Below are 57224 nucleotides of genomic sequence, written 5' to 3' on the forward strand. Positions count from 1 at the left end.
GACATGATCATCATGCCGTCTTTCAGAACGCCCTCGAGAGCCGACTTGGCGTCGGGATAGACCTTGTTCATGCAAATTACCTTCGAGTGAACCTTCGGCTTGCAGGCGTCGCGCCTTAGTGGCGGCGATTATTAGGCGAAATCGTCCGAAGCCGTCAATGATACGGGGTTCTCCGCTCCGCCCCTGGGTGATAGAAGCTGCCCAAGCCGTGGGCGCAACCGTTCCCCCGGCCTTGAAAGCGACAAGAAAACCCATCAAGTTGCGGCACTTAACACAATAGGTCTTGGGCGTGGGGCGCGCAGGTTTCCCGGCCCGCCTTCTGGCTCCAGCGACCAACTCGATCAGGACATGCCATTGACCATGGCCCAAGGAATGAAGCGCCTCGGGACGCCGATCGCGGCGCTGCTCGGCGTGGCGCTGATCGCCCTGATCGCGACCTCATGGCTCATCAACCGCGACGCGCTGCGCAAGGCGGTGGAAACGCAGATCCGCGACGTCACCGGGCTCGAGGTCAACGTCGCAGGCGCGATCGACATTTCGGTGCTGCCGGCAAGCTACATCTCCTTCCATGACGTCGGCCTGAAGGGCGGCGGCACCAGCGATCCCGCGCTCCACGTCGACGTGCTCACCGCGAACCTGCGGCTACTGCCGTTGCTGCTGCAACGGTTCGAGATCGCCGACCTGACGCTGCTCCGGCCGCGCATCCATGTCAGCCTGAAGCCGGACGGCGAAAGCAACTGGACGCCGTTCATCCAGACCATCGCGCGCACCATGAAGCCCGGCGCCGAGAATCAAGTCTCGTTCTCCGAGATCCGGATCCAGGACGGCGTGCTCGATTACGAGGATGCCGCCACGCACGGCACCGAGAAGTTCGAGGACATCGACCTGTCGCTGGCCTGGCCCTCGATCTCGCGCTCCTTCGCTGCGACCGGACAATTCGACTGGCGCGGCGAACGGGTTGACGGCTCGATCAGCTTTTCCGATTTCGTCGCCGCGCTCTCCGGCGAGCGCTCGGGGTTGAAGGCGCGGATCGCGAGCGCACCGCTCAAGCTCGCCTTCGACGGCAGCGTCGCCAACCGCACCAGCCCGATGATGGAGGGCACGCTCACCATCGACAGCCCGTCCTTGCGCAACGCGCTACGCTGGACCGGCCAACCGCAGCCCGCCAGCGGCGGCTTCGGCCGCTTCGCGCTGAAGGCACGGGCCAATGTCGTCGGCGCGTCGATCGCGCTCACCAACGTCAATGTCGAGCTCGATGGGAACACCGCCGAGGGCGTGATGACCTACGCCAATAACGGCCGGCAGACGCTGCAGGCGACGCTCGCAGCCGACGCGCTCGACTTCACACCCTATATCTCGACCTTCCGCCTGCTCGCGAGCGGCGCGCGCGACTGGAACAGGCAGCTTTTCGATCTCAACGCCTTGTCGACCACCGACCTCGACATGCGCCTGTCGGCCGCCAAGCTGACGGTCGGGGCGTCGAAACTCGGCCGCACCGCGATCGGCGCGAATCTGCGCAACGGCACGCTGGCGCTCTCGGTCGGCGAGGCCCAGGTCTATGGCGGCATCGCCAAGGGCTCGTTCGGCATCGCGCGCTCCGACACCGTCGCCGACATCAAGGCGCAATTCCAGTTCACCGACGTCGACCTTCAGGCCTGCGCCTCCGAGCTGTTCGGTATCAACAAGCTGTCCGGGCGTGGCAACATCAACGTCTCGCTCCTCGCGTCCGGCTCGAGCCCGTTCGGCCTCGTGCAGTCGCTCGACGGCAGCGCCACCGTGACCGGGCATGACGGCGCGATCGCGGGCTTCAATGCCGAGCAGCTCCTGAAGCGGCTCGAGCGGCGGCCGCTGTCCGGTGGCGGCAATTTCCGCAACGGCTCTACCCCCTACGACAATCTCACCATCGCGGTGAAGTTCTCCGATGGCGTCGCCACCGCCGAGGACATCCGCGTCGAAGGACCGGCGGCGAAGATCACGATGACCGGCACCGCCTCGGTGCCGACGCGCGAATACGACATGAAGGGCGTGGCCAGCCTCAACAGCGCGTCGGGGTTCGAATTGCCCTTCGTGGTGCAGGGCCCCTGGGACGACCCCCTCGTCTTTCCCGATCCGGAAAGCCTGATCCGCCGTTCGCCGGCCTCTGCGCCCCTGCTCGACGTGCTGAAGGACCGCAAGCCGGGCGACGCGGTGCGCTCCGCGATCGAGCGCATCACCGGCACCGGGAAACGTCCCGCACCGGCCGAATCGCCGACGGCGGAGAACGCCAAGCAAGGCGCGAAGTCGAACTAGGCTTATAGACATCGCTCTTTCCGATTTCGGCAGCCCACACTCAACAAGCTCGACTTGCCAGCGGCTTGCCAACTGAATACTGCGGCCGATTTCATCCCAAAGGTGGAGTTAAGCGGCCGATTGCGTCGTCGAGATCCACGCCTTGTCCTCCTGCACCACTGCTCGCCCGCCGATCTTCGATCCGGCCGCGACGTTGAGAGTGCCACTCTGTCCCAGTTCGCGTGCCAACACCTCGCGATCACAAGCGCCCTCCCACAGCGAAACGGTGATAGCCGCGACGCAGTTGCTGATCATGCTGGTCAGCGCCCGTGCTTCCGACATGAAGCGGTCGATGCCGACAAGCAGCGCCACGCCTGCCACGGGCAGATCCGGCATGACGGAGAGAGTCGCGACAAGGGCAACGAAGCCGCTGCCGGTAACGCCGGCCGCGCCTTTCGACGTCAGCAGCATCAATCCGAGCATCGCCGCAATCTGCCCCCACGACAGGTGGATGTCGCAGGCCTGCGCGATGAAGATGGAGGCCAACGTGAGATAAATGGCGCTGCCATCAAGGTTGAAAGAATAGCCCATCGGCAATACCAGTCCGGACACGCCTTTTTGGCATCCGAGCTGCTCCAGCTTGCGCAGCGCCCCAGGGAGCGCCGGCTCCGACGATGACGTGCCAAGCACGATGAGCAGTTCTTCCTTGAAGTAGCGGATGGTCTTCCACAGGCTGAAACCGTTCAACCGCGCCAGCGTACCGAGCACGACGATCACAAAGACCGAGCAGGCGACATAGAATGTCAGGATCAGCAGTCCGAGCGAGCCGATCGAACGAACGCCGTAGCGGCCGACCGTGAAAGCCATGGCGCCGAAGGCACCGAGCGGGGCGAGCTTCATGACGAAGCCGAAGCACACAAACAGCACCTGTGAGAACGAGTCGATTGCCTTTGTCACGACGGCACCGCCGTCGCCGGCGCGGCTCAGCCCAAAGGCGACCAGGACGGAGACCAGCAGCACCGGCAGAACTTCACCATCGGCAAATGCTCCGAAGAACGAATGCGGGATAATGTGCAGCACGAAGTCCGCGAATCCGGACACGCCAGCTTGCTTGGTGAATTTCGCGGCCACCGACGGATCCAACGTGCTGGGGGAAACATGCATGCCCACGCCCGGCTGGATCCACGATACGGCGATCAGGCCTGCCAGCAATGCGAGTGCGGTCAAGAGGTAAAACAGCGCCATGGATTTCACCAGCGTGCGGGCAACCTCGCGGGAATCGCTGATGCTGTTGATGCCGCTCACGATGGTGCAGAACACGATCGGCGCGATCATCATCTTGACCAGCTTGACGAAGCCGTCTCCGAGGGGCTTCAGCGCGGCGCCGAATTCGGGCCAGAAATGGCCCATGAGGATCCCCAGCATGAGGCCAATCAAGACCTGGACGTAGAGAACCCGGTAGAATGGCTTTCGCACCTGAATGTTCGGGTGCCCGACCAGCGCTTCCTTCTGCATCTCTTATCTCTCCCATGGCTCTGAATTTTTGGCCCCGAATTTGTGGCTCTGATTTTTCTTGATGGCTTCGGAGGCGGCCCGGCTTCAGGCCGCCATGACTGAAAGAGGCACGTGCGACCGGCGAGCGAAGACGTGGCCCTCGAAGATTCGCCGGGCTGTCCGCTGCACCTTGGCAACTGGGCCGGGCTCCAGCCGAACCACGAGTTGGCCGGAGGGATGGGCAAGTGTGATCGTCACCGGCGGCGCCAGCAGTCCGACCATCTCTGCGGCGATCGTTCCGGGCGTCACACACGCGGTCGCGATCGCGACAGCGCCGGTCACAGCGAGTGCGCTATGGCAGTCGTGCGGCATGAAGTACCGGGTGTTCAACGTCGCCTCGACCGCGGGCGAAATCAGGACCGGTTTCGGAATCACCATTGACGGGGAATCCGGAAAACCCATCCGGCGTCCAGCCTCGATACGCAGGTTTTCGAGCCGCGCGCGGAAGTCGCCGTCGGCGAACGCCGAGGGTGCCTCACGGCCGGTCCATCCCATATCCGCCGCGCGGACCAGCATGACCGGCATGGCTGCGTCGATGCAGGTTACGTCCACCCCTTCGATGCGGTCGACCGGACGTCCCGTCGGTAGCAGGCGGCCGGTGCGTGCGCCGGCTGCGTTGGGGAACGACAGTTCAATAGGCGCGGCCGTTCCCGGTACACCGTCGATCTGCGCTTCGCCCTCATAGGTCACGCGCCCGCCGGGAGTGGCAACCGTCGCGTCAATCAGCTTGCCGGTATTGACATTGTGGATGCGCACATGGGTGCGATCTGCGGTAGCGGCGACCAATCCGGCTTCGATTGCGAACGGCCCTACCGCTGCCAGCATATTCCCGCAGTTCGGCGAAGTATCGACGATCCCTTCACGAATCCGTACCTGGGCAAAGAGGTAATCGACGTCGGCACCCGCGACGGATGCCGGTCCGACGATCGCAACCTTGTTGATGACGGCGTTGCCACCGCCAATTCCGTCGATCCCAAGATCGTGTCCCCCTCCCATCACCGACAACAAGATCGCATCCCGCAGCCTGGGTTCGGCTGGAAGATCGCTGGCCAGAAAAAACGGCCCGCGCGAGGTGCCCCCGCGCATTACTACGCATGGAATAGCGATCTGATCGTTCATGAGGCTCTTCCGTTCGGGAACTTTGCTCGAAGGAGATCATCCACCCGCCCAACTCTTTTGTGAAATGCAAATATCTGATGTATTATTCCGGTTATTGGTACAACGGAGTCTGCCATGAATGCAGAACTGCTCGACCTCAAGGCGTTCATCACCGTGGCGGAGATGGGCAGCTTCGTCCGCACCGCGAAGGCGCTGAACCTGTCGCAACCGGCGCTGAGCCGGCGCATTCAGAAGCTCGAAGAAAGCCTCGGCGCGCCGTTGCTCGAACGGTCCACGCGCCACGTCAACCTCACCATGACCGGCCGCGACTTCCTGCCAAAGGTGCGCCGCCTCATCGACGAGTTCGAAACGTCGGTGCTTGCCATCCAAGATATCGGTGCGCGAAGTTCAGGTGTTGTGTCGGTGGCCGCGGTGCCGACAGCAGTATTCTATTTCCTGCCACGAGCGATCGGCCGATTCGCCGAAGCGTATCCGCGCATCCGCATCCGGATTTTGGACATCGGCGCCAATGAAGGATTGGAAGCGGTCGCGCGCGGAGAGGCCGACTTCGGTATCAATTTCATCGGCGCTTCGCATGCCGAAATTGAATTTGAGAAACTGGTTGAAGACCCTTTCGTCCTGGCGTGCCGCCATGATCATCCTTTGGCATCCCGCAAGCAGGTGAGCTGGTCGGAGATAGTGCCACACCGTGTCATCACCGTGGGTCGCAACAGCGGCAATCGCGCATTGATCGACAACGCGATGGCGCGGCACGGCTTGCAGCTCAACTGGACCTACGAAGTCGCTCACCTCTCCGGTTCGCTTGGCTTGGTCGAAGCGGGACTGGGCGTCGCGGTGCTACCGAGGCTCGCGACGCCAGCCGCCGGCCATCCGATCATCCACACCATTCCGTTGGTCGAGCCGGAGGTATCGCGGACGATCGGAATCGTGCGTAGGCACGGTGCGACCCTATCTCCACATGCAAGCCAGCTCCTCAAAATGCTTCTCGAGGCATGGCGCTCTCCCTTAGGAACGAGTGGGCAAGGCAAGCCGCGTCCCCGATCCGCCGGGGCAAGCTCGAATGCTGCTTCGATGGGTCTGAAGCGGAAACGCTGACAATTCGCCGCGGCGCGCTGCCTAAATTGTTCCTGCCCCTGTCGTGTTCTCAAAGGCATTTCTGTATCACCGCCGGAGCACCGCGGCGCGGCCGGTTGCGTTGCCTTGGGCCGTCACACCGCTTACAACAGCCGGATCTTTCGGCAATCCGGCGGATGATGGGGTGAAGCCGGGATGCCCAGAGCGAATTAATTGCCACGAATTGATGCAGCCTTTAGATCGATGCGCACATTAAGCATCTCCACAGGGCGATCCCCCACGACCTATGTCTGACAACAAGCCGCTAGATCGTACCACGGCCATGCGCTAGTGTTTTATACGACCGGTTAAAAACACCGGCCGTTTGAGGGAGAAAAACGTGAAATCCAAGGTTATTGGCGCAGTATCACTGGCGGTCGCTGCGGCCGGGCTGTTCGCAGCCGCTGCACCCGCATTTGCGCAGCAGAAGACGATTACGGTCTGGTGGGGCAAGGGCTTCTACCGCTCCGAAGACGACGCGCTGCTTGATACGATCAAGAAGTTCGAAGCCAAGACGGGAATCAAGGTCGAATTGTCGCAGTACGCGATCCAGGACATGATTCCGAAGACGGTCGCGGCGCTCGATGCCGGCACCGTGCCCGACGTCGCCTATTCCGACTCCTATGACGTCCAGGCGCAGGGCAAGTGGGCCTACGAGGGCAAGCTCGAGGACCTCTCGGATATCATGGAGCCGATCAAGGGCCGGTTCGTGCAGAACACGCTGGACGCCTCGATCCTCTACAACGACGTCACCAAGAAGAAAGCCTATTACGGCTTCCCGCTGAAGCAGCAGAGCATGCACGTCCAGATCTGGAACGACATGCTGGAGAAGGCCGGCTTCAAGCTCGCCGACATTCCGACCGACTGGGCGGGGTACTGGACGTTCTGGTGCGATAAGGTGCAACCCGGAATCCGCAAAGCCACCGGCCAGCGCATCTACGCCGTCGGCCAGCCGATGGGCGTGGAATCCACCGACGCCTTCCAGTCGTTCTACACCTTCATGGACGCCTACCACGTCAAGCTGGTCGATGACGACGGCAAGCTCACGGTCGACGATCCCAAGGTCCGCGAGAACCTGATCAAGGCCATGAAGGACTACACCGACACCTACATCAAGGGCTGCACGCCGCCGTCCTCCACGACCTGGAAGGATCCGGACAACAACGTCGCGTTCCACAACAAGACCATCGTGATGACCCACAACTTCACGATCTCGATCGCGGCTAAGTGGTACGAGGACTCGCAGAACCAGGCGCTCACGCAAGAGCAGCGCGACGCCGGCAAGAAAGCCTATGAACAGGACATCATCACGGCGTCCTTCCCGAAGGCGCCGGATGGGTCGACCATCCGCTACCGCTCCGACGTCAAGACCGGGCTGGTGTTCAGCGTGGCCAAGAACAAGGCCGAGGCCAAGCAATTCATCAGCTTCCTGCTCCAGGAAGAGAACGTCCGGCCCTATATCGAGGGCGCGCTCGGCCGCTGGTTCCCGGTGACGAAGGAAAGCCAGGCCAGCCCGTTCTGGCAGGCCGACAAGCACCGCAAGGCGGTCTACGCCCAGTTCACGGGCGGCACCGCGCCGTTCGACTTCACCAAGAACTGGAAGTTCACGATTCTCAACAACGAGAACGTGTGGGCCAAGGCGATGAACCGGGTGGTCAGCGAGAAGGTTCCGGTCGACAAGGCCGTCGACGAACTGATTGCCCGCATCAAGCAGGTCGCGGGTTAAGTCATCGCCCCTCGCCCCGCCCTGCGGGTGAAGGTATAAGAACAGTACCGGCCGCGGTTTGCGGCCGGCAACTCTTTGAAGAGTCCAAAAAGAATGGCGATTACGCTCTCTGGTGATCAGTCGATCCCCGCACCGCCCTTGTCGTCGCGGCTGACCCCGACGCAAATCTGGGGCATCGTGCTGCTCGCACCCTATTTGCTCGTTTTCCTCGCCTTCGTCGTCTACCCCGTCTGTTACGGGCTATGGCTGGCGCGCGCTCCGTCGAATTATGTCGCGCTCTATAACGACCCGATCTTCGCGCGCGCCGCCGTCAACACGCTTATCTTCCTGGTCATCGGCATCAATATCAAGATGCTGATCGCGCTGTTCCTGTCCGGCTTCTTCGCGCAGCAGCGCACCTGGATCAGATGGCTCTCGGTGGTTTTCATCCTGCCCTGGGCGGTGCCGTCGATCCCGACCATCCTGTCGGTGCGCTTCATGTTCAACCCCGAATGGGGCATGGTGAACCACTTCATCTTCTCCTTGACCGGCGATGACGGCCCGAATTGGCTGAACGACCCGACCGTGGCGCTGACTATGGCGATCGCCGTCCACATCTGGAAATCGCTGCCGTTCTGGACGCTGATCCTGATGACCGGACGGCTTGCGATCGCGCAAGATCTGTTCGAGGCCGCCGAGGTCGATGGCGCCAGCTGGTGGCAGAAATTCCGTTACATCACCTGGCCGTCGCTGCAGATGCTCTACATCACCTGCACGCTGCTCTCGATGATCTGGACGCTCGGCGACTTCAACAGCGTCTATCTGCTCACCGGCGGCGGCCCGGCCGACCTCACGCACGTGTTGTCGACGCTCGGCATCCGCTATCTTCGGCTCGACCAGCTTTCGCTCGCGATGGCCTCCATCGTCTGCGCGATACCGTTCGTCCTGCCGCTGATGTACTTCATGATGAAACGGTTGTCGCGATGAAGCTTCCCTCTCTCCGTGACGTCGCGACCGAGGCGCGGCTGCTCCTGATCGGCATTCCCGTCCTGCTTTGGACGATGATACCGATCTATCACATGTTCCTGTTTGCGATCTCGCCGAAGGAGGACGCGTTCTCGGGCAAGCTGTGGCCGGATCATCCGACGCTGCACAACTTCGAAATCGTGTTCAAGCAGCAGCATTATTTCCTGCGCGACTTCTACGTGCAGTTCTGGAATTCGCTGGTGATCGCGGCGGCCGTCGGCGTGCTGACGCTGGTCATCGCGACCGCGGCGGCGTTCTCGATCTCGCGGCTGCGCGTGCCCGGCGGGCGCATCGTGATGAACCTCGCGCTGTTCACCTATTTCATCCCGGCGGCGTTCCTCGCGGTGCCGATGTATCGCACCATGGGCAATTACGGCCTGCTCAACAATCATTGGTCCCTGATCCTGGCGATGGTGACGATCGCCAGCCCTTATGCGATCTGGGTGCTCAAGCAGGCCTCCGACAAGCTGCCGGTCGAACTGGACGAGGCCGCCGTGATGGACGGCGCGACGACCCTGCAGATCTTCCGCCTGGTCTATTTGCCGCTGATGATGCCCTCGCTGGTCGCGATCGGCACCTATGCGGTGCTGCTCGCCTGGAACGAATACCTCTACGCGTTCCTGCTGCTCTCGAACGACCGCGAGCTCACGCTTCCCGTCGCGCTCGGCAACTTCCTGGCCGCCGACGACTCGCCGTGGGAGCTGCTGATGACGACCGGCTTCATCTACGCGCTGCCGCCGGCGGCGATCTACTACGCCTTTCGCCGCTACATGGTGGGCGGGCTCACCGCGGGTGCGGTGAAGTCCTGACGCAGCAGGACAGGTCGGGACGCCGCAAGCACGGCGCTCGCGCAGACTAGCGGACAATTGCCAGTTGTCCGCGCCTGCTCTAACTTGCAGCCCGCAAAGCCAGCGGGCTCATCATGCGCAGCAACGATGCACTCCATCTCGGCCTGATGCTCGGGGCGCTTGCCGCGTCCTATCTGGTGCCGTTCGAGCTGTTGCTGCTGGCCTATGTCGTGCTCGGCCCAGCGCATTATTTCACCGAGATCTCGTGGCTGCATGATCGCAGCTACTATCTGCCTCACCGCGGGATTGCCGCTGTCCTGGCGATTGTCGCCGTGGTCGCGGCCCTGATCGACAACGCGTCATGGTTCGGCTCCGCAATGTGGGGCGCGCTGGTCGTATGTGCCATGCTGGCAGCCACCACCTCGGCGATCGAAAGCATGCTGCTGTTCATGGCGGCCATCGCGCTGTCCGCGATCATGTATTCGAGCGGGTCGTCACTCGCGGTCATCGGCATCCTGATTCCGACCTTGATCCACGTCTGCCTGTTCACGCTGATCTTCATGGTGCTCGGTGCCTACCGGTCCGGCAGCCGCGTGCAGGCCGCGCTGGTGGCCGTCTACCTCGTCGCGATCGCCACGATCCTGCTGGTGCCGCCCACCGCCGAAATCCGGATCGCGAGCTTTGCCCGCGTCGGACAGGATTACTTCGGCAATGTCGGTCCGGCCCTCGGCCGGCTGTTCGGCGTGCCCGGGCTCGTCCTCGACGTCAGGCTGACCAGCCTGCTCGCCTTCGTCTACACCTATCATTATCTGAACTGGTTCATCAAAGCCGACGTGATCCGCTGGACCGCTGTGCCAAAGGCGCGGCTGGCGGCGATGGCCGGCGCCAGCGCCGTCTCCACCGCGCTGTACTTCTACGACTACGCCTTCGGCTTCACCTTCCTGCTGGCGCTGAGCCTGATCCACATCCTGCTCGAATTTCCGCTCGACAGCCTTGCGCTGCGGCAGCTTGGATCCGCCGTCCACGGCGCGGTACGCGCGCGATTCGCGGAGCCCGCCGCGGCTTCCGCGACGCGATCGCGTTCTACAGGCACCAAGACTATGAAACGCGCATCCCGGTCACATTGATCATGCCACCGCGCTCTTGCGGCGATACGCGATCAGAAGCGCGATCGTCGAGCCGATGAAATAGCCGGCGGTCGCGCCCGAAATGGCGCGGCCGGCGATGAAGGCCACCGCGCGATCGCCCGCATCGATCGCCGAGATCACGCCAACCGTGTACTGCAGAGAGAACACGACGAGGTTGCGGACCAGCGCAAACGCGCTGCCGGGACGAATGATCTCCCCGGTCGTGTGATCGACATCGAACGGACGCGGCGTCAGCACGCCGAGCGGCAGTAGCGCCAGTGCCGCCGCGATCCAGGCGATCAGCGGCCACGTGCCGTCCTGATGTCCAAAGCCGATCCGTGAGACGCCCCAGACGATGAACACGGCCGGCACGATCAGCGCGCGCGAGATCGGCGTTCTGCGCGGCTGCATCGCCTTGATGCCCTGCCAGACCAGATAGGCAAGCAATGCGAAGACCCAGAGCGGCGTATGAGTGATGATGCCGAGCGCGAACTTCATGATTGACTTTCGTCACTATGCCTGACCGAGGCGGAACGATAAAAATCAGATTGACAACCTAAGTGTGCGCGCACGATATTCTCTATCTATTGTCGGTACCGCGTATTTACCCATCCATTTGCCTGACGGATAGCGAAATGCTGCTTCGCAGAGTGATGAGATTTGCCGCAATTGTGCTGATTCTGTCGGGCGGGAGCTTGGCCTACGCGCAGCAGCTTCCTGAAAATCCGACTCCAAGCGCCACCGCGACGGCTCCAGGCCTCAACCAGGAGCGCATCACCAACGCACCGCCACCGTCGGGATCATCATCCACAGGAACGGAGGCCGCCAAGACCGTGCAGCCTCAAGGCTACGTCACCTACAAGACGCCCTATGAATTCTGGTTAACCGGCCTCGCGATCGCATTGGTGGTCGCCATGGCAATCCTGCTGTGCGTGATGGCGGCGATCAGCAAGCTCACGCAGGAATTTTACAAGGCCTTCCTGATCCTTCTCGTGGTTTTTGCCGCACTGTTCCTGATCGTCGCCGGTTACACCGACACGCAGACAGCGCCCGTATTCAGCCTTCTCGGCACGATCGTCGGATATATTTTCGGCAAGTCGACGCCGGGAGCGATCGAAGAATCCTCAAGCCGTCCGCCGGCTCCAGATACTGCCAACGAGGCTCTTCCCAATCAACCTGCACCACCGGCAGGCGGCAATGCCGCGCCGGCAGCAAGAGGTTAACGTCGGACAAGAGGGTATCGTCATGGACTGCTTACGCACCGCCATAACAACCGCCGGCCTCATTCTGATCCTGTCGACGCAGATCGCATCAGGTCAATCGGCCCCGTCAGTCGGAAATCTCGGCTTGCGTGCTCCCAATCTGCAGACCACGATTGAGAGAAACGCGATCAGGCCTGATCTGGCGCCGCACGTATTCTCTCCCAATCTGCCGACTTTGGCGCCAGGCCACACGTCCCCCGGCGCCACGATGGGTACGAATGTCGCTGCGTCTCTTCCGTCTCGGCTGCTGGCCGACCCCGTAGTCGGCGCAACGAGCGTCGGATTCTACAACGATGCCGGTCAGCCGCTCGGCTTTCAGTTCATTGTCGGCGGCGTGGCGCAAAGGATCGAACTGGCGCCCCGCCAGGTCCTGACGGTCGACGCTGCCAGCGGCGATCTCAAGGCCATCGTTGGGACGGGAAATACCGACTTCCAAACCGTGTTGGCACGCGGCAAAATCTACATCTTGCGCGCCGACGGAGCCAAATGGGTGTTGGCCGCTTTCTGAGAGGCAGGCCTTTCTCACAACGGCGCCGCGCTCTCGCCCTGCGAGCTCGACAATTTCGAGGCGAGCGAGGCGATCACGATGACGACCGCGATCAAGGCGATCACCAGCGTGCAGATCGCGTTGATCTCGGGCTTCACCCCCAGCCGTACCTCTGAATAGATCCGGATCGGCAGCGTCGCGGAGCCCGGGCCGGTGGTGAAGCTCGCGATCACGAGATCGTCCAGCGACAGCGTGAAGGCGAGCATCCAGCCCGCGACGATCGCGGGCGCGATCAGCGGCAGCGTCACAGCCACGAACGCGCGCACGGGGTCGCAGCCGAGATCCATCGCGGCCTCTTCCAAGGAGCGGTCGAGCGAGCCGAGGCGGGACTGCACGACGACGGCGACGAAGCACATCGTCAGCGTGGTATGGGCGATCGTCACCGTCCAGAAGCCCCGCTCGGCGTTCAGCGCCACGAACAGCAGCAATAGCGACAATCCGGTAATCACCTCCGGCATCACCAATGGCGCATAGAGCATGCCGGAGAACAGGGTGCGGCCGCGAAACCGCTCGCCGCGCGACAGCGCCAATGCGGCGAGCGTGCCGATCAGGGTCGCAATGGTCGCCGACGAAAACGCGACGCGCAGGCTCATCCAGGCCGCCTCGATCATGGCGCGGTCATTGAAGAACTCGTGATACCAGCGCAGCGACCAGCCGCCCCACACCGTCACCAGCCGCGAGGCATTGAAGGAATAGATGACGAGGATCAGGATCGGCAGATAGAGGAAGGCCAGACCCAGCGCGAGCGAGGCGACGTTGAAGCGGGACAGGCGGGAGACCTTGCGCATCGCCTCACCGCCCCTGTTCCAGCTGCCGCTTCTGCAGCCGTTCATACAGCAGCAGCGGGACCAGCAGCACCACCAGCAGCACGATGGCCGCGGCGGAGGCGACCGGCCAGTCCTTGTTGGTGAAGAATTCTAGCCACAAGGTCTGGCCGATCATCAGGGAATTGGAGCCGGCCAGGAGATCCGGAATGACGAACTCGCCGACGATGGGGATGAAGCACAGCAGCACGCCGGCGCCGATGCCGGGCAGCGACAGCGGGAAGGTGACGAGCCAGAACACCTGCCAGCGCGGTGCGCCGAGATCGGAGGCGGCCTCCTCCAGCACCGGCTCCATTTTGGCCAGCGTGGCGTAGAGCGGCAGGATCATGAACGGCAGGTAGGAATAGACGATGCCGATATACATCGCGCTGTCGGTGGAGAGCCACACCACCGGCTGACTGACCAGATGCAGCGCCAGCAGGATCTGGTTGAGCAGCCCGTCATGCTGGAGGATGTTGATCCAGGCATAGATGCGGATCAGGAACGAAGTCCAGAACGGCACGATCACCAGCACCATCGCCACGGCCTGCCAGCGCGCCGGCAGCCGCGCCATGCCGTAGGCGATAGGATAGCCGATCAGAAGCAACAGCGCGGTCGCGGTGACGGCGACGGTGAGGCTACGCACATAGGCGAACACGTAGATGTCGTCGGAGACGAGCAGCCGGAAATTGTCGATCGACAGCGCGGCAAAGGCGGCCTTCAGCGCCCCCCATCCCGCCATCAGGTCGAACACCGGCTCGTAAGGCGGCTGCGCGATCGCCGTCTGCGACAGGCTGATCTTCAGCACGAAGCCGAACGGCACCAGGAAGAACAGCACCATCCAGACATAGGGCGCGATCGCGGCAAGTCGAGCCGGTCGCGCAAAAATGCGGCGCGCGCTCATGAGGGCAGCACCACGCAGTCGTCGGGCGTAAACCAGGCGACGACAGGCTGGTTCAGGCTGTAGGCGTCGACGTCAAGGCGCGCGCTGTTGGTGACCGAGGCCTGCAGCATCCCTCCGGCATCGAGCTTCACCTTGTAAGTGGTGGTTCCGCCGAGATAGCAGATGTCGGCGATCACGCCGTCCAGCTGGTTGATCGCCGTTTCATGACCGGCTTCCCTCACCGGACCACGGCGCGACAGCTTGATCTTCTCGGGGCGGATCGCAACCGATAATCTGACCTCACCGAACGGCTCGCGCGGCTCCGCCACAACCAGCGGTCCCGCATCACGCGTGCCGATGACCAGACGATGACCGTCGCGTAATTTGGACTCGGCGTCGAACAAATTGATGTCGCCGACAAACTCCGCGATCCAGCGCGAGCGTGGCGCCTCGTAGAGCTCGCGGGGACTCGCCACCTGCGCGAGCTTGCCGTCCCTCATTACGCCGATCCGGCTCGCCATCGTCATCGCCTCTTCCTGATCGTGGGTGACGATGATGAAGGTCATGCCGAGCCGGCGCTGAAGCTGCATCAGCTCACCTTGGGTGCTTTCGCGCAGCTTCTTGTCCAGCGCTGCGAGCGGCTCATCGAGCAGAAGGAGCTGCGGGCGTCGCGCCAGTGCGCGCGCCAACGCCACGCGCTGGCGCTGCCCTCCGGAGAGCTGATCGGGCTTGCGCTTCTCGAGCCCATCGAGCTTCACCAGCGCAACCATCTCCGCGACGCGCGTGGCGATGTCGGCGCGTGCCATGCCGGCGCGCTTCAGGCCGAAGGCGATGTTGTCGCGCACCGACAGGTGCGGAAACAGCGCGTAGTTCTGGAACATCATGTTGATCGGCCGCTCATGCGGCAGCGCCTGCGCGATGTCCTTGCCGCCGAGCAGGATGCGCCCTTGATCCGGCGCTTCGAAACCGGCGAGCATGCGCAGAAGCGTGGTCTTGCCGCAGCCGCTCGGGCCGAGCAGTGCAAAGAACTCGCCGGCCTTGATGTCGAGCGACACGCCGTCGACGGCCCGGAACGTCCCGAACGTCTTGGCGACGCCCTCGATGCGCAGCAGCGGCTCGCCTGCCGTGAACTGCGTCTCTCCGACCGCATCCGCGGCGGCGTCTGTTCCGGGCAATTCGTCAGTCATGTCCCTGCCAACCCCAATCCCGCCGCACGCTAGCGGCCGATCGTCCCTCACTCAACCGGTTAGAGGCGGTTCGTTCACGCATTCGCCATGAACGCGGCCAGCGCATCGCATTCCTGCGCTGACATCGTCAGGCCGAGCTTGGAGCGGCGCCACAGGATGTCCTCGGGAAAACGCGCCCATTCGTGGGCCATGAGATGGCGCACCTCGGCCCCAGTCAGTTCGGGACCGAAGGTGGGGCCGAGATCGTCCCGGGTCTTCGCCTCGGCAAACACAGCCGATAGCCGCGAGCCATAGGCCGCGACGAGGCGTTGGGCCTGCGTCTCCGAGAGAAAGCGCCAGCGGTCACGCGCAAGATCGACTTCGATGTCGAAACGATCCCAGGCAAAATCTCCGCCCGGTAGCGCCACGCCTGCGGTCCAGGGCGGCGACATCGGATAGAACGGCGTCAACTTCGTCACCGCACGCTCCGCCCGCAGGCGCGAGGTGGTGACGTCACCCCCGAACATCGTGATCAGCGGCGCCTTGCGCCGGCGCGCGTGGAACAGCGTCGTGCCATCACGCCCGCGCGCGGACGCCAGCGTCAGGTTGACGCCGGAGACCGCGCGCACCACGTCGGTCGGGGCAACGCGCTCGCGGAAATAGCGACTGGCCGCTTCGCAGAGATAGCTGACGTCGGCACCCGGCATCGCGACGATCGCGGGATCGCCGGTGAAATCGTGCGTGACTGTTCCGATCAGGGTGAAATCGCGATCGAGGGGACTCGCGAAGATCAGCCGGCCATCGCTGTTCTGGAAGACGTAGACGTTATCGAAATCAAACAAGCGCGGGACGATGATCTGGCTCATCTGCATCGCCGCCATGGCGGGTTGCGGCTGCCGCAGCACGGTCTCGGCGACCATCGACGTCCAGCCGCCGGTGGCGTTGGCCAGTGCCCGGGCCGTGATCGTGCGACGATGGCCGCGGTCGACCACCGCGAGCCGCCATGTGTCGGTTCGATCGGCGCGCACACAGCGCGCTCCGGTCCGAATCACGGCGCCGCGCTCGGCCGCATCCAGTGCCGTGAGCACCACCAGTCGGGAATCGTCGACGACGCAGTCAGAATATTCGAAGGCCGTGCCGAACGGTCGTTTCAGCGCGTTGCCGACCGGATGATGCGTGATGTCGAGGGTCGCGGTTGCAGGCAGGCCGCTCCGGCTTGTGAGGCTGTCGTAGAGGAGCAGCCCGACGCGCAGCAGCCATGTTGGACGCTCGTCGGAATGCGCCGGGATCACGAAGCGCATCGGCCGAACCAGATGCGGCGCGATCCGGAGCCAGGTCCGGCGCTCGGCGAGCGCCCGGCGCACCCGTCGGAAGCCACGCCGTTCCAGCACCGAGAGATCGCCATGGATCAACCGCGGTGTTGCCGAGGACGCCGCGCCGCCCAAATCGCCCTGCTCCAACAGGATGACTCGCAGGCCGCGGCCTGCGGCATCGCGCGCGAGGCTGACACCGTTCAGGCCGCCGCCGATGATCGCAAGGTCGTAGTCCGCCATGAGGCCGTCGTATGGGAGCAAAGGAAGCGCCCACCATGACTAGCCGGTCTTGAGCGCAAGCTCCATGACTTCGGCGCGACCGACGAGGCCGGCATATTGCCCGATCGGCAGGGGCTTGCCGAGCAGATAGCCCTGCACGCCATCACAGCCTTCTTCGGCGAGGAAGACGAGTTGTTCCAGCGTCTCGACGCCCTCGGCGACGATCGACATGTCCAGGCCATGGCCGAGATCGATCACCGCGCGCACGATCGCCGCCGATTGCGGGTTGCGGCCGAGATTGATGATGAAGGCGCGGTCGATCTTGATCTTGTCGAACGGGAACGCCTGGAGATAGCTCAGCGAGGAATAGCCGCTGCCGAAATCGTCCATGGAAATGCGCACGCCGAGTGCCTTGAGCCGGCGCAGCAGCGCAAGACCGCGATCGAAGTCCTCGATCAGCACGCCCTCGGTGATCTCGAGCTCGAGCCGGCCGGGTGCGAGACCCGTCTCGAGCAGGATGGAATGGACGAGCCCGACCACGTCGCCGTGCATGAACTGGGCCGGCGACAGGTTGACCGCGATTTGAAGCGGCTTCGGCCAGGACGCGGCCTCGCGGCAGGCCTCGCGCAGGATCCACTCGCCCATCTCGACGATCAGGCCGCTTTCCTCCGCGATCGGGATGAATTCGGCCGGGGAGACCTGGCCGCGCACCGGATGCTGCCAGCGCGCCAGCGCCTCGAAGCCGATGATCTCGCTCTCGGCGACGCTGTGGCCCGCTGCTCCCTGCGGCTGGAAGGCGAGCGAGAGCTCGCCGTTCTTGATCGCCACCGAAAGGTCCTGGTGCAGCACGCGGCGATCGCGGATCTGCTGGTCCATCTCCGGCTGGAACAGGCTGATCGTGCCGCGCGATTTCTGCTTGGCGCGGAACAGCGCCGCGCCGGCATTGGCGAGCAACGAGGCGGCGTCGGCGCCGTTGTGCGGGAAGATCGACATGCCGGTGGTGACGCCGGCGCGGACCGGGCGGCCCTCGATCTGGAATTCCTTGGCGATCGCAGCACCGATCTGCTGCGCCAGGGCGAGACCTGCGTCCGGCTGTTTGCCGTCGATGATCAGGCCGAACTCGTCGCCGGACAGGCGCGCCACCACGCCGCCGCGCGCGGAGTCCTGGAGCCGCTGGGCCACCTCGACCAGGAGCTTGTCGCCGTGCGCATGACCGAAGACGTCGTTGACCTCCTTGAGTCCGTCGAGATCGACGCACAGAACCGCGAACTCCTCGCCGGTGCCCTCGCAGGCCTCGATCATCTGGGTCAACGCCTGCAGGAAAGCGGCACGGTTCGGCAAATCGGTGAGGCCGTCGTGATAGGCCATGTGCGCCATGCGCGACTCGGTCTGCCGGCGATCGGTGACGTCCTCGTGGGTCTTGATCAGATATTGCGGCTCCCCGGTGTCGCTCAGCACGGTGGCGCGGCGGGTGAGGAACAGCCGCAGCCCGTCCTTGGTGGAGATCGGGTGCTCTTCGGTGATCATCCCACGCTTCTTGATCGCGGCTTCGTCGCGCGCGATGATCAGCTTGGCTTCCTTGGGATTGAAAATGTCGGACGCGGTCAGGCCCGTGGCTTCCTCGCGCCTGCGGTTGAGGATCGTCTCAGCGCTGCGGTTGGCGAGCAGGTAGCGGCCGTCCTTGACCTGCTCGACGATCAGCGCCACCGGGATGTTATCGACCACGAGCTCCAGGAACTTCTTCGTGCTCTCCAGCTCCTGCGACAGCGAGCGGCGGTCGGTAATGTCCTCGAAAACCACCAGCAGGAATTCAGGCTTGTTGCTCTCGTTGCGGACCACGATCCGGATCGAGGCCACCATGCGCTGGGTCGCGCCGCGCTCGACCTCGAATTCGTTGCGGTACTGGCCGGCGGGCGCGATCAGCGCCGCCCGATCGGTCGCCTCGATGCTGGCCGCCGATTTCGGCCCGAACAGCTCGCGCGCGTTCTTGCCGACAACCTGGTCCCGCGAAAATCCCCAGAAGCGCTCATAGGCGCTATTGGCGAAGATGTAGCGACCATCCTCGATGTTCTTCGCGGCCACGCAGGCCGGCACGTGGTCCAGCAATGTTTCCAGGAACTGCTTGGTGGAGGCGAGCTGCCGCGATAGCTTGCGCTGCTCGGTGACGTCCAGATGCGTCGCCACCGAGCCGCCGTTGGGCAGCACGAAATACTTCACCAGGATGGCCCGCCCGTCCGGCAGTTCGGTGATCAGGCCATTCGGGCTTGCCGCCTTCTCGTAGAACTCATCGTCGGAAGCACCGAGCACCCCTCGCTGGCGCCGCAGCTCGAGGATGTCGTGGCCGGTCATGCCCGCCCAGATGTCCGACCGCATCAAGCCGTAGATATCGAGATAGCGATCGTTGCAGAAGATGATGCGCCGCTGTGCATCCGTCATCACCACGCCCTGGTTGAGATTGTTCATGGCGGAGGAGACAAAGGCATTGCGCCGCAGCTGCAGACGCCTGGTCCGGCGCAGCGAGGAATGGATCCACAGCGCGATCGCGACGAGGAACGAGCAGATCACGACGCCCGCGATCAGGGCTTCCCAGATCACGTCGGGATTGAGCTCGCCGAGATAGCTCGGAGGAGTGAAGCTGTCGGAGAGGGCAAAGGCGCGCGCAGGCGCCACCGCTGCGGCCAAGCACACGACGGCCTGCACCGCAATCGGAAGCGCGCTGCCCGCGTGCCAGTTCTTCTCAGCCATCAGCCACCCGCGATTTCAACGTCGGATTGTCTGGTCTCGCGGGTTTGGATCGGGTAAACGCCTGTACGCGCAACGGAAAAATGTGGCATCAAATACGGCAATTGCCCTGACATGATAAATTCTTCCTTAACGGAAAACGCCCCCGCGCCGCCCTCCCCAGGCGTGAGGCCATCGTCGCTTCGAGCGGACGTCCTGCACAACCATGGATAGGGTCGATTGCGTCGTCATCGGAGCCGGCGTGATCGGGCTCGCGGTGGCTCGAAAGCTGGCGCAAGCCGGGCGCGAGGTGATCGTGCTCGAGCAAGCCGAGGCCATCGGCACCATCACCTCCTCGCGCAACAGCGAGGTGATCCATGCCGGCATCTACTATCGCGCCGGAAGCTGGATGGCGCGCATGTGCGTCGACGGCAAGCCCGCGCTCTACCGTTACTGTTCCGAGCGCGGCATCCCGCACAGGAATTGCGGCAAGCTGATCGTCGCGACCAATCCGAAAGAGACCGAGAAGCTGCAATCGATCAAGGCGCATGCCGAGGCCAACGGCGTGCTCGACATCCAGCTGCTCGCGGGCGATGCGGCACGTGCGCTGGAGCCGGCGCTCGCCTGCGACGCCGCGCTGCTGTCGCCGTCGACCGGCATCATCGACAGCCACGCCTACATGCTCTCGCTGCGCGGCGAAGCCGAGGATGCGGGCGCGGCCTTCGCGTTCCACACCCCGCTGATCCGTGCCAAGGCGACCGCCGGCGTCATCGAGATCGAGGCGGGCGGCGAAGCGCCGATGACCCTGCAATGCAGCCTCCTCGTCAACGCCGCCGGGCTCTCGGCGACCACGGTGGCGCGCAACATCGAGGGCATGCCGCTGGATCGGATCCCGACGGCCTACCTCGCCAAGGGAAACTACTTCAGCTGCAATGCCAGGGCACCGTTCTCGCGCCTGATCTATCCGGTGCCAGAGCCCGGTGGCCTAGGAGTGCATCTGACGCTGGACATGGCAGGGCAGGCCCGTTTCGGCCCCGACGTCGAGTGGATCGAGACCATCGACTATGAGGTCGACCCGTCACGCGCCGAGCGCTTCTATCCGGCGATCCGCAAATACTGGCCGACGCTGCCTGACGGCGCGCTCATGCCGAGCTATTCGGGCATCCGCCCGAAGATCGTGCCGCCGGCGGTGGCCACGCAGGATTTCTTGATGCAGGGCCCGCGCGATCACGGCGTCGAAGGCCTGATCAATCTGTTCGGCATCGAGTCGCCCGGATTGACGTCGTCGCTCGCGATAGCGGATCACGTCGCCGAACTCGCAAATAGCTAGTTTCGAGGCGAAGGGGATTCTGGGTGCGCTTAAAGAACCGCGTCCAGGCAAGAAGCTAGAGCCGCGCAAATCCTTGCACGTGGGCGCCTCGCAGCAGGGATGAGCGCAAAGGCTCCCATCCCCGCGGAAAGGGTGCGATCAACTCTACGCTGTTACGGGGTTACTAGTGGAGCGTGTCGCCGTGCCTGAGACGCTCGATCTGGTCCTTGACCATCAACTTCCGGCGCTTCAACTCAACAATTTGCAGGTCGTCTGTTGAAAGGTGCACGAGAGCTTCGTGCAATTCGTTTTCGAGAGTTTTGTGCTTCCGTTCCAATTCAACCAGATGTGCCTGAATTGTCATTCGAAACCTCCTCGGTAGGGGTGAACCTTGGATTCGACCGGACGACGAAGTGTACATCACCGATTCGTTCTGTCGATGGGTATCCGTCGTCGCAGTGTCATTTTTGAAAATACATATGTAACGAAGCGTGAGTAAGGGAACCACGCGGGAAAAATCCGTGATATCAATGCGCTTGCGCAACGCCGGAGCGACCGCAGAAATATCTCGCGGGAGATCGACGCGGGACAGCCGGAGATCGCTTGCGATCACGGCGCGCAAGGACGATAGTTTCCACAGGGCATCCACAGCCTTAATCTCACGCCTATCGGTTTTTCGGCCACCGCAGACATGACCAATGAAGATGCGCGCGAACTCGAATCCGAGCTCGCCCGGTTGCACCAGGAACACCGAGATCTCGATGTGGCGATCGATGCACTGCATCAATCGCCCGCCCCCGACCTGTTGCGGTTGCAGCGGTTGAAGAAACGCAAGCTGTTGTTGCGTGACCGTATCGCGTTCATCGAAGACCAGATCACGCCCGACATCATCGCCTGATCCACAGGTAGAACTTGGCGGCCCCCCCGGCACGTAAATCCGCTTGACTCGAAAGGAACAAAATAAGAACATTTGAGCACCCAAGCCCCCGGGGAAACCGTCCAAGGAACACGCAGATGTCGGCAACCGCCCTTCTCGACAACAGCCATTATGAACAAGCCTGCGATCAGGCGATCGCGATGTGCGACGGCAATCTGCGCAGCACCATCAAGGCGCTGATCATGGCCAATGAATATCTGGAGGCCGAGCTGGAGGAATTGCAGGCGGCGGTTTCCGCCGGGTGCATTCCGGAGACCTCGCGCAGCAAGATGCGGAGCAAGAGCAGCGCCGCCTGAGCTGTCAGCTATCGGAGCCGACCATGTCCGATGTCACTTATTACGTTGCATTACCCTTCCTGACCGACGAGGACGGATCGCCGGTCGCAGGTGCGGCCGAGGAATGCCAGAGCGCGGCGGCCGCGCTACGGCGCGCCGAGATTATGTCGCACGGCGCCGGCCACATCGGCGCCGTCGCGTTCAGCCGCAGCGGCGATCCCATGACCGGCGAATTCGGTGACGCCAAACTGCTCCGCAGCTTCGGCGACGTACCGAAAGACCTCGGCACGCTTTGACTAGCTGCTGACGAGCCTGATGCGCGGCTCGTGCCGCCGGTGCGCCTTGCGCACGTACATCGCGGCATCGGCCTCCTCCAGGGCGCGCGCGGCGTCGGACTGCACCCCAAGCAGGGCAACGCCGGCGGAAGCGCCCGCGCTCACGTGCTGGCCTCGAAAGACAAAGGACAATTCGTCGATAGCCTGCTCGAAGGCTGCGGCCTTCGCCTTGGCGTCGGTCTCGCTGAGATTCCAGAGCAGCAGCGCGAACTCGTCGCCCCCGAGCCGGCCGACCACGTCGGAGGCGCGGATCTGCCGCGTCAGCGTGGTGGCAATCGCCTTCAGCACCTCGTCGCCGGCCGCATGGCCGAAGGAATCGTTGATCGGCTTCAGCCGATCGACGTCGAGCACGATCAGCGCGCCGCTGGCACGGTAGCGCTTCATGTAGGCGACGGCGCGTGCGAGCTCGCGTTCGAAGCCGCGCCGGTTCGGAATTTCCAGCAAGAAGTCGGTGTCGGCGGCAGCCTCCAGCTCCGCGACCCGCCGCAGCGCCCCCTTGAGCTTGCTCCGGAGCTCGCGGATGGTCGCGTTGATGGCCGGCTTGATAGCCGCCTTAACGGCCGGCTTGGCGCCGTCATCGGCAGACGCTTCGCGCCGCGGCGGTCCGGTCGGACGCCGCGCCGGACGCTTAGCGGGACTCTCGGGCGGCCTCTTGGCCCGACGCTTGAGAGCAACTTTGGATCGACCGGCGCTGGTTTTCGGGCCCTTTTTGGCCTTCGCAGCGCTCGCCCTTTTTGGTTTCTTCATGGGCATCCTGCTCAATGAAGGCTTGCGGGGATTCACCAAGACAGGATAGTGCATTCCCTTCTCCTTGCCACCGCCTTGCGAGCCACCGGCCGGAACCGCTAATCTGGCCTATCTTCCTGTTTTTCGAGCACAATTCACGTCATGACCGCGCCGATCGCCATCATCATGGGAAGCCAGTCGGACTGGGACACGATGCGGCATGCCGCCGATACGCTCGCAGGACTCGGCGTTGCCGCCGATACCCGCATCGTTTCGGCACACCGCACCCCCGACCGGCTGTTTACGTTCGCCAAAGGCGCCAAGACGGCTGGCTACAAGGTCATCATCGCCGGCGCGGGTGGCGCAGCCCACCTGCCCGGAATGGCGGCGGCGCTGACGGAACTGCCCGTGTTCGGCGTCCCCATTGAATCCAGGACGCTCAAGGGTATCGATTCGCTCTATTCGATCGTCCAGATGCCCGCAGGCATCCCGGTCGGCACCCTCGCCATCGGCAAGGCCGGTGCCATCAATGCGGCGCTGCTGGCGGCTGCCGTGCTGGCCTTGTCCGATCCGGCCTTGTCCGACCGCCTCGCCGCCTGGCGCAAGGCGCAAACCGAGGCCGTGGCCGAGCGTCCGGAGGACAAGGCGTGACTGACGCAAAGCAGGTGAAGCTGAAACCCGGCGACACCATTGGCATCCTCGGCGGCGGACAATTGGGGCGGATGCTGGCCATGGCGGCGGCCCGGCTCGGCCTGCGCTGCCAGGTGTTCTCGCCCGATCCGGACTCACCGGCCTTCGACGTCGTCCTGAATGCGACCTGCGCCGAATATGCCGATGTCGAAGCACTCGAGCTGTTCGCCAACGACGTCGACGTCATCACCTACGAATTCGAGAACGTGCCGTCCGCAGCAGCGATGGTGCTGGATGCTCGCCGCCCGGTGCTGCCCAACCGCAAGATCCTCGAGACCACCCAGGACCGGCTCGCCGAGAAGGATTTCGTGACGCGGCTGGGCATCGGCACCGCAGCCTATGCCGACGTCACCTCGGTCCCCTCATTGCGCGAGGCGATCGCCAGGATCGGCCTTCCGGCGGTGCTGAAGACCCGCCGCTTCGGCTATGACGGCAAGGGCCAGGCCATCATCCGCGAGGGCGACGACATCGCGAAAGTGTGGACCAGTCTCGCCACCAAATCGGCGATCCTGGAAGCCTTCGTGCCCTACGAGCGTGAGATTTCCGTGATCGCCGCCCGCTCGGCCACAGGCCAGGTCGAGTGTTTCGACGTCACCGAAAACGAGCACCGCGACCACATCCTGAAGATCTCCCGTGCGCCCGCGCGGATCCCGGACGTGCTCGCCGAGGAAGCGCGCAGCATCGCCGGCAGGATCGCGGGCGCGCTCGATTATGTCGGCGTGCTTGCCGTCGAGATGTTCGTGCTCGCCAACGGCAGCGGACCCAAGGTGCTGGTCAACGAGATCGCTCCGCGCGTGCACAATTCCGGACACTGGACGCTCGACGGTGCGTCCGTCTCGCAGTTCGAGCAGCACATTCGCGCCATTGCCGGCTGGCCTCTCGGCAAGCCCGTGCGCCACGGCGAAGTCGTCACCATGACCAATCTGATCGGCGACGAGATCAACGAATATGACAAGTGGCTGAGCGTGCCGGGCGCGACCGTGCACATCTACGGCAAGGGCGCGCCGCGTCCGGGCCGCAAGATGGGCCACGTCACCGAAGTGCGACCCACGACCGGGAATTAACGGGACCGCGGCGCATGCCGCGATCCCGCTTTGCAGTTACGCCGTCTTTGCGCCCGCGACGACGCCGGTGGGTTCGTCGCTGAGCCAGCGATAGATCACCCCGCCCAGCGCGCCGCCGATCAGAGGCGCGACCCAAAACAGCCAGAGCTGCGACAGCGCCCAGCCGCCGACAAACAGCGCTGGCCCTGTGCTGCGCGCCGGGTTCACCGAGGTGTTGGTGACGGGGATGCTGACGAGATGGATCATCACCAGCGCGAGCCCGATCGCCAGCGGCGCAAAGCCCACCGGCGCGCGGCCGTGGGTGGCGCCCATGATGATGAACAGGAACATCATGGTCATGACCACCTCGGTGAGGAAGCAGACGATCATGCTGTACTGGCCAGGAGAATGGGCGTCGTAGCCGTTGGACGCGAACCCTTTGCTGACGTCGAAGCCGGAAGCTCCGCTTGCGATGACGTAGAGCAGCCACGCGGCCACGATCGCGCCGGCGACCTGTGCGATCACATAAGGCAGGATCTGTCCGGCCGGAAAACGTCCGCCGGCAGCAAGACCGACAGTGACGGCCGGATTGAGATGGCAGCCCGAGATGTGGCCGATCGCATAGGCCATGGTGACCACGCTCAGCCCGAATGCGAAGGAGACACCGACCAGGCCGATACCGACCTGCGGAAAGCCGGCTGCGATCACAGCACTTCCGCAACCTGCGAATGTAAGCCAAAAGGTGCCGATAGCCTCGGCTGCGTATTTCTTCATATCCATGTGTCGTCCCCTGCTTGCAAAGATTCCGGAACAAAGCCCCGGAAACGGCCCCACCCTTGGCGTCAAATCTCCCAAATCAGGGCCGCACAGAGGTATTTTGCCTCATTTAATGGCTGAACTTGGCCCGAAAACCCGCTTGGCCGGTGGACATCCCAGGTTTTGTCTGATACATCCGCGCCCTCAAGGTTAAGGGCTTGTGCGTTTCGCCATCCCCTTTGACTTACCAGAATTCAAATCCGATCCACTGAAGAGGATGCCGCGTGCAGGTTCTCGTTCGCGATAACAATGTCGACCAAGCCCTCAAGGCGCTGAAGAAAAAGATGCAGCGCGAGGGTATTTTCCGCGAGATGAAGCTCCGCGGTCACTACGAAAAGCCCTCCGAGAAGAAGGCCCGTGAAAAGGCCGAAGCCGTGCGTCGCGCACGCAAGCTGGCCCGCAAGAAGCTGCAGCGCGAAGGCCTGCTGCCGATGAAGCCGAAGCCGGTGTTCGGCGCCGGCCCCGGCGGCGATCGTGGCGGTCGCGGCGGCCCGGGCGCTGGTGCAGGTGCAGGTGCAAGTGCTGGTCCGCGCGGACCGCGCTGATTTTCCGGACTTGAGAGACTTCAGTTTTCGATGACGCGGGCCCCTGGCCCGCGTTATTGTTTTGTGAGCGGTGCCTTGCTGGGATGGGGCACTACCGATGCGGCACTGGCGCGAGCGAACCGTAGATGGCCTCCCCTTTCCCCAAGCGCGGCTTGGCGCGGCTACGCCAGATCTTGCAGCAGCAGTTTGCGCTTGCGGTTGTGGGGATTTCGCTGTGCGGCTGCTCCTTCGACCTGGGATCGCTGACGCCGGAGAAGGAGAAGCCGCAGGAGGCACCCAAGGCAGCTGCGACCGCCGAGAACGTGGTCAGCGCAGTCAACGTCAGCGAAGCCCAGGCTCATACGGCCAAGGCCCAGGCGCTGGCAAAGTCCGGCGAGACGGCGGCCGCGCTCGATGAATTCAATCACGCGGTCGAACTCGATCCCTATAATGCGCAGGCACTCTATGGCCGCGCCCTGATCTACCAGGGCAGGAACCAGCACGATTTCGCGATCGCCGATTTCAGCGCGGCGAGCGGCCTTAACCCGCAGAAGGTCGAGCCGCTGCTCGGCCGCGCCACCAGTTATCTCGCCCTCGGCAAGGCCAAGGAGGCCGCGGCCGATCTGGATGAGGCTTCTGAGGCCGATCCCCACAATGCCCAGGTCTGGACCATCCGCGGGCAAGCCTATGAACGGCTGGGCGACAGGACCAAGGCGGCGGCGTCCTACACCAAGGCGGTCTCGCTTCGTCCGCGCGACGACGCCGCCCGCAGCGGCCTCGCCCGCGTCGGCGGCTGACGATTCTGGCGCCGCGCAGGCGCCGTCTTAATCCGGGGTGACGCCCTTCGGCAGAACGGAGTGGAACATGGACTTGACGCCCGACAGCATGTCGTCGGCGACATTGGTCTTCGGCCGCGGCATGGACGCGCCGGCATCGGCGCGCAGATCGAGCGGGGGCGCAATCATCGGGACCGGAATATCAGCCGGCGGTGTCAGCCGATTCGGGTTCTCGTTGCCGACCGAAGCGGTATAGGGCGGGCTCGGCTGCGACGAGCCGCCATTGCCATAGGCCTCCGCTGCGGGTGTCGAGACCGTGATCGGCGGCGGCAACGGACGAACCGATGACGTATCCACGGGAATGATACGCGGGGCCTCCGGGGTGCGGGCGGCTTCACGCACCGCAGGCTCCTGAGTCTTCTCGGGCGACTTGGTCTCCGAAGACCTGTTGTCGGAAGACTTGGTGTCGGAAGATTTGGCCTCAGCCGCTTTGCTCTCAGGCGACTTGCGCAGGCGCTCGATCGCGGCGCGCACGAGATCGTTGGCGTCGGGGGTTGCGGCCGGCGCGGCAGCAGCCGGCGCCGAATTGGCCTCCACCACCGGGGTGGCGGGGGCACTGACGGCCGGGGTGGACTTGCCGACCGCCTTCTCACGCGCGGACGGCTTGCCGCGCGGCGAGGCCTCGGCCGGTGCCACGTCCGCGGTCTTGGCCTCCGCGGCGGGCTGATCCGCAGCCTTCTCGGCCGCCGGCTTGTCCGTCACCTTCTTCTCGGAAATGCCCTTGGCCTTGACGCCGGGCGCGGGGAGGTTGGCCACATCCGCGGGCTTGCCGTTCTTGCCCGCCTCGGCGGGCGCCATCACGGCCGCGGGTGCATCCGCCGCCGGCTTGGCGTTGATGTAATGATTAACGATGTACGCCCCGATGATCGTTGCGAGCACCGAGGGGAAGATGTCCATCGAGATTTTAGCGACGTATTTCAGCATTCCGGCCACTCCCCGCGCGATCTGATGCGGGAACTTTGAGGCATAGTGAGGGATCAACTGCGACAGATCAATGGCAAAGGGGTACGCCGGACTTACGACTTCAGCTCAACCTCAAGGAACACGATCTCGGTTGCGGTTTCGTTAAGCACGTCGTGCTGGACGCCGGCCTTGCGAAAATAGGATTTCCCGGCCGCAAGCTGTGCTTTGGACCGCTCGCCATCGGGTGCCACGATGGTCATTTCCCCTGCGACCACGGGAACAATGACGTAGTCCATGCCGTGGGTGTGATGCCCGGTGGCGCTGTTTGGCGCGAGCCGCCACTCGGTCACCCGAACCTGCTCATTGTCGACCTGAACCTCGGACTTGGCGGCAAGCATCGGAACTCTCCTGGGGCATATCCGGAAATCGGTTCAGGGCACGAAAACCATGAACACGTAGACGGCAAATACCACCATATGGACCAGCCCGAACAGGACATTGGTCCTGCCCGTACCGAAGGTCAGCATGCTCAAAAAGAAGGTCAGGAGCAAAAGCACGCTGCCCTGGTCGCTGAGGCCGAGCGTGAGCTCCTTGTCGAGTGCATAGGTGGCGACACCGACGGCCGGGATGGTCAGCCCGATGGTGGCGAGCGACGAGCCGAGCGCGAGATTGATGCTCTTCTGGAGGTCGTTCTTGCGGGCGGCCGACACGGCCGCGACGCCTTCCGGCAGCAGGATCAGGAGCGCGACCAGAAGTCCGGCAAAGGCAGGCGGCGCACCAATTTTGGCCCCGACGGCGTCGACGACCAGCGAGAATTTCTTGGACAGCAGCACGACCGCCAGCAACGCGATCAGCAGCAGCACGACGCTGAGCACCATGGTCCGGCCCGCCAGATGCGCCTCGCCGCTCCCGCTGTCCGTCCGGTCGTGAACGAAGTAATCCTTGTGCAGCACGGTCTGGGTGTAGAGAAACACCCCGTACAGCGCGAGCGTGACCACGTCGACGAAGCCGAGTTGAACCGCCGAATAAACCGGGCCCGGCGTGGTCGTGGTGTAGTTCGGCATGATCAGGGTGATGGTCGCGAGCGCGAACAGCACGCTGAGGTAAACGTTGGCGCCGGAGAGCTGAAAACCCTGCTCGCGATAGCGCAGGCCGCCGATGAAGATGCAGAGCCCGACGAGGCCATTGCAGACGATCATGACCACGGCGAACACGGTGTCGCGCGCCAGTTCCGGAGCCGGCTTGTCGCCCAACATGATCGTGGTGATCAGCGCCACCTCGATGATGGTCACCGCGAGCGTCAGCACCAGCGTGCCGTAGGGTTCGCCGACCCGCTCGGCGATCATCTCGGCATGATGGACCGCGGCAAACACCGTGCCGAACAGGATGACGAGGAGCACGAGGGCGAAGACGAGCCCGCCGAACGACAGCGTAAACACGTAGCCCGTCGCGCTGACGGCCGCGAACAGCAGCACGGCCAGCGCCGGAAAGATCCAGGCCGACCGAGGCATCGGATTGTGCGCGCTCATCCATCGGCTCCAATTGCTTCGCGCAAATTCATCGCATCTTGGGCGAGCAGTAGCAAATCGGCCGGCAGATTCAATGCAGGTGCAGGATCGGCGCGAACGGCAGCAGCGTCAGCAGCACGAACAGCGGAATGAGCACCGCGCCGGCGCGCACGAAATAACCGAAGAAGCTCGGCATCTCGATGCCGTTCTCGCTGGCGATGCTGCTCACCATGAAGTTCGGCGCATTGCCGATATAGGTGAGCGCGCCCATGTAGACTGCGCCCATGGAGATGGAGGCGAGCGTGCCCGAGAGCTCGTGCATCAGCACCTGCGGGTCGCCGCCGGCGAGCTCGAAGAACAACAGATAGGTCGGCGCATTGTCGAGGAACGCCGACATCAGACCGGTGAACCAGAAATAGGCAACCTCGCGCGGCGTGCCGTCCGGTGAGGTCACGGCCGACAACAGCCAGGCGAACGCGCCGTGATGGCCGGCATCGAGCATGGCGATGACCGGAATGATCGCGATAAAAATGCCGGCGAACAGCTTTGCGACTTCGCGGATCGGCTCCCAGGTGAAGCCGTTGGCCTGCCTGTGCTCGTCCGGCGTCAACCACACCGACAGGCCCGCTATGGCCAAAAGGGCCGCGTTGCGGGCGATGTCTTCCAGCTCCAGCCTGGTTCCGAGAATGTCGAAGGCGATGCCGGGCTTCCACATTGCCGAGGCCAGCAGGCTCCCGACGATGGCTGCGATCAGCACCAGGTTGACGAGACCGCGGATGCGGACGGGCTTCGCGGCGCCGGCGGCGCCTGGCAAGGGTTCGCTACGGAAGCGCCAGACGTCGATGACGACGAAAATCGCGAGCAGCAGTCCGGCAACGATCGCCGTCTGCAGCCAGATGGTCCGCGTGGTCCAGAAGAAGTCGACGCCATGCAGGAAGCCGACGAACAGCGGGGGATCGCCGAGCGGGCTCAGCGCGCCGCCGACATTGGCGACCAGGATGATGAAGAAGATGACGACATGGGCGTTGTAGCGCCGCGGCCGGTTGGCGCGGATCAGAGGGCGGATCAGGATCATGGCCGCCCCCGTGGTGCCGACGACGCTCGCCATCGCCGTACCGAGCGCGAGGATGCCGGCGTTGGCCGCCGGTGTCGCTTTGATGTCGCCCGTCACGAGAATGCCCCCCGCCACGACATAGAGCGAGAACAGCAGCACGATGAAGCCGAGATATTCGGCGAGCATGGCGTGAACGAGCGCGGCCAACGTCGCCATGCTCCCGGCAAGGACGACCAGCGAGGCGAGTGCCAGCAGCGACCAGGCCGCGGCGATCTTGCCGTAATGATGGTGCCAGACTTTTGCAAAGAGCAGCGGGCCGAGCGCGATCGACAGCAGGAGGCCGGCAAAGGGCAGCGCATAGGGCCAGCGCATCGCCGCGCCGTCGAGCCCTGCCGCCGCCCATGCGTGCTGTGGCAACAACACGACGAGGAGTGCGGCGATGAACCCGCTCGCGCGCCGAACGACAAGCCATCTAGGAAGCAATGAAGCGCCTCGCCGTTTCAATCGCACCGAACGCATCGAGATTGTCGTGTCCACCGCCTGCAAAGGGAACGAACTGCTTCGGTTCGTGCGCAAGCGCGAACAGACGCTCTCCGAACACGATCGAAATGGCAAGGTCATTGGTGCCATGCATCACCAATAGCGGCACAGTGACGCGCGGGATACGCTCGTCGGAATGAAATGGATCGCGCATCAGCAGACGCACCGGAACGAACCAGAACGATGAAGCTGCAATATCGGCCGTCGATGTATAGGGAGCTTCCAGGACGAGTTTTCCAACACGATGCTCCGAGGCGACCTCGACCGCCACGCCGGTCCCGAGCGAAAAGCCCCAGGCGACGATTCGTTCCGCCGCGTAGCGCGCGGTGGTGAAGGCGTAGGCGGCCGCGGCATCGCGCAGCAGGCCGGCCTCGCTCGGCGCCCCGCTCGAGCCGGCATAGCCGCGATAGGACAGCGCGACGAGGCCGGTGCCGTCCGCCGTCATGGCCTTGAAACGGCTGATGCGACCGGCGAGATAATCGCCATTGCCCGGAAAATACAGGATCACGGGACGGCCGGGCTTCGCCGGCACGTGCCAGACGATGACCTTCTCGCCATCGGAGGTGGTCAGGACGTGCTCTTCGGCCTCAGGGAGGCCTGCGGCGTCCGGCGTGGTGCGACCGACGGGCGGGATCGGAAACAGCATCTCGCGCTGCCTGACATACAGCACGAGGAGACCGGCGCAATAGACGGTCACGAGCAGGATGGCGATCCACTTGACGATGATCATGGTGACGCGGCTTGGCCCCGTTGAGGGCTTGCACCGGCTCCGCAGCAATTTCATGACACCGCCCAAGGCGCGCCGACCGCACGCCGCCTGGTGAGCGGTGTGCCATGCGACGCGCTGCTCGCGCGTCGCTTTGGCAATGGCCCCCTTGCCCGCGCTACATCGCCTTGACGATGTTCTCGGTGACCTTCTTGGCGTCGCCGAGCAGCATCATGGTGTTGTCGCGATAGAACAGCGGATTGTCGATGCCGGCATAGCCCGAAGCGAGCGAGCGCTTGATGAACATCACGGTGCCGGCCTTCCAGACCTGGAGCACGGGCATGCCGTAGATCGGCGAGGTCTTGTCCTCTTCCGCCGCCGGATTGGTGACGTCGTTGGCGCCGATCACGAAAGCGATGTCGGCCTGCGCGAATTCGGAGTTGATGTCCTCGAGCTCGAACACCTCGTCATAGGGCACGTTGGCTTCAGCCAGCAGTACGTTCATGTGGCCGGGCATGCGGCCGGCGACCGGGTGAATGGCGTATTTCACCTCGACGCCTTCCTTCTTCAGGATGTCGCCCATTTCGCGCAGCGCATGCTGAGCCTGTGCCACCGCCATGCCGTAGCCGGGCACGATGATGACCTTCTGCGCGTTCTTCATGATGAAGGCGGCATCGTCGGCCGAGCCGAGCTTGGCCGGCTTCTGCTCGCCGCCGCCACCGCCGGCCGCCGCGGTCTCGCCGCCGAAGCCGCCGAGGATGACCGAGATGAAGGAGCGGTTCATCGCGTGGCACATGATGTAGGACAGGATCGCGCCGCTTGATCCCACCAGCGCGCCGGTGATGATCAGCGCGGAATTGCCGAGGGTGAAGCCGATACCGGCCGCGGCCCAGCCCGAGTACGAGTTCAGCATCGAAATCACGACCGGCATGTCGGCGCCGCCGATCGGGATGATCATGAGGACACCGAGCGCCAGCGCGATGATGACGATCAGCCAGAAGTCGAGCGCGCTGCCCGTCATTACCAGCCCGACGATGAAGACGACGAGCGCGATCGCGAGCGCGATGTTGATGATGTGACGGAACGGCAGGATGATCGGCGAACCGCTCATCCGCGCGGACAATTTCAGGAACGCGATCACCGAGCCGGTGAAGGTCAGCGCGCCGATGGCGACGCCAAGCGACATCTCGACCAGGCTCTGCGCATGGATGTTGCCGGGCGTACCGATGTCGAACGCCTCGGGCGCGTAGAACGCGCCGGCGGCGACCAGCACCGCGGCCATGCCGACCAGCGAGTGGAAGGCGGCGACCAGCTCCGGCATCGAGGTCATCGGCACGCGGCGCGCGATCACCGCGCCGATCGAACCGCCGATGGCGATACCGAGGATCACCAGCACCCAGGCGAGACCGTCTGCGGGCGGATGGTTGGCCAGCGTGGTGGCGACCGCGATCGCCATGCCGATCATGCCGAACAGATTGCCCTGCCGCGACGAAGCCGGGCTTGAAAGCCCGCGCAGCGACAGGATGAACAGCACTCCTGCCACGAGATACAAAAATGCAGAGAGGTTGGCGCTCATCTCAGGTCCCCATTGATCCCATCAGCCCGAGGTGGCCGCTCACTTCGGCTTCTTCTTGTACATCCCCAGCATGCGCTGGGTGACAAGGAAGCCGCCGAAGATATTGATGCAGGCAAAAATCAAAGCAACGAAGCCGAAGGCGCGCGCCCAGCCCGAGCCGCTCGAAACATTCGCAACCCCGCCGGCGAGCAGCGCGCCGACCACGATCACCGAGGAGATCGCGTTGGTCACGCTCATCAGCGGCGTATGCAGCGCCGGGGTCACCGACCACACCACGAAATAGCCGACGAAGACGGCGAGAACGAAGATCGACAGCCGGAAGACGAAGGGGTCGACGACCTGTGCAACATGCTCCATGACGGCTCTCCTTACGCTTTCGGCTGGAAATTCGGATGGATGACGGCGCCGTCCCTGGTCAGCGCGGTCGCCTTGACGAGTTCGTCGTCCCAGTTCACGGCCAGCGCCTTGCTGGTCTTGTCGACCATCGTTTCGATGAAGTTGAACAAATTGCGCGCGTAGAGGCTGGAGGCCGACGCCGCGACGCGGCCGGCGACGTTGGTGTAGCCGACGATCTTGATGCCATCGACATCGGCGACCTCGCCCGCCTTGACGCCTTCGACATTGCCGCCGCGCTCGACGGCGAGATCGACCAGCACCGACCCCGGCTTCATCGACCTGACCATGTCGGCCGTGACGAGCTTCGGCGCCGGCCGGCCCGGAATGAGCGCGGTGGTGATGACGATGTCCTGCTTCTTGATGTGCTCGGCGGTGAGCGCGGCCTGCTTGGCCTGGTACTCCTTGGACATTTCCTTGGCGTAGCCGCCGGCGGTCTGCGCGTTCTTGAATTCCTCGTCCTCGACGGCGAGGAATTTCGCACCGAGCGATTCGACCTGCTCCTTGGTGGCGGGCCGGACGTCGGTCGCAGTGACGACGGCGCCGAGACGGCGCGCGGTCGCGATCGCCTGGAGGCCGGCGACGCCGACGCCCATCACGAACACTTTGGCGGCGGGCACCGTGCCGGCTGCGGTCATCATCATCGGGAAGGCGCGTCCGAAGGCCTCGGCGCCCTCGATCACGGCGCGGTAGCCGGCAAGGTTGGCCTGCGAGGACAGCACGTCCATCACCTGCGCGCGCGTGATGCGCGGCATCAATTCCATCGCGAAGGCGGAGACGCCGGCATCGGCGATCGTCTTCAGCGCGGCCTCGTTGCCGTAGGGGTCCATGATGGCGATGACGAGCGCGCCGCGCTTGTACTGTGCCAACTCGGAGGCTTCAGGGCGCCTCACCTTGATGATGATGTCGGCATCCTTCAGCGCGTCGGCGCTGACGGTGGCGCCCACGGCAGTGAATTCGGAGTCCGGCAGGCCCGACTTGAGGCCGGCGCCCGGCTCGACCGCGATCTCGGCGCCCAACGCCTTGAACTTCTTCACCGTATCCGGCGAAGCGGCAACCCGCGGCTCCGACGGATCGATTTCCTTGGCAACGGCGATCTTCATAGGCCCTCCGGCGACGCGGGAAAGAGCGCGCACGCGAACTTAGCGTTACTCCCGCAACGTTGGATACCGGTTTTCAATCCGGCTTGATTGCAAATTTTATGGGCACCGACGACGCTGGCGGTGCTGCAAGCGATGGATCAGGTCAGGAAGATCGCCATCAGGATCACGATAAGCGCGACCGAGACCGTGCCGTACTTCACCAGCTTGATGAAGCCCTCGTAGGTCTGCTCGTGGGCAACGTAGTCGTTGCCGTCGGCGGTGCTGTACGCCACTTCGCTATGGTCAGCCATGAATTGTCCCCAGTCGAAAGTCGAATTTCATGGCTGGGATACCGCAAACTTCCGGGCAGGGCAACGGCACGGAGGCGCGGTTTCCCGGCAAATCAGGTCATTTGGAATTCCAATTGGCGGAATCCCGCTCAGACCGGTGGTCCGCGCGTTGGAGGCGCTCTCCGGTGCCGCGATCCCCAAGGCCTCTCAGCGCAGGCCGAGCGCACGGCGGACTGCGCCGATCGGCTCCACCTTGCTGTCGCAGAAGTTTCGCTTTGCGCAGCGTTCTCCCGGAACGTTGACGACGATCGCATCCGCGCCGGCGTCCTCAGTGAGGAAACCGTGCGTCATGTGGAAACCCAGCGCGCGGTAGACCTCGAACTGCTCCTCCGAGAAGAACTGGTCACCGGTGGTTTCGTGCGGGAAGGTGTCGTTGCGGCGTGCATAGTCGCGGATGTAGTCGTTCTCGTCTCCGGTCAGGGACGATTTGATGTACACGAGGTACCCCTTTTCCCCCGAGCCGTAGTCGATGGTGCCGACCGCCATGTGCGGTCCGCCCGCCGCGCGCCGGGCCGCCGGCGGGGATTTGGTTGCGTTGCACTTCATCCACTCCAGCGTCGTGTTGCGGATCGGCGTCCACGGCAGGTCGATGATGATCCCGAGATCAATGCGCGCATAACGCTGCAGCGTCACCAGGGACGAGAAATTCATCGGCGCATCGGCTTCGGCGTCAACCGCGATGATCACCTTGCAGCGTCGTCGCAACAACTCGTAGACGCCGAGATTCTCGATGTGTCCGCCGTCCGTCAGGTAGACCGCATCGGCATTCTCGTAAAGCCGGCCCGAGATCTCAGACCATAGAAACAAAGGGGTCGAGTGGTGCTGCGGCTTGTCCTTTGTCGAGACCCAGCGCGGGTTCTTCAACCAGTACCCCAGGCGTACGTTGAGGAGCGCCAGGGTCGGGGTCAGGGAGCGGATCGACCCCGAGCCCATGTTCGACGAAGCGGCGGCCCCGGAGATCGCCATCGCGGTCGCAAGATCGAGGCCCGGCGCGACCTTCTCGAATGCCGGTGTATTCGCATAACCCGTGGCCTCGCTGCCGACGTGCAGCGGCGAGAATATGAAGAAATCAGCGTTCCGTCCCCGCCGATTGGCGAAGTCGGATCCTTGGATGTTCAGGGCGGTGTTGATGATGGGATATGGCGAGGCCAGGCTGCCTTTTTTCGATGTCGTGACCGTCATTGCTCCCGCTGGATCTACGCCGTAGTCCAACTGATGTAACAGACCGCTCAGCTTCTCCTCGTCGAGCGGAAGGAAATCCCTCCCCTGGTCCAGGCTCGGCATGTTCCGCGACGGCTCCCCGTCAGCGTAGTAGAGCGGATTGAACAAGAAGGCCTTGCTGAGGCGATCACGATAGAGCCGGTGCAACGAATTGGCATTCGGCCCGAGGACCCACGACAGGCCGAACAGGGCCGAGCCCGACAAGAAGTAGAGCAGCACCATCCGCCAGCTGACACTGTTGCCGAACTGGTACTTCGACCAAGTGAATGTGCCCGGGGACTGCAATGACGCAACGGAAAACAGCCATGCGGGGATGTGCGAGATCGGTCCCACCGGCTTGGAGACGACGACCTTCGCTTCGGCATTGGTGATCTCGGCCGAGAGCTTGCGCGTCGCCGAGTCAAACCGGACATTTCCCTTGACGTCGACACCGGCCGCGGGCGGCACAGGTTGCACGCCAGCCGCTCCCCACTCCTCGATCATGGGGTATTGGCGGTAGGCGGCGTCGAGCGTCTTGTCGTTCGCGATGCCCCAATAGCAAAGATAGAGATATCCGACCCAGATCAGTAAGGGCAGCGCCAGTCCCGCGACAAGCACGGCTGCTTTCGCCGCATGGGCGAGCAGGCGTGAGCCCAGGTCGGAGGCGCCGGCGCCCTTCAGCAGGTCGGCGAATTGCTGCCGGAACAGCGTCACGGCCGCCGCAACCGGCGCGGTGATGGCCGCAAGCGATTGGACCCACTTGATTGCAACGCCCCCAACGATGCCGCCGGACTGAGCCGTGTTGGCGTCGGCGACATCGAACATCTGGGCGATCATGAAGGGCTGGAATTCGAAGAAGCAGATGGCGGCAAGCAGAACGAGATAGGTCGCGCCGACAGTCGACGGATAGCCGCGGAATTCACCTCCCTTGGTCGACGAAATCGATCGCAGCACCGCCCAGCCGAAGAAAAGCACGAGGCCGAGCAGGAGCGCTGCAAGCGAAAGGCCAAAGTGATCGACGTTCAGGCAGCTGGCGATCGCGCAGATGAGTCCCATCGCAAACGCAAGACCCGCCAGGTAGCGAAACAACTCGCGCCGCCCGACTTTGAAAAGGCGCCCGACCAACAAAAGCAGCAAGGCGGCAACAAGGCCGACAAGAAAGTAGGCAGGCATTAATCCCAGGCTGGAGAGGGGACCAAGATTGTGGGTGTCGTCGACGCTCAGCCCGAAGAAATTGGTCGTATAGAGCGACGAGCGTGCGGCGTTGGACAGGATCGTGATCACGGCGACGAGCAGTACGACCGGCAGCGTCAGGCTCAGATTGGCAACGAGTCCACGCACGACGATTGCGACGCCGGTGATCAGGTCGCGCGCGCCGGCCGGAACGAGGTAGTTCGAGTAGTTTCGGATATGGCCCACCGCAGGCGTGTCACTGATCTCATTGGCGCTCCCGGCTCCGGGTGTCGACGTGCTTCCGAAGACGAAATTCTGCGCCCGCGTCATGGTCGCCGTGAACGAACAGCCGGTGTAACCGCCACCCGAAACGGTCGACAGATAATCGATGTGCTTGATCAGCCCGTGGTGATTGAAAGCCTGCAAGACGCCGAGGCAGATTGCGGAGGATCGGATCCCGCCGCCCGACAGCGCAAGACCGACCGTATCGATCGCCTTTTCGTCGCCAGGGTATGCGACGGGATCCATGCCCTGGGCGCGGCGGCGGTTATTGATGGCTGCGAGCTCGCGCTTGACGATCTTCCGGTGCTGCGCCCCCCACAGCTGCTGTTCCTCGACAGCCCGTGGCGGCTCCACCTTGGTGTCTGGGGCACTGATCCTGGCCATGTTCGCCTCCCTGGCCGAGCATACCACGACGATCAACAATCATAGATTGCATTGCAGATCGAACCCGTCTGCAAGAATTAGTCTTGCCCCAGGCACAAACGTTCAATGTGCAGGGCGGGATCTATGCAACCCGCTTCGCCCGTCGTCGGAACAACGGGACGCTCGGACGGCCGACCTGACCTGCTCGCTGCAGCGCCGAAGACGGTTCGGGCTCAGCCCATCGCTTCCAGTTCGTCGATCATGCCGGCGATGACGCTCAGGCCGCCGTCCCAGAACTTCGGATCCTTGGCATCGAGCCCGAACGGCCGCAGCAGTTCCGAATAATGCTTGGTGCCGCCGGCGGCGAGCATGTCGAGATAACGCTCGGCAAAGCCTTCGGCCGCGTTCTCGTAGACGGCGTAGAGCGAGTTCACGAGACAATCGCCGAACGCATAGGCGTAGACGTAGAACGGCGAATGGATGAAGTGCGGGATGTACATCCAGTAATTCTCGTAGCCCGCTTTGATCTCGATTGCCGGCCCCAGGCTCTCGCCCTGCACCGAGAGCCAGATCTCGCCGAGCCGCGTCGCGGTGAGCTCGCCATTCTTGCGTTCGGTGTGGACCGCGCGCTCGAAGGAATAGAACGCGATCTGCCGCACCACGGTGTTGATCATGTCCTCGACCTTGCCGGCGAGCAGCGCCTGGCGCTGCTTTGCGCTCCTGGTCTGCGCCAGCAGCCGCCGGAAGGTCAGCATCTCGCCGAACACGCTCGCGGTCTCCGCCAGCGTCAGCGGCGTCGGCGCCATCAACGCACCGTTCCTGGCCGCCAGCACCTGGTGAACGCCGTGACCGAGCTCATGGGCGAGCGTCATCACGTCGCGCGGCTTGCCCTGGTAGTTCATCAGCACGTAGGGGTGCGCGGACGGCGTGGTCGGATGCGAGAAGGCACCCGGCGCCTTGCCCGGGCGCACCGGCGCATCGATCCAGCGGTCGGTAAAGAAGCGCTCGGCGATGTCAGCCATCTTTGGCGAGAAGCCGCGATAGGCGGAGAGCACCATGCTTCGCGCGTCGCCCCAGCCGATCACGTCGGTCGCCGCAAAAGGCAGCGGCGCGTTGCGGTCCCAATAGGCCAGGCGCTTCCTGCCAAACCAGCGTGCCTTCAGCGCGTAGTAGCGATGCGACAATTTTGGATAGGCCGCGCGCACCGAGGCGACCAGCGCATCCACCACCTCGCGCTCGACGCGGTTGTTCAGATGCCGGGAATCCGCGACGTCCTTGAAGCCGCGCCAGCTGTCGGAGATGTCCTTGTCCTTGGCCAGCGTGTTGGTGATCAGCGCAAAGGTGCGCTCATTGGCCTTGAAGGTCTTTGCGAGCGCCTCTGCCGCGGCCTTGCGCTTGGCGCCGTCGCGGTCCTGCAACAGATTGAGCGTCGGCTCGATCGCGAGCTCCTTGGGCCCGACCTTGAAACGCAGGCTCGAGATGGTCTGGTCGAACAGCCGGTTGAAGGCGGAATAGCCGGTCTGCGCCTTCTCCAGGAACAGCTGCTCGAGCTTGTCGTCGAGCTGGTACGGCTTCTCCTTGCGCAAATCCTCGATCCAGGGACGGTAGTGCGCGAGCTCGGTGGCCTGCATCGCGCGGTTCAAAATATCGTCATCGACACGATTGAGCTCGAGCGCGAAGAACAGCAGATGCGTCGATGCCGCCGTCAGGCGCTCGGAAACGTCGCCGTAAAACTTTGAAATCTTGGGGTCCACGCTGTCGCCGGCATGAACGAGGCCGGCGTACGAGCCGAGCCGGCCGGCGAGGTCGTCGATCGCCTCATAGCGTCGCACGGCTTCAGCGAGCCATTTTCCGCCATCTTCCTTTGCTGTTCCTGTTGCGAGCTTGCCTTTGTAATCCGTCTCGAACGCGACGCAATCGGCATCCATCCTTTCGAGATCGCGCGCCACTTCCGGCGCATCGATCCCGGAATAGAGGTCGGCGAGGTTCCACTCCGGAAGCTTGCCGGTCTTGCTCGCAGGCTTTGCGGGTGAAGGTTTGGAGGACTTTGCCTTGACGACGGATTTCTTGGTGGCTGGCTTGCGGAGAGCAGACTTTTTCAGAGCAGACTTTTTAAGAGCAGGCTTGGAGCGCGAATTCATTGTGTGGGAAACCTGTGTTCAACAAGCGCGACGGCGGGCGGGGGCATCAGGATTTAACAGTGCGTTAATCGGCTTCGGCCAGAGTGCCCCGATTCGAGACAGATAGTAGTAGCGTGCGGGGAACACCATGGCTGCCAGTATTTTGATCGCCGACGACGACGCTGTAGCCCGCCGGCTGGTCGAAAACATGGTGCAGAAATGCGGCTATGAGACGATCGTGGTGGATTCCGGCGACGCGGCGATCGCCGCCCTCACCGCCCCTGACGCGGCCATCGACGGCGTCATCCTCGATCTTGTGATGCCCGGCCTCGACGGCATGGGCGTGCTGGCGAAAATCCGCGAAGCGGGTCTTAGCATCCCCGTCATCGTGCAGACCGCCCATGGCGGCATCGACAATGTGATCTCGGCGATGCGCGCGGGCGCGGCCGATTTCGTGGTCAAGCCGGTCGGCCTGGAGCGGCTCCAGGTCTCTCTTCGCAACGCGCTCAATTCGTCCGCGCTCAAGGGCGAATTGCAGCGCATCCGTCACAGCCGCGAGGGCCGGCTGACCTTCTCCGACATCATCACCCGCGCCGAGGCGATGGCGGGCGTGATGCGCGCGGCGCAGAAAGCAACAAACTCATCGATCCCGGTGCTGATCGAGGGCGAGTCCGGCGTCGGCAAGGAGATGTTCGCGCGTGCCATTCATGGCAGCGGCGAGCGCAAGGCAAAGCCGTTCGTCGCGGTCAATTGCGGCGCGATCCCCGACAACCTCGTCGAATCCATCCTGTTCGGTCACGAGAAGGGTGCCTTCACCGGCGCCACCGAACGCCACACCGGCAAGTTCGTCGAAGCCCATGGCGGCACGCTGTTCCTGGACGAGGTCAGCGAGCTGCCGTTGAGCGCGCAGGTCAAGCTGCTTCGCGCACTCCAGGAAGGCGCGGTCGAGGCGGTCGGCGGCCGCAAACCCGTGAAGGTCGACGTCCGCATCATCTCGGCGACCAATCGCAGGCTGCTTGAACGGGTCAAGCAGGGCCACTTCCGGGAAGACTTGTTCTATCGCCTGCACGTGCTACCGCTGACGATCCCATCGCTGCGCGCCCGGCGCGAGGACATTCCGCATCTGCTCAGGCATTTCCTGGCGCGCTTTGCCGCCGAGGAGAACCGCCCCATCACCGGCATCAGCGGCGAGGCCGTTGCGCACCTTGCCCAGCTCGATTGGCCCGGCAACATCCGCCAGCTCGAAAACGCGGTCTATCGCGCCGTGGTGATGAGCGACGGCGACCAGCTTGGCCTCGACGACTTCCCTCTGATCCCCTCGCAGCCGCATCCGGGAACAGACATTCCGACCGTGCCGCTGATGCTGGAGCCGATCGCGGCCCCCTCCGTCGTGTCGGGTAGTGAAATACCGATCGCGCCGCTGCCGCAAGCTGGTGCTCTCTCCATGCTGACCGCGACCGGCGACGTCCGGCCGCTGGAGGACATCGAGAACGAGATCATCCGTTTCGCGATCTCGCATTACCGCGGGCAGATGTCGGAGGTCGCCCGCCGCCTCAAAATCGGCCGGTCCACCCTCTACCGCAAACTCGATGAAGCCGGAGTTCCCGGCCATGGCGGCAAAAGCGGTGAGGAGACGCACTGAGCCTGATGCGAACGGAGGTTCGTGCAGGCGGTGCGAGACGACCGTAAGCCGTTCGCATGACGACGGAATTCGACTGCGACGTGAACCGTGACTCGACCGTGACTTGGAAGTGACAGACACAGGGAAAAGCGCGTGGCAGAAGCGCACAATCCGTTGCCAAGAGGCGTGCTTGAAGTCAGTTTGTCGTGAGTTGTCCCGGGTAGCGCTGGCTGCGAAATCGGGGCCTGTATATCGTCTGCGTAGGAATCGTTGCGTGCAGGCGTGCAACTTTCGAGAGGCCGGCGCGGTTTAGCCGAAACTCAATAGGCGATAACGAAGCTGTTCCACGGGGGACAGTTCACCCGAGGGGTGCGACACAATGCGTGACTGTTTGAACCACCGTGCAGGCTTTGACCGTGTCTTGATGACGGTCGCGGCGACCTTCCTCACGGTATCGGCCAGCTCGGCCCTGGCGCAGGATCAGGCGCGCAGCAGCGCTGCCGAACTCGCGATCGAAGCCGCGATCCCGCGCCCCGAACCCGCAAACGTCCCGCCCCCGACCGCATCCGACATCAAGCTCGACACCACCGCCACGGTGGTGGACCCTGCTAAGGAGCCCGCCAGGGAGCCCTTGAAGGCCGAATCCGCTCCCGCGCCAGACAAGGTCGAGACCAAGCCGTCCGACATCGCCACCACGCCCGCCGCCGAGCCGACGAAGAGCGAGACGGCGAAGACTGAACCCGCCAAGATCGAACCTGCCAAGGCCGATACGGCGCCCCCAACGCAGGCCGCGCCCGCCGCCGCTGCTGCTCCGGCCTCGGAGCCGGTGAAGGCCGCGAGCAACGTTCCCGCGGCCGACCAGCCGGTCGCCGACAAGCTCAAGGATATCATTGGCACCAAGACTGCGCGCTATTTCGACCGTAAGAACGAACGCGCGGCGATCGAGAAGTTTTACGGTGCACGCGACTTCGCGCCGGTCTGGACCCAGGGCGGCAGCCTGACCGCTGCGGCCAAGGGCGTGATCGCACGGCTGAAGGACGCGGCGTCCGACGGTCTCAATCCCGCCGATTACCCGCTGCCGGACTTCGCAGCCGCCACGACGCCCGATGCGCTCGCCGATGCCGAGCTCAAGCTCACCGCCAGCATGTTCGACTATGCGCGGCAGGCCCAGAGCGGCCGCATGCACTGGTCCCAGGTCAGCGGCGACATCCTCTATCCCGAGCATCCGGTCGATCCGAACGAGGTGCTCGCCAAGGTAGCGACCGCGGCGGACGCCTCCGCGGCGCTCGAGAGCTACAATCCGCCGCAAAAGCTCTACAAGGAGCTGAAGGCGAAGCTCGCGGAGCTCCGCGGCCAGGGCAACGGCCCGGTGATCGAGATCGCGGATGGTCCGACGCTGAAATACACCCCGGCCCGCAAGAAGCAGGCTGAAATCGTCGTTGAAGATTCGCGCGTGCCGCAGCTGCGCGTCAAGCTCGGCATCGCCGAGAATGCCAGCGACACCCGCTATGACGCGGCGGTCGCCGAAGCCGTGCGCAAGTTCCAGAACAGCGCCGAGCTCAAGGCGACCGGCATCCTCGACGACAAGACGGTCAAGGCGATCAACACCCCGAAGCGCGACAAGCAGATCGACGTGGTGCTGGTGAACATGGAGCGCTGGCGCTGGCTGCCGCGCGACCTGGGCGTGCCCTCGCTGGGCGACGCCTATGTCATCCTCAACATTCCCGACTACACGCTGAAGGTGATGCAGCGCGGCCAGCAGGTCTGGACCACCCGCGTTGTGACCGGCAAGCCCGGCACGCATGCGACCCCGCTGCTCACCGAGACGATGAAGTACATCACGGTCAATCCGACCTGGAACGTGCCGCCGTCGATCGTCTACAACGAATATCTGCCGGCGCTTCAGCAGGACCCGACCGTGCTCCAGCGCATGGGCCTCAAGCTCGAGCAGAACCGCGATGGTTCAGTGCACATCTCGCAGCCGCCCGGTGAAGCCAACGCGCTCGGCCGCATCCGCTTCAACTTCCCGAACAAGTTCCTGGTCTATCAGCACGACACGCCGGACAAGAACCTGTTCGCCCGGGACGAGCGCGCCTTCAGCCACGGCTGCATGCGCGTGCAGAACCCGGATCAGTACGCGTCGGTTCTGCTCAACATCGCGATGCCAAACGAGAAGTACACGCCGGAACGCATCCGCAGCATGTACGGCAAGAGCGAGATCGACTTGAAATTCCCGACCCCGATCCCGGTCAACATTACCTATCAGACCGCATTCGTGGACGATGGCGGCAAGCTGCAATTCCGCAAGGACGTCTATGGCCGCGATGCGACCATGATCAACATCCTGAAGAACGGCCGCGGCAAGGATCTCGAGAACGTGGTCGCGCACTCCCAGCCGAGCTATTCACGCCCGGCAACGACGCTGCCGAACGGCGTGCTGGCGGCCAACAATGGCGGCTCGTCCGGCCCGAATTTCTTCGAGCGGCTGTTCGGAGCGCCGACCCCGCCGCCGGCCCCGATCGGCCGCCGTCCCCAGCAGCAGCGGGTATTCACCCGCTGAGCCAGGCCCGCCCCGAAAGCCTGATATCCTGAAATTCTGCAATAAAATCAGCGACCTCGTCCTCTGGATGAGGTCGCTTAACGTTAACCATTCTCCACCTGAGCTCGGGCAGCGGGCGTTTTTTCGCCACACTCACCCGGTTAGGTTCGCGATCTGACTTGGTTTGGGGGCGGGAAGGTCAACCTCGAATTAACCTTCTCGCTTTAACAAAGCGTTCATCCTCTTTCGCGCGCTAACGGGGTTAGCGGGAGAGTCCATTTTGAACGCTCGTCGACTGGGTGGGCTCTAACGTGCTGACTGGTATCGCACGCCAATTCGCTGTGCTGTCGTTGTCCCATGCGGGAGTGAAGGCCGGATCCCGGATCGGCCTCGCTGCCGTATTGCTGCTTGCTGCCGCGGGTTCGGTTCATAACGCCGCCGCGCTGAACGAAACCAAGACGCTCTCCTTTCACCACACCCACTCCGGCGAAGACCTCACCGTCACCTTCAAGCGCGACGGGCGCTACGACGAACCGGCGCTGAAGCAGCTCAACCACTTCCTGCGCGATTGGCGCACCCAGGACGAGACGGTCATGGACCGTCACCTCTTCGACATTCTCTGGGAAGTCTATCGCGACGTCGATGCCAAGCAGCCGATCCAGATCATCTCCTCCTACCGCTCGCCCGCCACCAACGCCATGCTCCGCCGCCGCTCCTCCGGCGTCGCGCGCTTCAGCCAGCACATGCTGGGGCATGCGATGGACTTCTACATCCCGAACGTGCCTCTGGAGCAGATCCGCTTCGCCGGCCTGCGGCTCCAGCGCGGCGGCGTCGGCTTCTACCCGACCTCCGGCTCGCCCTTCGTGCATCTCGACACCGGCAGCATCCGGCACTGGCCGCGCATGACGCATGACCAGCTCGCTCGGGTCTTCCCGGACGGACGCACCGTCCACGTCCCGACCGACGGCACGCCGCTGAAGGGCTATGAGCTCGCCAAGGCCGAGATCGAGCGGCGCGGCAGCGGCGAGGATTCCGGCAGCAAGTCGAATTTCTTTGCCGCCCTGTTCAAGGGCAAGCCGGCTCCGGCCGCCGCGAGCAGCGACGAGGATGACGAGGGCACGCCCGCCCCGTCCGCGAAGACTGTCGCGCCGACCGTGGTCGCCGCCGCGACCAAGCCGGCCGATCCGGTGCCGACGCCCCGCGCCAAGCCGTCAGTCGCGGCGACCATTCAGCTCGCCTCGGCCGATGCGCAGATGGTCGCGCTGCCCAAGCCGAAGCCGGCGCCCGTGGCTGACAAGCCGGCCGCCGGCAAATCCGCTGACGCCAAGCCCGAGACCCCCGCTGATATCATCAATGCCCGTGGCTTCTGGGACGCCCCGGCTACTCCGCAGCAGGCGACGCCGGCCCAAGTGGCTGCGCTGAAGGCCCGCCAGGCGCTTGCCGCCGCCACCGATCCACAGCCGACCGCGAGCGTGTCCAGCGCCGCCTATCAGGCCCTGGCCTACGCGCCGGCGTCCGCCTCCCCGGTCGACCGCGCCAATGTCGTCGCCGCCTCCGCGCCGATCCCACGCTCCGCCCGTCCCGCCGCGTCGCGCAACCTTGCGCCCGCGACCGAGATCAACACGGTGGTCGGCAAGCGCGTCGACGGCTTGGTCGCAACCGCGACCCGGCTCTCCGCAGCCAAGGGCGAAAGCATCTGGCTCAAGATCGTGATGCTGTCGCCGAGCGCCAGCCGCGCGATGTCGGTCACGCTGATGGGCGAGCTTGATATGGCCGCAATGCGCGCCTACTTCGTCAAGCCGCAGTCCGTAATCGCCATGGGTTTTGCCGACGATCCGATGCAGGGCCTGTCCTGCGACAGTTTCTCGGGCACCGCCACCGCCAAGCTCGAGACGACGTCGTTCGTCATGCGGACGGCTTCGCTGCGCTAAGGCTGATAAGCCCCACTGTTACCAAAATCTCTGTCGTCGTCCTGGCGAAGGCCAGGACCCATACCGCGTGATCCATCTGGTTCACGCGGTACGGATACCAAGCGACGAATTTTCGCCAAACTGCTCCCTGGGGTAATGGGTCCTGGCCTTCGCCAGGACGACACCGGGGCTCAGATCATCCCCAGTGCCTGCATGTAAGTCTCAAGGATCGTCTCGGCCTCGGCGCGCTCGTTCGGATCCTGCTTGCGCATGCGCACGATGGTGCGCAGCGCCTTGACGTCGTAGCCGTTGCCCTTGGCCTCGGCGAAGACGTCGCGGATGTCGTCGGAGATCGCCTTCTTCTCTTCCTCCAGCCGCTCGATGCGCTCGATGATGGACTTGAGCTGGTCCTTGGCAAATTTCGTCGCGGGCTCGTCGTCGCGGACGGCGGCGGAGGTGGCCATCTTGGTACTCCCAATAAAACTGGCAAAACGAGGTGACGCCGGCATCCTCACCGCGCGTGCTGGTAGACCCTTAGGGTTCGGACCTCTCGCGTTCAAGGCAGCATCGCGCTCGTCCACAGCGCGCCCACACCTTCCTGCGGCGTGTCGAAGAAAGCTGTTGTGTGATGCGACTCAAAGGCACCGCATATCGGGCTGCCGGCGAGGCCGTTCAGTGCCCGGGATGAACCTTCTTCATGGCATCGAGCTGCTCAGGCGAGGCCGCGCCCTGGTATTTCGCCTTCCAGGCCTCATAGGGCATGCCATAGACGGCTTCCCGGCTCTCGTCCTTGCTCAAGGCGACGCCCTGGGCGTCGGCGGCGTCCTTGAGCCAGTTGGACAGGCAGTTGCGGCAGAAGCCTGCGAGATTCATCAGGTCGATGTTCTGGACGTCTGTCCGCGTCTTCAAATGATCGACCAGGCGCCGGAAAGCGGCAGCCTCGAGTTCCGTTCTGGTTTTGTCGTCGATTGCCATGGCTGGATCCCTCGGCTTTGCGAAATTGGCTGTGACCTGGATGGGTCACCCTTACGAGATCAGGTGGGGCCTGTCACAGATTTTGCCATATCGCGGCGCAAACGGGCGCGAAGCCGGCTTCAGGCAGTTCCCGGGCCCTACGCCAAATCGTCAATGATCTGATATAGCTTCCGCGACAATGATCGCCGAATCTCCCCGCTCCCGCCTTCGCCTGCTCGCCCGGTTGGTCCCGGTGCTGGTGGTTGGCTTGCTATGCTTCTGGGCCAGCCCGGCCTCCGCCGATTTCCGGCTCTGCAACAACACATCGAGCCGGGTCGGCATCGCGCTCGGCTACAAGGATGCCGAGGGCTGGACCACCGAGGGCTGGTGGAACATCTCGTCGCGCTCCTGCGAGACCCTGCTGCGGGGAACGCTGGTGGCCCGCTTCTATTACATCTACGCCATCGACTATGACCGCGGCGGCGAATGGTCGGGCCAGGCCTTCATGTGCTCGCGCGACAAGGAGTTCACCATCCGCGGCACCGAGGATTGCCTTGCGCGGGGCTATGACCGGACCGGCTATTTCGAGGTCGATACCGGCGAGCAGCGCGCCTGGACGGTGCAGCTCACCGATGCCAACGAGCAGCCGTCAAAACAGCAGCGCGTGCCTGGTCTCCCCGGCCCGGTTGGCCCGGGGGTTCCGGGTTTGCCCAATGGCCCTCCCGGTGGTACGCCCCCCGCCGCTCCTGGCCTCCCGCCAGCTCCCTCGCCCCCGTCTGGAAATAAGCCATGAGGCGTCTTCGCCGTATCAAGATTCTCGCGACCCTCGGACCCGCGTCTTCGGACCTCGCGATGATCCGCCGCCTGTTCGAGGCCGGCGCCGACCTGTTCCGCATCAACATGAGCCACACCCCGCATGACAAGATGCGGGAGCTGGTGGCGACGATCCGCAACGTCGAGAGCAGCTATGGCAGGCCGATCGGCATTCTGGTCGATCTCCAGGGGCCAAAGCTCCGGCTCGGCGCCTTCGCCGAAGGCGCCGTCCAGCTCCAGAACGGCCAGACCTTCACGCTGGATTCCGACAAGGCGCCGGGCGACACCACCCGCGTCCAGCTCCCGCATCCGGAGATCCTGGCCGCGCTTCGGCCGGGCCATTCGCTGCTGCTCGACGACGGCAAGGTGCGGCTGATCGCCGAGGAGACCACGAAAGACCACGCGGTGACGCGCGTCGTGGTCGGCGGCCGGATGTCCGATCGCAAAGGCGTCAGCCTGCCCGACACCGACCTGCCGGTCTCGGCGATGACGCCGAAGGACCGCGCCGACCTCGAGGCGGCGCTGGTCACCGGCGTCGACTGGATTGCGCTGTCCTTCGTGCAGCGCGCCGACGACGTGCTCGAGGCCAAGAAGATGATCCGCGGCCGCGCCGCTGTGATGGCCAAGATCGAGAAGCCGCAGGCGATCGATCGCCTCGCCGACATCATCGACGCCTCCGACGCCCTGATGGTGGCGCGCGGCGACCTCGGCGTCGAGCTGCCGCTGGAGCGCGTGCCGAGCCTGCAGAAGCAGATGACGCGCATGGCGCGGCGCGCCGGCAAGCCGGTGGTGATCGCAACCCAGATGCTGGAATCGATGATCCAGTCGCCGGTGCCGACCCGCGCCGAGGTTTCCGACGTCGCCACCGCCGTCTACGAAGGGGCCGACGCCATCATGCTGTCGGCGGAATCGGCGGCCGGAAAATTCCCGGTCGAGGCCGTCTCGACCATGAATCGCATCGGCGAGGAGGTCGAGCGCGACCCGATCTATCGCTCGGTCATCACCGCACAGCGCCCCGCCCCGGAAGCCACCGCCGGCGATGCCATCGCGGACGCCGCGCGGCAGATCGCCGAGACGCTCGACCTGCCGGCCCTGATCTGCTGGACCAGTTCGGGATCGACCGCCGTACGCGTGGCGCGCGAGCGGCCGAAGCCGCCGATCGTGGCGATCACGCCGAACGTCGCGGCGGGACGCCGGCTGTCGGTCGTCTGGGGCGTGCATTGCGTGGTGGCGGAAGATGCGCGCGACCAGGACGACATGGTGAGCCGCGCCGGCCAGATCGCGTTCCGCGACGGCTTTGTCCGGGCGGGCCAGCGCGTGATCATCGTCGCCGGCGTGCCGCTCGGCATCCCCGGCACCACCAACATGGTGCGCATCGCCTCGGTCGGCCCCGAGGGCGAAGCGAATATCTAGGCCCGCCGGCACGCGGCAAACAAAAAATGTCGAAAACAACCCCATGCACAGTAGCCGGCGGGTCCGGCGAAGATGCTGGGGTTTTTCGCAAAGGCGAGCTCGGGCAACGGCCTGGGCGCGATCAGGTCCGCCGGTCGATCAGGCGGACGTTTTAGGCCCCAACCAGCGCTTTCGCCGCCGGCAGCAGCGTCTGCTGCACGACAAGACCCCTGGCGCGGGCGTCCATGACGCCCACTGCGCGGAGCGCCAGCAGCGTCACGGTCTGCACGGCATCGCGCATCCTGGCGGGATCGTCGAGATTGTCCGGCGCAAGCGGTCCGACCAAGGCCTCGTGCAAGGCGCCGAGTAGCGCGGTGGCGGCGAGCGCGGTGTCCTGCGCCGGCAGGTGGCCGGCGCGCACGGCGGCGTCGATCCGCGAGGCCATCTCGCCCGCGATCTCGCGCCGGCTGGCAAGGCGTGAAGCGCTGACATCGACATCGACCGGCTCGGCCAGGATGCCCCAGGCGAGCCTGCGCTGCGACAGGGTATGCACCGCCACGGTGGTCACCGCCGCCGCCAGCGCCGAGGACGGCCCCGGCGCGGCATCGGCTGCTCGCCGGATCGCCGTGAGCTCGTCGCGGGAGACTTCGGCGATCAACTCGGAGATCAAATCGGCCTTGGAGGGGAAGTAGCGGTAGACCGTACCCGCTGCGACGCTGGCGCGAACGGCGACCGGCGCAATCTGCACCGCCGCCATCCCGCCTTCCGCCGCCGCCTCCCGCGCCGCCGCCAGTATCGCACTGCGCCGGGCTGCAAGGCGCTTCACCACTTGATGCGTTCGCCGATAAACCATGGCGCGCTTCCTGTCCCACACGCCGGCCGCACGCCCTGCGGCCGAACGCTTCGTCACTGATATCGCAAATCGCCCCGCAAGGACTGAACAACTATTCAGAGTGGATGACAAGGTGCAAATGCATGAAGCGTCACGCCAAAAATAGCTGCGAGCTCAAACAGCTAAAAACGCGGCGAACTGCTTTGGTGAAGGGGTAACCACGATCGTTACCCCCATCTTAAACCTGCTCCGCGACTGTGCTGCGGTATTGCGATCCACCTCGGTGCAGCATGGTCGACACGGACGCCCGGACCGCCTGGCAGCTCTTCCACCTGAACTGGCTTCCCATCGCAGCCATGGGCAGCCTGCTGGCGCTGGGCCTCCCCTTCACCGGCCTGAGCCTCGAACCGGTCGCCTATGGGGTGACGCTGGCAGTTGCTGCAGTCCTGCTCGCGCTGGCCTATGGCCACCGCATCGTCAAAGGCGAGCTTGCCGACCCGAAGCTGCTGTTTTCGCTCGGAACGATCGGACAGATCATTCTCACCTGCGCCATCGTTGGACCGCTCAGCTATGTCGCGGCCAAGCTGAACTGGCCGCTGCAGGATCAGGCGCTGCTTGCGATCGACCGTGCACTCGGGCTCGATCCCGAACCGATCGCGCGATACGTCAACGACCATCCCTGGCTCGCGGACTGCCTGGCTCGCGGATACGGGTTGATCAAATTGCCGCTGCTCGGCATTCCAATCGTGCTGGCACTGACGGCGCACTATATGCGGCTGCAATTGTTCATGCTCGCGATGAGCCTCGCGCTCGCGGTCACCATCGCGATCTCCGCCGTCGTGCCCGCGATCGGCACCTATTGGGGGCTGCAGCTGTCCGCCGCGCATTTTCCCGAAATCAACACCGCGGTCTATGCCGGGCAGTTGCGCGACATCCTCGCGCTTCGCGACGGTAGCCTGCACGAACTCCGGTTGTTCTTCCTCGCCGGCATTGTCTCGTTTCCGAGCTTCCACGCCGCATCCGCCGTGCTCTACATGTGGGCGCTGTGGCCGGTGCGCGGCCTCGGCGGCATCGCGGCCGCGCTCAATCTGCTGATGATTGCGGCAACACCGGTGATCGGGGCGCATTACGTCGTCGACGTCGCCGGCGGCATCGCAGTCGCCGCAGCGTCGATCTGGGCGGCGAAATTCTATCTCGAATGGCACCGCCGCGCGCAGCAAACGTCTGCCGCGCCTGCGCCGTCGCCGGTCTGGCAGACCGGCCTCGCGGAATGACAGCCGGCAAGTTGCCCTAGGGTCCGCGCGCAGCGCCGTGCCCACCAGCAACTTTCAATTTCAATGTTCTCGACGGTGGGAACGCCTGCGCTCTTGGAGCCGCGGCAGACGCCTTGCCGCCCTACAAGCTCGCTACAGCTTGGCGACCTCAGATCCGGAAATCGTCCGCCAAAAGAAAAGAGCCCCGTCAAGGACGGGGCTCTCTGAATTCGCGATTCGTACAGCCTTACTTGAGGCTGCTCGAGATCGAGGTGAACTTGGCGTTCAAGGTGGTGCCCAGGTTATTGACGACAGTGATGATCGCGAGCGCGATGCCGGCGGCGATCAGACCGTATTCAATAGCGGTGGCGCCGGATTCATCCTTCGCAAAAAGCGCAACGAGGTTCTTCATAAAGAGCTCCAAATGAGTACACGAGGCTACAACTGATCTGGTCCTTTTGGCTTCCCAGCGCCGCTTGACCATGGAACCGAACGTAGTGGCAAAGAATTGCGCCGCAGTTAATTCGACTGCGGAAACACAGAGCGGTTTGCGTGTATTCGTCGATGGTAAACCGAAATCTAAAACGATCCGTTAAATTGTCGAGACATCAAGCCGGCCCGGCCTCACCGGTTTACCCGGAATTATGACCGCCGTGGTCCAATGTCGATCGCTCGGCACAACGACAAAAACACCAGGACGACGAGGCGGCATGTCCCTTTCCTTTGCCAACAGCATCACCGTGCAGGGTCGTGCGCGAGCGCTGGTGCCGCTATGCGTCGGTGCGGGCGCCTATCTCTTCTTCGTGTATGTCGGCGACACGCTGCTTCAGGACTCCGACTCGCTCTGGCAGATCAAGATCGGACAATGGATCCTGGATCACCACGCGCTTCCCTACACGGACTTCTATTCCTTCACCCGACCGGGGGCGCCCTGGGTTTCGACCTCATGGCTGTCGCAGGTGCTGTTCGCCCTCTCCTATGCGCAATGGGATTGGGCCGGCCCCGTGATCCTCACCGCGCTTGCGGTCGCATTGTCGGCGGCGATGCTGGTCGGTCTGCTCGAGGCTCATCTGGAAATTCCGCGCGCGGTCCTGTTCGCGATGTTCGCGCTCTTGCTGTCGCTGCACCATATTCTGGCGCGGCCGCACATGCTGGCGCTGCCCGTGATGATCGCGTGGGTCGGCGTGTTGATGGCCGCAGCCGACCGCAAGGGCGCCCCGTCATGGTACTGGCTGCCGCTGATGTCCCTGTGGTCGAACCTGCATGGCGGCTTCGTGCTGGGCCTGGCGCTGATCGGCCCGATGTCGTTTGTGGCGCTCTGGGGCATGGAGTCCGGCAAGCAGGTCCGGCTGCTGTCGCGCTGGTTCCTGTTCGGTGTTGCGGCACTCGCTGCAAGCTGCGTCACACCCTATGGCTGGCGCACATTGCTTGGCGCGATCAACATCCTCAATCTCGGCGAGCTGCTGACGATCATCTCCGAATGGTCGCCCGCGAGCTTCGCATCCTTCAATGCGTTCGAAGGCGCGCTGTTCGGCCTGATCGCACTCGGGCTGTATCGCGGCCTGACGCTCTCGCCGCCGCGTATTCTTCTGATCCTGCTTCTGACCTGGATGGCGCTCACCCACGTCAGGAGCATCGAGGCCTTTGCTTTCCTGGTGCCGCTGGTGCTGGCCAAGCCCCTCGGCGAACGGACTGCGCTGCCACAGCCTGGCATGCAGGGCGAGAGTTGGGCTGCCCGCTACGTCACCGCAACCGGCGCGCTGATGATCGTGGCCGCGGGCTGGACATCGACCTCACTTTACATGGCGCATCACCGCTTCACCTTCACGATGGATCAGACACCGGTTGCCGCCGTCGATCTGCTCGAGAAACGCAAGGCGCAGCGCATCTTCAACGCCTACCGGTTCGGCGGCTATCTGATCTCGCGTGACATCCCGGTCTTCATCGACGGCCGCGCCGAGCTGTACGGCGAAACCTTTGCCATGGACGTCTTCAAGGCCGTGGAGCTCAAGAAGCTCGACACTCTGACGCGGCTGCTCGACGCGTACAAGATCGACGCCACGCTCATGGTCCCGGACGCGCCGGCCGCCCAGGTGCTGGACCACATCAAGGGCTGGAAGCGGCTCTACGCCGACGACATCGCCGTGATCCACGTGCGAACCGGCGGCACAGAGGCCGGCGCGACGCCGGAAGCGGAGTCCTCGAAGGAATCCGTCAAGTGAGCGCATCCGCTCAACAGCCGATATCCGGTCCATCGCGCCGCTGGATCGGAATTCCCGTCGTGATGCTGCCAGCGTTTTCGATCGCAACGCTCTTCGCCTGGGGCGTCCTGATCTCCACCTTCACGCATCCCGGCTGGATCGGGCTGAACCACGTCGCCCCCGGAACCGACTGGATGGTGTTTTACGGCGCCGTCAGATCGTTGCTCGCCGGCAATCTTGCGCTGGTCATCGATGGCGACGCGTTCACGGCCCATCTCAACCAGTCGTTCGCATCATGGCTCTCGGTGCCTCTGGAGTTCCGTCCATGGTTCTATCCGCCCAGCTTCCTCGTTCTGCTGCTGCCATTCGCGTCGCTTGGCTTCATCGGCTCCTATGTCGCATTCCAGGCCGCGACCGCAGGCTTCCTGGCCTGGGCGCTTCGCAACCGGGCGGATCAGCAGCAACTGACGCCCTACATCATCGCGGCCGTGCTGGTCTCGCCATCGGCATCTCTCAACCTGGCCGATGGACAATGCGCCTTTCTCGTTGCCGCACTGCTGGTCGCGGGCGTCAGGCTGCTCGGACCGCGACCGCTCCTTGCCGGGGCAATCCTCGGGCTGCTGAGTTTCAAGCCGCAATTCTTCCTGCTCGTCCCCTTCGCGCTAGTGGGGGCGCGCCGTTATGGCAGCCTGTGCGCTGCTGCATGCTCGGCATTCGCATTGGCGGCTGCAAGTGCCATGATTTTTGGCGTCGAATTGTGGCTCTGGTGGATACCGCAGGCGTACAACAATCTGGTCAGCCCCGACGCGAAATGGCTGGCCTATGGCCGCATCTGGGGTCACAGCGTGTGGGCCTGCGCGATGCTGCTGGGCCTGCCGGAGCGGCTGGCCTCCATCCTGCAGCTGGCCGCAATCCTTTCGAGCGCGGCGGCGACGTTCGCGGCCTTTCGCTCCTCGCTCAGCACCAATAACAAGCTGATCGTGCTGCTTGCGGCAACCGTGCTGGCGGCCCCGCATTCGGGCCCTTATGACGCGACGCTGCTGACGGTCGCCGTCGTGCTGTGGCTTGCCGCATCGATCGATGCTCCACGCTTTCGCGACTGGCTGATCGGGCTCGGCATCTGGATGGTGCCGTTGCTCAGCCCGGCGGTGTATATTCCGGCGGGACGACTATCGCCGCTCCTCATCGTCGCTCTCGTCGGCGTCGTCTTCGGCGCGTTGCGCAGTCCGGCGGGGTCTGGCGAGCCGGCAATGTCGCCGCATTCCTGAATCCAATCTAGGCCTGGCGATGCGGGCGCCGAAGTGTTGACGAAAATTCCAGAGCGTGTGCCCACCACTTCCAGCGTGATTGCCTAGAGATGGTGGGCGCGGCGCTTAGGCGCCTTTGCCTGGCCTAGTTCTGAGTTTCAAGTGCAACTGCATCAAAATCGTCATCGCGAGCGCAGCGAAGCAATCTAGGCTGTCACCGCGGAACGATTCTGGATTGCTTCACTGCGCTCGCGATGACGGGGCGCTGAGTTGGCACCACCCACAAATCACCATCGCCAACAAAAAACGCGGCGTTTCCGCCGCGTTTTTCAATTCAATCTGCCGCTCTCGATTACGCCTGCGGCTGCGGCTCCAGGCCGGGATCCGGATCGGGTCGCGGGCGCGACTTGCCGGCCGGCGGCACGGCCGAGGCGCGCGGCGTGGTCGGCTCGAGCACGGATTCGCGGTTCGGCTTCTTGCCCTTGAGCAGGTCGATGATCTCGTCGCCGGAGAGCGTTTCGAATTCGAGCAGGCCCTTGGCGAGAGCTTCGAGATCGGCGCGCTTCTCGGTGAGAATACGCGTCGCCTCGTTGTAGCCTTCTTCGACGAAGCGCCGGATCTCGGTATCGATCTTCTGAACCGTCGCTTCCGATGCGTTCTGGGTGCGCGACACCGACATGCCCAGGAAAACCTCGTCCTGGTTCTCGCCGTAGGACACGGTGCCGAGCGCCTCGGACAGGCCCCAGCGCGTCACCATCATGCGCGCCAGACGCGTCGCCTGTTCGATGTCGGACGACGCCCCCGAAGTCACCTTCTCGCGGCCGAAGATCAGCTCTTCGGCGACGCGGCCACCCATCATGATGGCAAGGCGCGAGGTCATCTGCTCCAGCGACATCGACAGCTTGTCACGCTCGGGCAGCTGCATGACCATACCCAGCGCACGCCCGCGCGGAATGATGGTCGCCTTGTGGATCGGATCGGTCGCGACGACGTTGAGGCCGACGATGGCGTGCCCGCCCTCGTGATAGGCCGTCAGCAGCTTCTCTTCCTCGGTCATGACGAGCGACTTGCGCTCGGCGCCCATCATCACCTTGTCCTTGGCTTCCTCGAACTCGGCCTGGGTCACCATCCGCTTGTTGCGGCGGGCGGCGGTGAGCGCGGCTTCGTTGACGAGGTTCATCAGGTCGGCGCCGGAGAAGCCCGGGGTGCCGCGCGCGATGGTCTTGAGGTTGATATCCGGCGCCAGCGGCACCTTGCGGACGTGGACTTTGAGGATCTGCTCGCGGCCGACGACGTCCGGGTTGGGCACCACGACCTGACGGTCGAAGCGGCCGGGACGCAGCAGCGCGGGATCGAGCACGTCGGGACGGTTGGTCGCGGCGATCAGGATCACGCCCTCGTTGGCCTCGAAGCCGTCCATCTCGACCAGCAACTGGTTCAGCGTCTGCTCGCGCTCGTCATTGCCGCCGCCGAGGCCGGCGCCACGGTGACGACCGACGGCGTCGATTTCGTCGATGAAGATGATGCAGGGCGCGTTCTTCTTGGCCTGCTCGAACATGTCGCGGACGCGGCTGGCGCCGACACCGACGAACATCTCGACGAAGTCCGAACCCGAAATGGTGAAGAACGGCACGTTGGCTTCGCCCGCGACCGCACGCGCGATCAGGGTCTTGCCGGTGCCGGGAGGGCCGACCAGCAGCACGCCGCGCGGAATGCGGCCGCCGAGGCGCTGGAATTTGCCGGGGTCGCGCAGGAATTCGACAATCTCCTGCAGGTCCTGCTTGGCTTCGTCGACGCCCGCGACGTCCTCGAAGGTGACGCGGCCATGCGCTTCAGTCAGCATCTTTGCGCGCGACTTGCCGAAGCCCATCGCCTTGCCGGCGCCGCCCTGCATCTGCCGCGACAGGAAGATCCACACGCCGATCAGCGCGATGAAGGGCAGCCAGGAGACCAGCAGCGAGACGAACCACGGCACGTTGTCGCCGGGCGGCTTCGCGGTGATCTGCACCTTGCTGTCATAGAGGCGCTTCACGAGCGTCGGATCGCTCGGCGCATAGGTCTGGAAGCTCGAGCCGTTGGTGAAGGTGCCGTGAATGTCCGGCCCCTG

51 protein-coding genes and 1 pseudogene (1 of these 52 running past the window's edge) are annotated in these 57224 nt (G+C 64.1%); 24 read left to right on the forward strand and 28 right to left on the reverse strand.

The window, feature by feature from the left end:
* Positions 1-71, reverse strand: a pseudogene (locus AC0L2J_RS25980) (succinyl-CoA--3-ketoacid-CoA transferase); the annotation flags it as partial.
* A 289-nt stretch (positions 72-360) separates the two neighbouring features.
* Between AC0L2J_RS25980 and AC0L2J_RS25985 the strand changes: the two are divergent.
* Entirely contained in the window at positions 361-2289 is a 1929-nt protein-coding gene (locus tag AC0L2J_RS25985; protein WP_473394978.1) for an AsmA family protein, read from the forward strand.
* 108 nt (positions 2290-2397) lie between these two features.
* Here AC0L2J_RS25985 and dctA read toward each other — a convergent pair whose 3' ends face one another.
* A complete protein-coding gene (gene dctA, locus AC0L2J_RS25990) occupies positions 2398-3783 on the reverse strand; it encodes a C4-dicarboxylate transporter DctA (RefSeq protein ID WP_473394951.1) in 1386 nt (461 codons plus the stop codon).
* Between the two features lie 84 nt (positions 3784-3867).
* Positions 3868-4941, reverse strand: a complete 1074-nt coding sequence (locus AC0L2J_RS25995) for a 4-oxalomesaconate tautomerase (protein WP_007614192.1) — start codon at positions 4939-4941, stop codon at positions 3868-3870.
* A gap of 114 nt (positions 4942-5055) precedes the next feature.
* Between AC0L2J_RS25995 and AC0L2J_RS26000 the strand changes: the two genes are divergently transcribed.
* From AC0L2J_RS26000 to AC0L2J_RS26020, 5 genes are all read left to right on the forward strand, one after another.
* Positions 5056-6036, forward strand: coding sequence for a LysR family transcriptional regulator (locus AC0L2J_RS26000; RefSeq protein ID WP_473394952.1), 981 nt, complete (start codon positions 5056-5058; stop codon positions 6034-6036).
* A gap of 358 nt (positions 6037-6394) precedes the next feature.
* Positions 6395-7780 (forward strand): ABC transporter substrate-binding protein, encoded by a 1386-nt coding sequence (locus AC0L2J_RS26005; protein ID WP_007614194.1) that lies wholly within the window; start codon positions 6395-6397, stop codon positions 7778-7780.
* Between the two features lie 93 nt (positions 7781-7873).
* Positions 7874-8746 (forward strand): carbohydrate ABC transporter permease, encoded by an 873-nt coding sequence (locus tag AC0L2J_RS26010; RefSeq protein ID WP_007614195.1) that lies wholly within the window; start codon positions 7874-7876, stop codon positions 8744-8746.
* On the forward strand, positions 8743-9594 hold the full coding sequence (locus AC0L2J_RS26015; protein ID WP_007614196.1) for a carbohydrate ABC transporter permease: 852 nt from the start codon (positions 8743-8745) through the stop codon (positions 9592-9594). The genes AC0L2J_RS26010 and AC0L2J_RS26015 overlap by 4 nt, the downstream gene beginning before the upstream one ends.
* 113 nt (positions 9595-9707) lie before the next feature.
* On the forward strand, positions 9708-10700 hold the full coding sequence (locus AC0L2J_RS26020) for a hypothetical protein (RefSeq protein ID WP_473394953.1): 993 nt from the start codon (positions 9708-9710) through the stop codon (positions 10698-10700).
* Here AC0L2J_RS26020 and AC0L2J_RS26025 read toward each other — a convergent pair whose 3' ends face one another.
* Complete coding sequence (locus tag AC0L2J_RS26025) at positions 10701-11198, reverse strand: DUF6622 family protein (RefSeq protein ID WP_063994803.1); 498 nt, start codon at positions 11196-11198, stop codon at positions 10701-10703. It lies immediately after the preceding gene.
* Between the two features lie 62 nt (positions 11199-11260).
* On the opposite strand from AC0L2J_RS26025, the gene AC0L2J_RS26030 reads away from it, so the two are divergent.
* On the forward strand, positions 11261-11923 hold the full coding sequence (locus AC0L2J_RS26030) for a hypothetical protein (RefSeq protein WP_473394954.1): 663 nt from the start codon (positions 11261-11263) through the stop codon (positions 11921-11923).
* A complete protein-coding gene (locus tag AC0L2J_RS26035; RefSeq protein ID WP_473394955.1) occupies positions 11898-12470 on the forward strand; it encodes a hypothetical protein in 573 nt (190 codons plus the stop codon). The genes AC0L2J_RS26030 and AC0L2J_RS26035 overlap by 26 nt, the downstream gene beginning before the upstream one ends.
* Before the next feature lie 14 nt (positions 12471-12484).
* Here the strand turns inward: AC0L2J_RS26035 and AC0L2J_RS26040 are convergent, their stop codons facing one another.
* The 5 genes from AC0L2J_RS26040 to AC0L2J_RS26060 form a co-directional block, all read right to left on the reverse strand.
* On the reverse strand, positions 12485-13297 hold the full coding sequence (locus AC0L2J_RS26040) for an ABC transporter permease (protein ID WP_063994800.1): 813 nt from the start codon (positions 13295-13297) through the stop codon (positions 12485-12487).
* 4 nt (positions 13298-13301) lie between these two features.
* Complete coding sequence (locus AC0L2J_RS26045) at positions 13302-14216, reverse strand: ABC transporter permease (RefSeq protein WP_473394956.1); 915 nt, start codon at positions 14214-14216, stop codon at positions 13302-13304.
* A complete protein-coding gene (locus AC0L2J_RS26050; RefSeq protein ID WP_473394957.1) occupies positions 14213-15382 on the reverse strand; it encodes an ABC transporter ATP-binding protein in 1170 nt (389 codons plus the stop codon). Before AC0L2J_RS26050 ends, AC0L2J_RS26045 begins: the two co-directional genes overlap by 4 nt.
* A 74-nt stretch (positions 15383-15456) precedes the next feature.
* Complete coding sequence (locus AC0L2J_RS26055; protein WP_473394958.1) at positions 15457-16914, reverse strand: glycerol-3-phosphate dehydrogenase; 1458 nt, start codon at positions 16912-16914, stop codon at positions 15457-15459.
* A gap of 39 nt (positions 16915-16953) precedes the next feature.
* Positions 16954-19638, reverse strand: a complete 2685-nt coding sequence (locus tag AC0L2J_RS26060) for a sensor domain-containing protein (RefSeq protein WP_473394959.1) — start codon at positions 19636-19638, stop codon at positions 16954-16956.
* A gap of 202 nt (positions 19639-19840) precedes the next feature.
* Here AC0L2J_RS26060 and AC0L2J_RS26065 point away from each other — a divergent pair, with 202 nt between their 5' ends.
* Positions 19841-20944: an NAD(P)/FAD-dependent oxidoreductase gene (locus tag AC0L2J_RS26065; RefSeq protein ID WP_473394960.1), complete on the forward strand. Its 1104-nt coding sequence runs from the start codon at positions 19841-19843 to the stop codon at positions 20942-20944.
* Positions 20945-21107: 163 nt separating this feature from the next.
* On the opposite strand, the gene AC0L2J_RS26070 is transcribed toward AC0L2J_RS26065, so the two are convergent.
* Positions 21108-21287 carry a YdcH family protein gene (locus AC0L2J_RS26070; RefSeq protein ID WP_007596254.1) on the reverse strand — a complete coding sequence of 60 codons (180 nt, stop codon included), beginning with the start codon at positions 21285-21287 and terminating at the stop codon, positions 21108-21110.
* A gap of 327 nt (positions 21288-21614) precedes the next feature.
* Here AC0L2J_RS26070 and AC0L2J_RS26075 point away from each other — a divergent pair, with 327 nt between their 5' ends.
* The 3 genes from AC0L2J_RS26075 (at position 21615) to AC0L2J_RS26085 (ending at position 22431) form a co-directional block, all read left to right on the forward strand.
* Complete coding sequence (locus AC0L2J_RS26075; protein ID WP_007596255.1) at positions 21615-21821, forward strand: YdcH family protein; 207 nt, start codon at positions 21615-21617, stop codon at positions 21819-21821.
* Positions 21822-21937: 116 nt separating this feature from the next.
* Complete coding sequence (locus AC0L2J_RS26080) at positions 21938-22156, forward strand: hypothetical protein (RefSeq protein ID WP_007614210.1); 219 nt, start codon at positions 21938-21940, stop codon at positions 22154-22156.
* A 23-nt stretch (positions 22157-22179) separates the two neighbouring features.
* A complete protein-coding gene (locus AC0L2J_RS26085) occupies positions 22180-22431 on the forward strand; it encodes a hypothetical protein (protein WP_473394961.1) in 252 nt (83 codons plus the stop codon).
* Here AC0L2J_RS26085 and AC0L2J_RS26090 read toward each other — a convergent pair whose 3' ends face one another.
* Positions 22432-23217: a GGDEF domain-containing protein gene (locus tag AC0L2J_RS26090; protein WP_063994794.1), complete on the reverse strand. Its 786-nt coding sequence runs from the start codon at positions 23215-23217 to the stop codon at positions 22432-22434. It lies immediately after the preceding gene.
* A gap of 141 nt (positions 23218-23358) precedes the next feature.
* Between AC0L2J_RS26090 and purE the strand changes: the two genes are divergently transcribed.
* Together purE and AC0L2J_RS26100 are read left to right on the forward strand one after the other, a co-directional pair.
* A complete protein-coding gene (gene purE / locus AC0L2J_RS26095) occupies positions 23359-23847 on the forward strand; it encodes a 5-(carboxyamino)imidazole ribonucleotide mutase (protein ID WP_007614214.1) in 489 nt (162 codons plus the stop codon).
* On the forward strand, positions 23844-24950 hold the full coding sequence (locus AC0L2J_RS26100; RefSeq protein WP_063994793.1) for a 5-(carboxyamino)imidazole ribonucleotide synthase: 1107 nt from the start codon (positions 23844-23846) through the stop codon (positions 24948-24950). The genes purE and AC0L2J_RS26100 overlap by 4 nt, the downstream gene beginning before the upstream one ends.
* A gap of 36 nt (positions 24951-24986) precedes the next feature.
* Here AC0L2J_RS26100 and aqpZ read toward each other — a convergent pair whose 3' ends face one another.
* Complete coding sequence (gene aqpZ / locus AC0L2J_RS26105) at positions 24987-25709, reverse strand: aquaporin Z (RefSeq protein ID WP_007614217.1); 723 nt, start codon at positions 25707-25709, stop codon at positions 24987-24989.
* A gap of 260 nt (positions 25710-25969) precedes the next feature.
* On the opposite strand from aqpZ, the gene rpsU reads away from it, so the two are divergent.
* Together rpsU and AC0L2J_RS26115 are read left to right on the forward strand one after the other, a co-directional pair.
* Entirely contained in the window at positions 25970-26290 is a 321-nt protein-coding gene (rpsU, locus tag AC0L2J_RS26110) for a 30S ribosomal protein S21 (RefSeq protein ID WP_473394962.1), read from the forward strand.
* A gap of 125 nt (positions 26291-26415) precedes the next feature.
* Positions 26416-27066 (forward strand): tetratricopeptide repeat protein, encoded by a 651-nt coding sequence (locus AC0L2J_RS26115; protein ID WP_063994791.1) that lies wholly within the window; start codon positions 26416-26418, stop codon positions 27064-27066.
* Between the two features lie 27 nt (positions 27067-27093).
* Here the strand turns inward: AC0L2J_RS26115 and AC0L2J_RS26120 are convergent, their stop codons facing one another.
* From AC0L2J_RS26120 to AC0L2J_RS26170, 11 genes are all read right to left on the reverse strand, one after another.
* Positions 27094-28029 carry a hypothetical protein gene (locus AC0L2J_RS26120; protein WP_473394963.1) on the reverse strand — a complete coding sequence of 312 codons (936 nt, stop codon included), beginning with the start codon at positions 28027-28029 and terminating at the stop codon, positions 27094-27096.
* A 92-nt stretch (positions 28030-28121) separates the two neighbouring features.
* Complete coding sequence (locus tag AC0L2J_RS26125) at positions 28122-28406, reverse strand: cupin domain-containing protein (protein WP_063994789.1); 285 nt, start codon at positions 28404-28406, stop codon at positions 28122-28124.
* Between the two features lie 33 nt (positions 28407-28439).
* The gene (locus AC0L2J_RS26130; protein WP_473394964.1) at positions 28440-29537 is read right to left on the reverse strand and encodes a calcium:cation antiporter; all 1098 of its coding nucleotides are present in this window, start codon (positions 29535-29537) and stop codon (positions 28440-28442) included.
* Positions 29538-29607: 70 nt separating this feature from the next.
* Positions 29608-31089 carry a sodium:proton antiporter gene (locus tag AC0L2J_RS26135; protein WP_473394965.1) on the reverse strand — a complete coding sequence of 494 codons (1482 nt, stop codon included), beginning with the start codon at positions 31087-31089 and terminating at the stop codon, positions 29608-29610.
* On the reverse strand, positions 31043-31840 hold the full coding sequence (locus AC0L2J_RS26140) for an alpha/beta hydrolase (protein WP_473394966.1): 798 nt from the start codon (positions 31838-31840) through the stop codon (positions 31043-31045). Before AC0L2J_RS26140 ends, AC0L2J_RS26135 begins: the two co-directional genes overlap by 47 nt.
* Before the next feature lie 154 nt (positions 31841-31994).
* On the reverse strand, positions 31995-33392 hold the full coding sequence (locus AC0L2J_RS26145; RefSeq protein WP_007614228.1) for an NAD(P)(+) transhydrogenase (Re/Si-specific) subunit beta: 1398 nt from the start codon (positions 33390-33392) through the stop codon (positions 31995-31997).
* 39 nt (positions 33393-33431) lie between these two features.
* Complete coding sequence (locus AC0L2J_RS26150; protein WP_007614230.1) at positions 33432-33749, reverse strand: proton-translocating transhydrogenase family protein; 318 nt, start codon at positions 33747-33749, stop codon at positions 33432-33434.
* 11 nt (positions 33750-33760) lie between these two features.
* Complete coding sequence (locus AC0L2J_RS26155; RefSeq protein WP_473249765.1) at positions 33761-34888, reverse strand: Re/Si-specific NAD(P)(+) transhydrogenase subunit alpha; 1128 nt, start codon at positions 34886-34888, stop codon at positions 33761-33763.
* Positions 34889-35025: 137 nt separating this feature from the next.
* Complete coding sequence (locus AC0L2J_RS26160; RefSeq protein WP_007596280.1) at positions 35026-35178, reverse strand: aa3-type cytochrome c oxidase subunit IV; 153 nt, start codon at positions 35176-35178, stop codon at positions 35026-35028.
* A gap of 186 nt (positions 35179-35364) precedes the next feature.
* Positions 35365-38256, reverse strand: coding sequence for a cell division protein (locus AC0L2J_RS26165; RefSeq protein ID WP_473394967.1), 2892 nt, complete (start codon positions 38254-38256; stop codon positions 35365-35367).
* A gap of 212 nt (positions 38257-38468) precedes the next feature.
* The gene (locus tag AC0L2J_RS26170) at positions 38469-40376 is read right to left on the reverse strand and encodes a M3 family oligoendopeptidase (RefSeq protein WP_007614235.1); all 1908 of its coding nucleotides are present in this window, start codon (positions 40374-40376) and stop codon (positions 38469-38471) included.
* A 127-nt stretch (positions 40377-40503) separates the two neighbouring features.
* On the opposite strand from AC0L2J_RS26170, the gene AC0L2J_RS26175 reads away from it, so the two are divergent.
* From AC0L2J_RS26175 to AC0L2J_RS26185, 3 genes are all read left to right on the forward strand, one after another.
* The gene (locus AC0L2J_RS26175; protein ID WP_473394968.1) at positions 40504-41997 is read left to right on the forward strand and encodes a sigma-54-dependent transcriptional regulator; all 1494 of its coding nucleotides are present in this window, start codon (positions 40504-40506) and stop codon (positions 41995-41997) included.
* Between the two features lie 358 nt (positions 41998-42355).
* Positions 42356-44536 carry a L,D-transpeptidase family protein gene (locus tag AC0L2J_RS26180; protein ID WP_473394969.1) on the forward strand — a complete coding sequence of 727 codons (2181 nt, stop codon included), beginning with the start codon at positions 42356-42358 and terminating at the stop codon, positions 44534-44536.
* Positions 44537-44826: 290 nt separating this feature from the next.
* Positions 44827-46446 (forward strand): peptidoglycan L,D-endopeptidase MepK, encoded by a 1620-nt coding sequence (locus AC0L2J_RS26185; RefSeq protein WP_473394970.1) that lies wholly within the window; start codon positions 44827-44829, stop codon positions 46444-46446.
* Between the two features lie 170 nt (positions 46447-46616).
* On the opposite strand, the gene AC0L2J_RS26190 is transcribed toward AC0L2J_RS26185, so the two are convergent.
* Both AC0L2J_RS26190 and AC0L2J_RS26195 read right to left on the reverse strand, forming a co-directional pair.
* On the reverse strand, positions 46617-46889 hold the full coding sequence (locus AC0L2J_RS26190) for a DUF2312 domain-containing protein (protein WP_007596286.1): 273 nt from the start codon (positions 46887-46889) through the stop codon (positions 46617-46619).
* A gap of 208 nt (positions 46890-47097) precedes the next feature.
* Positions 47098-47400 carry a DUF1244 domain-containing protein gene (locus AC0L2J_RS26195; protein ID WP_007614243.1) on the reverse strand — a complete coding sequence of 101 codons (303 nt, stop codon included), beginning with the start codon at positions 47398-47400 and terminating at the stop codon, positions 47098-47100.
* A gap of 178 nt (positions 47401-47578) precedes the next feature.
* On the opposite strand from AC0L2J_RS26195, the gene AC0L2J_RS26200 reads away from it, so the two are divergent.
* Both AC0L2J_RS26200 and pyk read left to right on the forward strand, forming a co-directional pair.
* Positions 47579-48172: a DUF1036 domain-containing protein gene (locus AC0L2J_RS26200; RefSeq protein ID WP_063994779.1), complete on the forward strand. Its 594-nt coding sequence runs from the start codon at positions 47579-47581 to the stop codon at positions 48170-48172.
* Positions 48169-49605, forward strand: a complete 1437-nt coding sequence (gene pyk, locus AC0L2J_RS26205) for a pyruvate kinase (protein ID WP_007614251.1) — start codon at positions 48169-48171, stop codon at positions 49603-49605. The genes AC0L2J_RS26200 and pyk overlap by 4 nt, the downstream gene beginning before the upstream one ends.
* Positions 49606-49756: 151 nt before the next feature.
* Here the strand turns inward: pyk and AC0L2J_RS26210 are convergent, their stop codons facing one another.
* A complete protein-coding gene (locus AC0L2J_RS26210; RefSeq protein WP_007614253.1) occupies positions 49757-50437 on the reverse strand; it encodes a TetR family transcriptional regulator in 681 nt (226 codons plus the stop codon).
* Between the two features lie 269 nt (positions 50438-50706).
* Here AC0L2J_RS26210 and AC0L2J_RS26215 point away from each other — a divergent pair, with 269 nt between their 5' ends.
* Positions 50707-51690 carry a phosphatase PAP2 family protein gene (locus AC0L2J_RS26215; protein WP_473394971.1) on the forward strand — a complete coding sequence of 328 codons (984 nt, stop codon included), beginning with the start codon at positions 50707-50709 and terminating at the stop codon, positions 51688-51690.
* Positions 51691-51916: 226 nt separating this feature from the next.
* On the opposite strand, the gene AC0L2J_RS26220 is transcribed toward AC0L2J_RS26215, so the two are convergent.
* On the reverse strand, positions 51917-52081 hold the full coding sequence (locus tag AC0L2J_RS26220; protein ID WP_473394972.1) for a Flp family type IVb pilin: 165 nt from the start codon (positions 52079-52081) through the stop codon (positions 51917-51919).
* A 298-nt stretch (positions 52082-52379) separates the two neighbouring features.
* On the opposite strand from AC0L2J_RS26220, the gene AC0L2J_RS26225 reads away from it, so the two are divergent.
* On the forward strand, positions 52380-53891 hold the full coding sequence (locus tag AC0L2J_RS26225; RefSeq protein WP_473394973.1) for a hypothetical protein: 1512 nt from the start codon (positions 52380-52382) through the stop codon (positions 53889-53891).
* Positions 53888-55138 (forward strand): glycosyltransferase family 87 protein, encoded by a 1251-nt coding sequence (locus AC0L2J_RS26230; RefSeq protein ID WP_473394974.1) that lies wholly within the window; start codon positions 53888-53890, stop codon positions 55136-55138. The genes AC0L2J_RS26225 and AC0L2J_RS26230 overlap by 4 nt, the downstream gene beginning before the upstream one ends.
* A 331-nt stretch (positions 55139-55469) precedes the next feature.
* Here AC0L2J_RS26230 and ftsH read toward each other — a convergent pair whose 3' ends face one another.
* Positions 55470-57224: the 3' portion of an ATP-dependent zinc metalloprotease FtsH gene (gene ftsH, locus AC0L2J_RS26235; protein WP_007596301.1), read on the reverse strand. The gene runs 168 nt beyond the window's last position; 1755 of the gene's 1923 nt are visible here — the last part of the coding sequence; its start codon lies beyond the right edge, outside the window; its stop codon occupies positions 55470-55472.

The sequence above is a fragment of the Bradyrhizobium sp. MV1.5 genome (assembly GCF_055807615.1).

Bases quoted from the DNA above. Each gene is read 5' to 3' on its own strand.
- AC0L2J_RS25985 (WP_473394978.1), top strand. From the start codon at position 361: ATGGCCCAAGGAATGAAGCGCCTCGGGACGCCGATCGCGGCGCTGCTC.
- dctA (WP_473394951.1), bottom strand. From the start codon at position 3,783: ATGCAGAAGGAAGCGCTGGTCGGGCACCCGAACATTCAGGTGCGAAAG.
- AC0L2J_RS25995 (WP_007614192.1), bottom strand. From the start codon at position 4,941: ATGAACGATCAGATCGCTATTCCATGCGTAGTAATGCGCGGGGGCACC.
- AC0L2J_RS26000 (WP_473394952.1), top strand. From the start codon at position 5,056: ATGAATGCAGAACTGCTCGACCTCAAGGCGTTCATCACCGTGGCGGAG.
- AC0L2J_RS26010 (WP_007614195.1), top strand. From the start codon at position 7,874: ATGGCGATTACGCTCTCTGGTGATCAGTCGATCCCCGCACCGCCCTTG.
- AC0L2J_RS26015 (WP_007614196.1), top strand. From the start codon at position 8,743: ATGAAGCTTCCCTCTCTCCGTGACGTCGCGACCGAGGCGCGGCTGCTC.
- AC0L2J_RS26020 (WP_473394953.1), top strand. From the start codon at position 9,708: ATGCGCAGCAACGATGCACTCCATCTCGGCCTGATGCTCGGGGCGCTT.
- AC0L2J_RS26025 (WP_063994803.1), bottom strand. From the start codon at position 11,198: ATGAAGTTCGCGCTCGGCATCATCACTCATACGCCGCTCTGGGTCTTC.
- AC0L2J_RS26035 (WP_473394955.1), top strand. From the start codon at position 11,898: ATGCCGCGCCGGCAGCAAGAGGTTAACGTCGGACAAGAGGGTATCGTC.
- AC0L2J_RS26040 (WP_063994800.1), bottom strand. From the start codon at position 13,297: ATGCGCAAGGTCTCCCGCCTGTCCCGCTTCAACGTCGCCTCGCTCGCG.
- AC0L2J_RS26045 (WP_473394956.1), bottom strand. From the start codon at position 14,216: ATGAGCGCGCGCCGCATTTTTGCGCGACCGGCTCGACTTGCCGCGATC.
- AC0L2J_RS26050 (WP_473394957.1), bottom strand. From the start codon at position 15,382: ATGACTGACGAATTGCCCGGAACAGACGCCGCCGCGGATGCGGTCGGA.
- AC0L2J_RS26055 (WP_473394958.1), bottom strand. From the start codon at position 16,914: ATGGCGGACTACGACCTTGCGATCATCGGCGGCGGCCTGAACGGTGTC.
- AC0L2J_RS26060 (WP_473394959.1), bottom strand. From the start codon at position 19,638: ATGGCTGAGAAGAACTGGCACGCGGGCAGCGCGCTTCCGATTGCGGTG.
- AC0L2J_RS26065 (WP_473394960.1), top strand. From the start codon at position 19,841: ATGGATAGGGTCGATTGCGTCGTCATCGGAGCCGGCGTGATCGGGCTC.
- AC0L2J_RS26070 (WP_007596254.1), bottom strand. From the start codon at position 21,287: ATGACAATTCAGGCACATCTGGTTGAATTGGAACGGAAGCACAAAACT.
- AC0L2J_RS26075 (WP_007596255.1), top strand. From the start codon at position 21,615: ATGACCAATGAAGATGCGCGCGAACTCGAATCCGAGCTCGCCCGGTTG.
- AC0L2J_RS26080 (WP_007614210.1), top strand. From the start codon at position 21,938: ATGTCGGCAACCGCCCTTCTCGACAACAGCCATTATGAACAAGCCTGC.
- AC0L2J_RS26085 (WP_473394961.1), top strand. From the start codon at position 22,180: ATGTCCGATGTCACTTATTACGTTGCATTACCCTTCCTGACCGACGAG.
- AC0L2J_RS26090 (WP_063994794.1), bottom strand. From the start codon at position 23,217: ATGAAGAAACCAAAAAGGGCGAGCGCTGCGAAGGCCAAAAAGGGCCCG.
- purE (WP_007614214.1), top strand. From the start codon at position 23,359: ATGACCGCGCCGATCGCCATCATCATGGGAAGCCAGTCGGACTGGGAC.
- aqpZ (WP_007614217.1), bottom strand. From the start codon at position 25,709: ATGGATATGAAGAAATACGCAGCCGAGGCTATCGGCACCTTTTGGCTT.
- AC0L2J_RS26115 (WP_063994791.1), top strand. From the start codon at position 26,416: ATGGCCTCCCCTTTCCCCAAGCGCGGCTTGGCGCGGCTACGCCAGATC.
- AC0L2J_RS26120 (WP_473394963.1), bottom strand. From the start codon at position 28,029: ATGCTGAAATACGTCGCTAAAATCTCGATGGACATCTTCCCCTCGGTG.
- AC0L2J_RS26125 (WP_063994789.1), bottom strand. From the start codon at position 28,406: ATGCTTGCCGCCAAGTCCGAGGTTCAGGTCGACAATGAGCAGGTTCGG.
- AC0L2J_RS26130 (WP_473394964.1), bottom strand. From the start codon at position 29,537: ATGAGCGCGCACAATCCGATGCCTCGGTCGGCCTGGATCTTTCCGGCG.
- AC0L2J_RS26135 (WP_473394965.1), bottom strand. From the start codon at position 31,089: ATGCGTTCGGTGCGATTGAAACGGCGAGGCGCTTCATTGCTTCCTAGA.
- AC0L2J_RS26140 (WP_473394966.1), bottom strand. From the start codon at position 31,840: ATGATCATCGTCAAGTGGATCGCCATCCTGCTCGTGACCGTCTATTGC.
- AC0L2J_RS26145 (WP_007614228.1), bottom strand. From the start codon at position 33,392: ATGAGCGCCAACCTCTCTGCATTTTTGTATCTCGTGGCAGGAGTGCTG.
- AC0L2J_RS26150 (WP_007614230.1), bottom strand. From the start codon at position 33,749: ATGGAGCATGTTGCACAGGTCGTCGACCCCTTCGTCTTCCGGCTGTCG.
- AC0L2J_RS26155 (WP_473249765.1), bottom strand. From the start codon at position 34,888: ATGAAGATCGCCGTTGCCAAGGAAATCGATCCGTCGGAGCCGCGGGTT.
- AC0L2J_RS26160 (WP_007596280.1), bottom strand. From the start codon at position 35,178: ATGGCTGACCATAGCGAAGTGGCGTACAGCACCGCCGACGGCAACGAC.
- AC0L2J_RS26165 (WP_473394967.1), bottom strand. From the start codon at position 38,256: ATGGCCAGGATCAGTGCCCCAGACACCAAGGTGGAGCCGCCACGGGCT.
- AC0L2J_RS26170 (WP_007614235.1), bottom strand. From the start codon at position 40,376: ATGAATTCGCGCTCCAAGCCTGCTCTTAAAAAGTCTGCTCTGAAAAAG.
- AC0L2J_RS26175 (WP_473394968.1), top strand. From the start codon at position 40,504: ATGGCTGCCAGTATTTTGATCGCCGACGACGACGCTGTAGCCCGCCGG.
- AC0L2J_RS26180 (WP_473394969.1), top strand. From the start codon at position 42,356: ATGCGTGACTGTTTGAACCACCGTGCAGGCTTTGACCGTGTCTTGATG.
- AC0L2J_RS26190 (WP_007596286.1), bottom strand. From the start codon at position 46,889: ATGGCCACCTCCGCCGCCGTCCGCGACGACGAGCCCGCGACGAAATTT.
- AC0L2J_RS26195 (WP_007614243.1), bottom strand. From the start codon at position 47,400: ATGGCAATCGACGACAAAACCAGAACGGAACTCGAGGCTGCCGCTTTC.
- AC0L2J_RS26200 (WP_063994779.1), top strand. From the start codon at position 47,579: ATGATCGCCGAATCTCCCCGCTCCCGCCTTCGCCTGCTCGCCCGGTTG.
- pyk (WP_007614251.1), top strand. From the start codon at position 48,169: ATGAGGCGTCTTCGCCGTATCAAGATTCTCGCGACCCTCGGACCCGCG.
- AC0L2J_RS26210 (WP_007614253.1), bottom strand. From the start codon at position 50,437: ATGGTTTATCGGCGAACGCATCAAGTGGTGAAGCGCCTTGCAGCCCGG.
- AC0L2J_RS26215 (WP_473394971.1), top strand. From the start codon at position 50,707: ATGGTCGACACGGACGCCCGGACCGCCTGGCAGCTCTTCCACCTGAAC.
- AC0L2J_RS26220 (WP_473394972.1), bottom strand. From the start codon at position 52,081: ATGAAGAACCTCGTTGCGCTTTTTGCGAAGGATGAATCCGGCGCCACC.
- AC0L2J_RS26225 (WP_473394973.1), top strand. From the start codon at position 52,380: ATGTCCCTTTCCTTTGCCAACAGCATCACCGTGCAGGGTCGTGCGCGA.